This is a genomic window from Amylibacter sp. SFDW26 (assembly GCF_009184395.1).
GTDB lineage: Bacteria > Pseudomonadota > Alphaproteobacteria > Rhodobacterales > Rhodobacteraceae > Amylibacter.
Window position 1 is genome coordinate 115,343 of the sequence record NZ_WEIC01000002.1, and the last position, 57,671, is coordinate 173,013.

A 57,671-nucleotide genomic window follows, 5' to 3' on the forward strand; every position below is an offset into this window, starting at 1 on the left:
CCGTTGATATGAACATCGGTATCTCGCACGAAAAAGCAGGATACGAGATGGGGCAGATGTTTGTGGAACGTGGATATAAAAAGATCGGGTTCATCGGTACAAAAACCGAAACAGATTACCGTGCCACAAAACGGTTGCGTGGTTTTGAACGGGCTTTATCCGAAGCAAACCTATCCATCATTGACCGTGAGTTTTACACAGGATCATCCTCCCTGATCATCGGGAAAGATATTACCAAGATGCTGTTGGATCGCAGCCCAGATTTGGACTGCATCTATTATTCAGGTGATATGATGGCCTCTGGCGGTTTGATGCATTGTTTGCAAAACGACATTTCCGTACCCAACCAACTGGGGCTAGCGGGTTTTAACGGCTTGGACATTCGCGAAGGGTTGCCAGCTTTGACAGCTACAACATATGCATTCCGCAAAGAAATCGGTGAAGCGGCGGCAAAGATGATTGTTGCAGCAAAAAACTCTGAAAAAACACGCACAGGGGAAAAAATCAGTTTTGATCCTGTCATCCATATCGGCGATACGTTGTGATATGATAAAAATTTCCGACAGTATCGCATTGGAAGACTGGGAAATCACCGAAAGTTTCCATCGTTCATCAGGCCCAGGTGGTCAGAATGTGAATAAAGTTTCTACGGCTGTAGAGTTGCGGTTCGAAGCTGCACGTTCCCCGAACTTACCACCCTATGTAAAGAACCGCTTACGAACTTTAGCGGGACGAAAATGGACCAAGGATGGTGCATTGATTATCACGGCTGAAAAGCATCGTTCGCAAGCTATGAACCGCGAATTGGCGATGGAAAAATTGGTAGCTTTGATCCTGAAAGCAACAGAACGCCCCAAATACCGTGTTAAGACGCGCCCCACACTCGCATCTAAACGTCGTAGGCTTGAGGGTAAAAAACAACGCTCTCAAATCAAATCATTGCGCGGCAAAATTTCCGAGTAAACCTTAACAGGTTATTCATTTTCTTTTCTCATTCTGAAGGTTAAATAGGACCTTTTAGATATGTTTTTCAGATCACTGTTATCATTCTTCCATTTTATGGTGATCATTATCGGCTTAACTATTCCACACCAAAGCTTTGCATCAGAAGTCAAAAAGCTACCAAAGTTATCTTATATAACCGCAGGCACGTTGCGGTTTCCCTATTCATTACAGCCCAATGACGACAATAATATTTACTTTGAAACATTCATCAAAGTTGCCTTGCCCGTCTGGAAAACGGACAGGACCAAAGTGTCTTTTTTCTTGCGTGGGTTTTACAGCGGTGACAGTCAAGAATTCAGTTTCAACAATCGTGCAAAAATATCTATTGGCCTCTCGTATAATCGCAAGTTAAGTAAAACGTTTAACGTTTCATTAGATCTGCAATACGACATAGATAATCGCTATACGACACAACAAACTCAAACTGGTTTGCGCGGAAAGCTATCCTATTTCTATTACGATAATATCTGGCGCAATCGCCCCCGCGATCACAAAGGCTGGTTTCGGCAAAATTCATGGGCAAAAACTTGGGGTGTTCTTACATTTCCTGAAAGCTTAGCTGATGGCAATCGCAATCTGGCATTTATTACGGGTGGTGAACTGGCAACAGCATTTGTACGCCCAAACTCAAAGCTGCAATATGTACCTTTTGTCGATCTAATCCTTGCCAAAGATAGCTATAAATTAGCGGCAAATAGCAAAGCGATTTTTGGGTTGGGATTTAAATTGCGTAAATCTATCAAAGGTGGGGAAATTTCTGCGGGGGCCAAATACGCATTTGATCGTCGTTGGACGCGTGGCACCACCCAAAGTGGTGTTGTTGTATCGGGTGGTTGGTATAAATCCTTTTAACACCCTCTGGACGACTCTGGTTTGCAGGCGTATAGGGTCGCGCATGTCTAAATTTGTTGTTGCAGCGCTATATCACTTTACGAAGTTTAAGGACCACAAGTCTCTTCAAGCTCCGCTTCAGGCTGTCTGTGATGAACACGGCGTCAAAGGATCACTTTTGCTGGCCTTTGAAGGCATCAATGGAACAATTGCAGGCACACGCAACGGCATCGATGCAGCATTAGCTGCAATCCGCGCCTTGCCAGGTTGTGCTGATTTTGAGCACAAAGAAAGTTTCGCAAGCCACATGCCATTTTTGCGCATGAAGGTGAAACTAAAAAAAGAGATCGTGACATTAGGTCAACCGTCTGTCGACCCAACAGCACATGTTGGGAATTATGTAAACGCCGAGGACTGGAACGACCTGATCGAACAGGATGATGTTGTGGTCATCGACACGCGTAATGATTACGAGGTTGATATCGGCACATTCAAAGGTGCAATTGATCCGAAAACAAAATCATTCGGTGAATTCCCAGCGTGGTGGGCGAAGAACAAAGAACGATTCCACAACAAACGCATCGCGATGTTTTGTACTGGTGGCATTCGCTGTGAAAAATCCACGAACTTCTTGATGAACGAAGGCGTTGAGGATGTGTACCATTTAAAAGGTGGTATTCTGAAATACCTAGAAGAAGTACCACAAGAAGACAGTACATGGGATGGCGAATGCTTTGTCTTCGACAGCCGCGTTTCTGTGAAACACGGGCTGGAAGAAGGCAGATATGAGCTGTGCTTTGCGTGCCGTATGCCATTGGCGCCCGAAGATTTTGACCGTCCCGAATTTGAGCATGGCGTGACTTGTCACCAATGCATCAATGACCATTCCGAAGAGCGCAAAGAAAGCTTTCGCGAACGTCAAAAGCAAATCCGTTTGGCCGAAGAACGCGGCACAAAACATATCGGATCATAAACCGTTAGACGTGCCCCCGAATGCTTGATAGTCGGGATGCATGGAAGACCCATCACTCTGGATATACGCGGCCCTGATAGCAGTGGCTTTTGTCGCTGGCGCTATAGATGCTATCGCTGGCGGGGGTGGTTTGTTAGTTTTACCTGCATTGCTGTTAGCAGGCATTCCACCGTTGGAAGCTTTGGCAACCAACAAAATCCAAGGATTGTTCGGGACTGGATCAGCAACACTGACGTTTGCGCGTAAAGGTCTGTTAGACTTAAAAACAGAGTTCCCCTATGCTATCGCGTGTTTCATTGGATCTGTTATTGGCGCAATTTTGGCAACACGACTGCCAACGGAATTTCTGCGGATGATGATGCCCATCGTATTAATCGCAATCGCAATTTACTTCTTATTCCAGAAAAACCTGTCCGATGAAGATCGAAAATCCTATGTGTCACCCTTTTTGATGGGCTTTATGGTTTTACCAATGGTTGGGTTTTATGACGGCATCTTTGGCCCAGGCGCTGGCAGTTTCTATATGCTCGCATTGGTGTCTTTGGGGGGTTTTGGAATTTTAAAGGCAACTGCGCGGACAAAATTTATGAACTTTGCTTCCAACGTAGGCGGTGCTGTTAGTTTTGCAATCGCTGGCGCTGTCATATGGCCCATTGGTCTGGCGATGGCCTTTGGGCAAGTTCTGGGTGCCAATATCGGTGCAAAACTTGCGATTAATAATGGCGCCAAACTGATCCGCCCCTTGTTGGTTGTAATGTGTATCGCTTTAGCAATTAAACTGCTGGTGCAATAGCCTCGCGCTCTTTTAATGGCTTTTCCCAAATCGGCAAATGCACGATGGCAGAGAATGCACCAACGCCTACACCAACCCACCAAACAGTCGTGTAGCTGCCGTATATGTCATACAAGCGACCACCTAGCCAAACGCCAAGAAATGACCCTAACTGGTGGCTAAAGAACACGATGCCGTAAAGCGTGCCCATATAGCGCAATCCGTAAATGTATCCGACGAGCCCTGATGTTAAGGGTACAGATGCCAGCCATAAAAAACCCATTGAGGATGCAAATAATAGAACTGTAAACGGCGTCATGGGGAACATGATGAACAATGCGCCAATGATTGTTCGCAGTGTATAAATACCTGCAAGAAGGTATTTTTTACTGTAGCTGTGTCCAAGTTTACCCGCCAAGATTGTACCCGCGATATTAGCGGCACCGATCACAGCGATGGACATAGCCCCCAATGCAGATGTGGTTTTCACACCCATGCTGGCCAACAAACCATCTTGGGCAATTGGGCCGCACATTTCAGTCACGAAGGCAGGAAAATGCGCCGTGATGAATGCCAGCTGGAACCCACAGGAAAAGAAACCAAGAAAGATCAATGTGAATGATGGGTCTTTGAACGCTTTTGCTAAGATTTCACTCAGCGTTTCATCCAACTCTGCTTTGCTTTGCGAAACTGGGGAACGCAGGAAAGGCAATAACATGAGCGAGGCAAGGATTGCTGCGGCGAATATAATAAACACCCAACTCCAGTTCATATATCCCAATAAAAGCTCTGCAATCGGAGGCCCAACAATTTGGCCAGCAGATCCAAATGCTGTGGCAACACCCAATGCCATTGACCTGTTTTCATCAGACGCCGCGCGTCCGACTATGGCAAGGATCACGCCAAAGCCAGTACCCGCAATACCAAACCCAACAAGAACCTCATAAAACTGATGTTCACCTGTCGTTGTAGCAAAACTGGATAGGATCAACCCCAATGCATAAACAGCAGCACCTAATATGATCGCTTTGCGGTCACCGAATTTTTCGGCAAAGGCACCAAAAATTGGCTGGCCAATACCCCATGCAAGGTTTTGGATTGCGATTGCTAATGAAAACTCTGATCTTAACCATCCAAATTCTTCTGCAATCGGGATTTGGAAAACACCAAAACTCGCCCGAATAGCAAAGCATATCATCAAGATCAAAGAACTGGCAATCAGGACGGGCGTGAATAATGGTGTTTTTGACTGGGTCATCGTATTCTCCGTTGTCGGATACTGCTTAAATTGCTATGTCTCGTCAAAGAGAATATCTGTATGGAAGACGAATAATAGTGATGTCACCTATCACAGAATATGAACGCCGTGTTGCTGATGGCGAACTTACATACGATCCTAATCAACGTGGGGCGTTAGAATTATTGGATGAGCTTCATAAGAGTTTAGCATCTTACAGGCCTCCAAAGATGGGGTTTTTAACCTCTTTTTTTGCTGGAAACCGCCGTGCGCCTAAAGGGCAATATATCTATGGTGGCGTTGGGCGCGGTAAATCAATGTTGATGGATATGTTTTATGACTTATCTCCAACGACTGCAAAAAGGCGCGTGCATTTTCATGCATTCATGCAAGAAGTTCATGAACATATGCATGAAGTACGCAAAACAGGCGTAGAAGATGCGTTAAAACCCGTAGCGCAAAAAATCATAAATGAAACAGATTTACTGTGTTTTGACGAAATGCAAATCACCGACATTACCGATGCTATGATTGTCGGGCGATTGTTCGAGGCCTTATTTGCAGCGGGTGTTGTGATTGTAACTACATCGAACCGCCATCCAAATGAACTTTATAAAAACGGTTTAAACCGCTCTTTGTTTTTGCCCTTTATCCAGATAATTTCTGAGCGTTTGAATGTATACTGCTTGGATAGTCAAACAGACCATCGCCAAGATCGTTTAACAGATCAACAACTGTATTTTTATCCGTTAGACGAGGCCAGTAAATTCGCAATAGATCATTTATGGCAGGACTTGTCTGATGGTACATCCGATGCTTTGGTCATCAAACGCAAGGGGCGCGATGTGATCGTTCCTGAATTTAGTAGCGGCGTTGGCAAAGCATCCTTCAAAGACCTTTGCGCAATCCCATTAGGTCCAGGGGATTATTTAGAAATCGCAAAAAGTGTACGCGTAATCATCATCACAGACGTTCCAAAATTAAGCAGAGATAACAGCAACGAAGCCAAACGTTTTGTGACATTAATAGATGCTCTTTATGAGGGCGGAACAAAACTAATTATCTCCGCCGATGCTGACCCAGAAAACCTGTATGTTGATGGCACGGGTGCATTTGAATTCGAACGTACCGCCAGCCGTTTACGCGAAATGCAATCTGCGGATTGGGCAAACGCTTAGCGCACGCGCTTGCGCAATTCTTTCAAGAATACTTGATCCGCTTTGCTGTTAGGCTGTTGCCCCCAAGATGCTTGGATTGCATTCACAGCATCCAACGTCTTTGGACCGATGATGCCATCAGGCTCACCCACATCGTATCCAGCACTATTCAACAATTCTTGCACAGCCAGCTTTTCTGCCAGTTTCAATGCACCAGGACCACGTGGCCATTCTTTGACGAACTCACCTTGCCCTTTGATTTTACCCGCCAGATGACCAACGCCCATCGCATAAGAATTGGCGTTGTTATAACGCTTGATCACACCAAAGTTCTTAAACACGATAAATGCAGGTCCATCAGACCCCGCAGGAAGAAATACCGATCCTTTGCCGTGGTTCGGAATTTTGTTACCATTGATCGTACGCACACCCAATTCAGTCCAACGCGCAGGCGTGGCTTTTACCTTTAGACTTGCATTACCGTGATAGAAATCCTTGGGCAGTTTTACTTCAATGCCCCAAGGTTGGTTTTGCACCCAACCAGAACGTTTGAAATAGTTTGCTGTCGATGCCAACGCATCGGATGGGTCGTTTTCATCCCAAACATTGCGTTTGCCATCGCCATCAAAATCTTGGGCAAAGGCTTCGTAACTGGTTGGAATAAACTGCGTATGCCCCATTGCCCCCGCCCATGAACCGTTCATTCGGTTTGGTGTAATGTCGCCATTTTGAATGATTTTCAAAGCCTGTAAAAGTTGCTGACGGCCAAATTTTTCGCGACGACCATCATAAGCCAATGTTGCCAAAGCTTCGACAATATTAATGTTGCCCATATTGGCACCATAACCAGTTTCCATGCCCCAAACGGCCAAAACTACCTCTTTATCAACACCGTATTTACGTTCGATCTGACGCAAAACATTGCCATGTTTTTTCAGCGCGGCACGTCCGTTTTTCACGCGTTTTGGCGATGTTGCCGTATCTAGGTAATCCCAAATTTCACGTGAAAATTCTGCCTGTTTACGATCCAGACGCACCACACGTTCATTCAATTTTACACCGCGAAATGCGCGATCATAAACACGTGCAGAAACACCGTTTTTCAATGCTGTGCTGCGAAATTGTTTGACCCAGGCCTGAAAGCCCGCTTCGGTTTGGGCATGGGCTGTTTGCATCCCACCAAAGCTTAAAGCCAGAATAAGGGCTGCTGATAATAGTTTCATATGTATATCCCCTGCTCGAGATGAATTTATTATTATTTCCTCTGAGTGTAGCGCAACATTTTCAAAGTCCAAGCTTAAAAGCAGAGTTTTTCAATCACTATGCGGAGAGCCGCTTATGTTTTAACAATTTTCTGACTGTATCTGCTCTAGGCATTCGCGCAGCATGCCAACGCGCCTTGGTTTGAACGATGTATCGGTGAAATGCAGTTCTTTGATACGGTCCACACGAAACATTCTGTAATCTTTGCGTAACTGACAATAGGCCAACAGAACCAAGCTTTCATCCATGAATACAATTGATAGCGGCCAAATCGTACGCGTTGTGACTGCTTCTTTCTGATCCGAATAAAGCATATCCAAAACTTGCTCATCGCGTGTGGCTTTGCGTAGAGCGGCAATATCAATTTTGATCGGATGCAGTTTACGGAACTTCTTTGCGTATAAAACTGCGCTTTGTAGCTGTCGTTGCATATCTTTTGGCAAAGATGCATTCACTTTGGACAACACGTTTCGGGCAGCATCTGCCAACACAGGATCAGCAACTTGCTGGACTTCGCGTAATCCCAAAACCAATGCTTCGATCTCATCCTGATTGAACATCATTGGTGGCATGGCAGCATCTTCAACAACTGTAAATCCATACCCAGCGGCACCATCAATCACAGCGCCCGCAGCACGCAAATTATCAATGTAACGATAAATCGTTCGTTCAGACGCACCTAATTCCTGCGCCAATTGCGTTGCCGTCACAGGGGACGGCAATGTGCGCAGCAGTTGCATGAGTTCCAGTAATCGGTCACTTTTAGCCATATCAAATGTATAAATATCTCTACTGACAGTTTTTGTCAGTATTCTTTGTTAGACAACCGTTATTATTATTTTCAATGAGGTTATAATGTTAAAACTTACCATCTTCCCCGAAGGCTTTAACGAACCGTCTGGCAGTCCTTTTGCTGTTAAGGCTTTATGCTTGGTGGAAAACTCGGGCCAACCTTACGAGGTGATTGTCACTCCTGATCCGCGCAAAGCCCCCAAACAGAAATTGCCCGTTCTAGAGCATGGCGCAAATGTTATTCCAGACAGCGATCAAATTCGCGATTATTTGGAAAGCGCGTTTGATGTTGATTATGACAAAGGACTTTCGGATGAACAGCGTGCTGTTTCCCGCAGCATAATTCGCATGCTGGAAGAGCATCTGTATTTCGCGATCTATTCTGATCGTTGGCAAGATGATGGGAATTGGGCACTGACCAAAAGTATTTACTTCAACGATATGCCACCCGTCATCGGTGGGTTTATCACCAATCAAATCCGCAAAGGGGCTGTTGCACAGATTACGGGTCAAGGCATGGGGCGCCATTCACCAACAGAACAAGCAACGCGTGTTGAAAAAGACATTGCTGCGGTTGAAACCATTTTGGGGGATAAGCCGTTTTTATTTGGCGATACGCCAAGTGGCGCAGATTATACAGCCGTTCCATTTTTAGCAGCGGCAGCAGCATTTCCATCTGAAACCCCGATCACAACAGTCGTTCAATCGCGTCCAAATCTGATGGCCTATATCGCACGTGGTAAGGATACGTTTTACCCGAAATGATACCGCCAATCACTAACCCAATGGTGCAAGCTGCATATGATAAATTGCCCGCAGCATCCCAAAAGGGTGCCCTGATGTTACGTGATCTGATTTATCAAACAGCACATGAGTTGCCCGAAACCCCACCGTTGACAGAATGCCTGCGGTGGGGACAGCCATCATATATTACCCCTAAAGGCTCTACATTGCGTATAGGGGTTCCTAAATCTGGTGCCTTTGCACTTTATGCTCATTGCCAAAGCACAATAATTTCGCAGTTCGCACTGACTTTTGGGAATGAATATAAATTTGATGGCAATCGCGCCGTCATTTTTGACGGCATTGACGAAATAGATGCAAAGCAACTTAAATTACTCATCAAACACGCACTTACATATAAAATGAAACCTTAGCGTCTGCGTTTTAACACTCGTTTACGGCTTTTACCTTTGGCCGCTGGTTTACGGCTGCGCGAAAACTTCTTACCGCCCGTACCCTTGGGCATCGGTTTTCCGTCAAGTTCCAGCATTTCTAATGTCAGCCCACCTGTTACAGCCGTGGCATCCACGAGTGATACCTTACAAGGCATACCAACCGCAATGATCCGATTGCTTTCATCGCCCTTCAGCGTGCCATCACGCTCGTTATATCGCCAATATTCACGCCCCAAATGTGCCAGAGGAATAATCCCATCTGCACCTGTTTCCAGCAGTTTCACGAACAGGCCAAATTTGGCGATGCCAGATACACGTCCTTCGAATTCATTACCAACGCGTTCAGACAGGAACGCTGCCAAATATCGATCTGTCGTATCACGTTCTGCCAACATAGAGCGACGTTCTGTTTCAGAAATCCATTCGCCTGTTTGTGCCAATTCTTCGACATCATCAGCCGTTAAACCATCATCGCCCCAACCATGCGCGGTGATCAATGCACGGTGCACGATCAAATCCGCATAGCGGCGGATGGGGGATGTGAAATGGGCATAACGGCGCAGATTCAAACCAAAGTGACCCAAATTATCAGGCGCATAATACGCCTGCTTCATCGATCGCAGAACGGTCATGTTGATGACCTCTGCATCCTCTGAACCAGCTGCACCATCCAGCAATTTGTTCAAATGTTGCGTCTTAACACCCTGCCCTTTAGCAAGCTGTAATCCAGCGGAATCCGCCACTTCGCGGAGTGTTTCCAGCTTTTCTGGCGTTGGCTCTTCGTGGACGCGGTAAATCAGCGGTTGTTTTTTCGCTTCAAGCGTTTCTGCGGCACAAACATTCGCAGTGACCATAAACTCTTCAACCAATTTATGTGCATCAAAACGTTCTTTAAATGCCACGGACATCACTTTGCCCTCATCCGACAAAACAATCTGACGTTCTGGCAGATCAAGGTTCAATGGTTGTCGTAAATTACGAGCCTTCGTTGCTGAAGCATAGGCCGCAAACAAATCGTCAATCGCCTTTGCCAGCAGTTTAGTTGCTTCATCATAATCACCCTGTGAAGCTGCTTGCGCTTGTTCATAGGACAAGGATGCAGGTGACCGCATCAAACCACGGAAAAATTCATGCCCCAGCTTTTGCCCTTTGGAATCCAGAACGATACGAACGGCCATACATGCGCGGTCTACACCTTCGTGCAACGAACACAAATCACCCGACAACGCATCAGGCAACATCGGCACAACACGGTCTGGGAAATAACTGGAATTACCACGCTTACGCGCCTCTTTATCCAACTGTGATCCACCCTGCACATAATGCGCCACATCAGCGATAGCGACCCAAACAATATGCCCACCTGCATTCTTTGGGTCATCATCAGGGAGTGCGCAAATCGCATCATCGTGGTCACGGGCATCAGATGGATCGATTGTGAATAATGGCAAATCGCGCAGGTCTTTGCGTTGCCTCAGTTCAACAGGCTCTGCTGCTTCTGCCTCGGCAATCACCGCATCGGGAAAATCATCTGGGATGCCGTGTTGGTGGATGGCAATCAGCGACACCGCTTTTGGTGCCATCGGATCGCCCAATACATCTGTAATCCGCGCACTTGGCAATCCCATACGCGACTTTGGCCCTGTTTGTTCCGCCTCGACCAATTCACCATCTTTGGCATTGGCAGAGTTCTCTTTGCTGACAGTCCATTCGCTGGTCGATTTCTTATCCACGGGCACAATACGCCCACCTTCAGATCCCAATCGGTAAAGGCCAATAATCTTTTGCGGCCCACCTGCAAGGCGGCGGATAAGGCGGGCATCATAATCAATGTCAGGATCAGGGGACGGAGTTAGGCGACATAAAACACGGTCACCTTCTTTCAATGCTGGGTCACCTTTTTTCGCGACAAAATAAATCTTGGGTTCTGGATCATCGCTGTTCCATTCCATAGGAGCAGCCCATAGATCACCATCTTTGTCGGGCGATAACATCCGCAAAACCGACACAGGCGGTAATGCCCCAGCCGCGTCATAAGTCTTGCGCGTTTTGGTCAGATGACCTTCAGCAGTCAGTTCTTTTAAGATGCGTTTTAAGTCAATACGGGCAGCGCCTTTGATGCCAAAGGCCTTACCAATATCGCGTTTTGAGGTTTTGTCTGGATGATCCTGAATCCATTGCAGGATATCTTCTTTACTGGGCATTTTTTTCATGCCCCACCCATATCACGATTGCTGGTTTATACCATCTAAATCGCGAATGGTGTCCACATCTTGCAAGGTATCAATCATTGCAACACGCATATCGCCAAGGGTGGCAATTGTGTCTGATAAAGCATGTTCAGTTGACCAGCGCACATTTTCAAACATCTTAGATGGCACAGCATTCACGCCGTTTTTCAACCCAATCAACCAATAACCCCCATCAGGAGCTGGACCGAAAACAGCATCATGGTTGCCCAAGGCACGGAACGCTTTGTTGATCAGGTGTGGCGTTATATTGGGAATATCCGCGCCAACGATCACAATCGACCCTAGTGGCCCTTCACAAAATATCCGCCCCATTCGGTCACCCAAATCGCCCTGACCTTGTGCCCAGCGTGGTAAATCAGCAGGCCATATACGACTTTTCAATCCTTCAATATCTGGCGAAACCGCCAGTACCGTTTGCCACCTTGGATCATAACCCACTGCACGGATCAATTTACGCGTTTGATGGCGAAACCACCATGCGGCTGATGTCAGACCCAGATCACGCCCAAGCCGTGTTTTCACGCGGCCCGGATGGGGTTCCTTGACCATGATAAAAAGCGTTGGTTTTATAAAGGGCATGTCATGTCTTTATGTGGAATACCCGCATCATCATATTCAGCGCCATAAGCGGTGAACCCTAATCGTTCATAGAATCCAATAGCATGAGTTTGTGAACCAAGTTTTGCGGTTTTTATATTGGGTTGTTCACGCAAAACGTCTAGGCATTTTTGAATCAACTTCGCGCCCAGACCTGTACCGCGTTGGTCTTTTAAAACGCAAACGCGACCTATCTTTCCGACCGTATCAACCAATATGATCCGCGCGCTACCAACAGGCCGTTTATCCACAGTTGCAAGAATATGGATAGCTTCACTATCCAAATCATCTAGTTCTTCGTCCTCAGAAACATTTTGTTCCTCGATAAAGACCCTACGACGCAAGGCGCGACATGCTGCGATATCATCCGTTACGAAAACCTCAAGCGTCATGCAAAATAGTCCTGCAAGATTTTTGTATATATGGATTTCAGCTGTTCAATTTGAACAACCTCAACACGCTCATCCACCTGGTGCATTGTTTTTCCCACAAGGCCAAATTCAACAACAGGACAGTGACTTTTCACAAAGCGTGCATCAGATGTGCCGCCTGATGTGGACGCTTCTGGTGTAATGCCTGTTTCCGCTTTCACAGCTTTCGCGATCAAAGCAGATAGCTCACCGGGTGGTGTGACGAAACTCTCGCCAGACACCTGAACACGCATATCAATTTCTATACCTGTGCTTGCCGCAACCTTATCCGCTTCGGCACGCAACCATTCAGTAATTTTATCAGAGGTATGCACATCATTGAAACGGATGTTCACCGTAGATTTCGTTTCTGCAGGGATCACATTATTCGCAGGATTGCCTGTATCAATTGTTGTCACCGCTAAAGTGGAGGCATCAAAATGATCTGTGCCCTGATCCAACTCATGCGCGGCTAATCTCGCCATCAGTTGCGCCATTGCAGGGATCGGGTTTTTAGCGCGGTGCGGATAGGCCGAATGCCCCTGCACACCTTTGCATGTGAAATAAGCTGTCATCGATCCACGACGCCCGATTTTCATCATCTCGCCCATATTGTTAGGACATGTTGGTTCACCCACCAAACAATGATCGATACGTTCGTTATTGGCATCCATCCAATCGAGCAACGCAACCGTTCCGTCGGTTGCAACACCTTCTTCATCGCCCGTGATTGCCATGACGACTGAACCATCGGGCGGTGTATCTGTCACAAAATCAATCGCAGCTGCCGCAAATGCTGCAACACCAGATTTCATATCCGTGGCACCGCGCCCATACATGAAACCATCTTTGATCTCAGCCCCAAACGGATCAACCGTCCAAGCAGCGCGGTCACCCAAAGGCACCACATCCGTGTGACCGTTAAAGCCAAATGTACGCCCATTCGCCCCTGCACCCCAGCGGGCAAACAGGTTGGAAATACCGTTGCGATCCACGCGTGTGCAGGTAAAGCCAGCCTCTGATAAAAGTTTTTCAAGCAGCACCAATGCACCACCCTCTTCGGGTGTTACAGAAGGGCAGCGGATAAGGTCGGCTGTTAATGCGACGGGATCACTAGTCATGGTTTTTCCTTTGCTTATCCCCAGATAACTTTTTCAAAGGTATGCGGCAAGACTTAGAATGGGCAAGGTGCTGTGATGGTAAGCCATTCACCACCATCAGGATGACGCAGGCTTAGATCATAAGCATGAAGTTGTAAGCGTTCCGCTTTTGCGATCACGGCATCGGTTCCGTAAAACCTGTCACCCAAAATCGTATGACCAATCTTCAGCATGTGCACACGCAATTGATGGCTGCGCCCCGTTTCAGGCTTCAACTCTATGCGTGTTGCATCTGTTTCACGTTCTAGCACTGTCCAGTGCGTAATGGATGGTTTTCCCGTCTCATTGCAAACCTTTTGCAACGGACGATTTGGCCAATCAACAATCAGTGGCAGGTCAACAGTTCCCGTATCCTCGGCAATCACACCATCCACACGAGCGATATAAGTCTTTTTCAAATACCGCTTCGCGAATTGACCGCCAATGTGCTTTTGAGCATGAGGTGTGCGCCCAAAGATCATCACACCAGAGGTGTCCATATCCAAACGATGCACCAAAAGCGCATCGGGATAGGCCGCTTTCACACGCGTTTCCAAACAATCGCGGTGTTCTAAAGCTTTGCCAGGGACAGAGAGTAAACCAGAGGGTTTGTTGACCGCTAGGATTTGATCATCGATGTGCAAAACATCCAGATCATCCAAAGGTGGGTCGTATATAAAGGGCGGGTTTGCAGTCATACCCGCCCTTTACACGATTAATTAAACTTTAACACGCTCAGATGTTGGATCGTACATTGGTTTCATGGAAACTTCTGCTTTGACCTTTGTACCAGCAACGTCGATTTCATAAGTGGATGCCAAAACATCCGCCAATTTTTCGCCTTCGCTTGGAACATAACCCAAACCAACAGCACCGCCCAATGTGTGACCATAGTTACCTGATGTCAGATAGCTGACAACTTCGCCATCACGCAAGATTGGCTCAGCGTGGTACAATAGTGGCTCTGGGTCAGTCAGTTTGAACTGAAGCATACGGTTGTGTGGGCCGCTTTCTTTGCGTGCGATCACAGCTTCACGACCGATAAAGTCTGGCTTGTCCACTTTCACAGCAAAGCCGATACCTGCGTCAATCACGTGATCTTCACATGTGATGTCGTGACCAAAGTGACGGTAGCCTTTTTCGATACGCAGGCTGTCCATCATGTGCATACCGCATAATTTCAGATCAAGCTCTTTACCTGCATTATGCAATGTGTCGAACACATGACCCGCCATGTCAGAAGAGGCATAAACCTCCCAGCCAAGCTCACCTACGTATGTCACGCGGTGCACACGTGCCAGACCCATGCCAAGCTCAACTTCTTGGGCTGTACCGAATGGATTGTTCTCGTTTGAAAAATCACCAGATGAAACCATTTCCAACAACTTACGAGAGTTTGGACCCATAACAGCCAAAACAGCTTCGCCGTTTGTAACGTCTGTGATCATCACGTTGAAATCGCCTTTGTGACGTTCCATCCAAACTTGATCCGCTTGGCGTGTCGCTGCTGGTGTCACCACCAAGTAAGCTGTTTCAGTGATACGTGTGATTGTTACATCAGCCTCGATTCCACCACGAGAGTTTAGGAATTGAGAGTAAACGATTTTACCGACTGGTACGTCGTACTGACCACCTGCAACGTAATTCAAGAACTCAGTTGCTTGTGGACCTTCAACACGGATTTTACCGAATGAAGACATGTCATACATGCCAACGTTTTCGCGAACCGCTTTGTGTTCTGCGGCAACGTTGTCAAAGAAGTTTTGACGCTTCCATGAATATTCGTATTCCGCTTTTTGACCTTCATTAGCAATCCAGTTTGCACGTTCCCAACCTGCAAATTCACCCATAACCGCGCCATTGGCGATCATTTCGTGGTGAACTGGTGAGCGGCGAATGCCACGCGCAGTTTCTTTTTGCTTAAATGGGAAGTGATCTTTGTAAAGCAGACCCAGAGTTTCTGTTGAACGCTCTGCAAGATACTGTTTGTTGCTTTGGAACGGTTGCATACGTGCGATGTCAACATCACCCAAATCGAATGGCTTTTCACCAGTGTCCATCCATTCAGCCAATGCACTACCAGCGCCGCCCGCAGATTGGATGCCGATTGAGTTAAAGCCTGCTGCCACCCAGAAGTTGTCTAACTCTGGCGCAAGACCAAGGTGGTATGCGTCATCAGGTGTAAAGCTTTCAGGGCCGTTAAAGAATGTGTGAATGCCAGCTTCTGCCAACAATGGAACACGGTCACATGCCATCTCAAGAATAGGTTCGAAGTGGTCGAAATCTTCTGGCAACTGATCAAATTCAAAGTTGTCCGGAATGCCGTCAACCGCCCAAGGTTTTGCAACTGGTTCAAATGCACCCAGCAAAATCTTACCAGCGTCTTCTTTGTAGTATGCGTATTCATCAGGCACACGTAGAACAGGAAGCTGTTCCATGCCATCGATGTTTTCTGTCACGATATAGAAGTGTTCACATGCTTGAAGTGGTACACTTACGTCAGCCATTTTGCCAACTTCACGGCCCCACATACCGCCACAGTTTACGACCATGTCGCATTCGATGTGGCCTGTTGAACCGTCTTCTGCTGTCCAATCAACACCTGTTACTGTTTTACCGTCTTTAACGATGCCATCCACTTTGATGCGTTCTTTGATCAATGCACCGCGCTGACGTGCGCCTTTGGCCAATGCCAATGCGATGTTTGCTGGGTCGCCTTGGCCATCCAATGGCAGGTAAACGGCAGCTTTTACGCCTTCTAGGTTGATGTGTGGATACAGCTCTTGCACACGTTCGTTTGAAATCTCTTCGACTTCAACACCGAATGCACGTGCCATAGCAGCCTGACGGTAAATCTCTTCTTTACGCTCGTCTGTCAGCGCAACAGTGATCGAACCACAACGTTTAAAGCCAGTTGCAACGCCTGTTTCTTCTTCCAAAGTACCATAAAGTTCTTGGCTATATTTCGCCAACTTCGTCATGTTTTTTGTCGCGCGCAATTGCGCGATCAAACCAGCAGCATGCCATGTTGTACCAGAGGTCAACTGTTTACGCTCTAACAACACCACATCTTCCCAACCAAGCTTGGTCAGGTGATAAGCAACGGAACAGCCGATAACGCCACCACCAATGATGACAACGCGGGCTTTTTTAGGAAGATCTGACATCTTTGCGAATCCTTCGGAAATTTTACAGTTTATTCTACTTTGACAGGCGTAATTCCTGTCGTGAAAATGCGACAAATCGCTGTCGCATCTTAACTTTTTAAGGAGTTACATCTTGTCAATCTGGGCACGGCGCACTTGGTGCGGCGTTTGGCCAAACGATTGACGGTAAGCAACAGAAAACCCTGATTGGTAGCCACAAGCCAGAGCGACCTCTTGGATGCTCATATTCGTATTCAGCAACAGGTTATGCGCATGGCTTAAACGCAGTTCGCGATAATAACGACCAGGGCTGCAACCTGTTAGTGACTTGAAGTTACGCTCCAACCAACGCGGTGTGCGACCGATGCTTTTGGCAAGGTCAGTCATCGTGACAGGTTCTTCAATATTTTCCTGCATGATTTTGACAGCTTTATTCAAAATACGTGCGTCTGTGTTTAACGTGGCAAGAATTTCTGGCTGTAGCGTGTCAAACGCGCGAATGCGGTCGTGCAAGATAATCTTGGAAACGATCATCAGTTTGGCACTGGAAACATAACGCCCCAAAAGTGCCAAAGCGATGTCAGCTGTGGCACCCATACCCGCACTTGTAATAACCTGATCTTGGGTCACAGCAAGCGATGAACGGATGCCGTAAATACCTTGCTCTTCTTCCAACAGCGCACGGTTTTCCCAGTGGGTTGTGTGCAAAATTGCATTGTCTTGATTTGACGAAATATAACGGCTGGCAGCCTCTGCCAATAGGATCACAAGCGCACCGCCGTGGCGGTAACGTGCGGCGAATTTTTCCACATCCAAAGACATGTAAAACGGATCAGCACTGCCGATAAACACCACATGATCTGGGCGAGGATTCTCAGCAATAACCTCTGTTTCCACATAGGCGCCGATGCTGGACGTCACACGTCCACCATCCTCTGAACAGAACTTCCATTTGAACTTTTCAAAGCTCAACACACGGTTCGCAATACGCAGAACATCCACGATTCCAGACAACTCCATCATCACGAAGTTCTCTGATAAAACGACATCAAAAGTTACAACATCTTTTGCAGTATCCAAAGTCGTATTCGCTTGTTTTTCCATCACTTAATCTCTCTATGACGCAAAATTCTTGGCTAACAACGCAATATGCGCTGGCCCAACTTCACAACAACCACCCACAATCGCGGCACCTTCATTAACCCAGTCTTGGGCAAACTTTAAATAGGCTTCTGGGCCTAAATCCGTTCGTGTCTCCAACACATCTACCGTTGCACCGATGCGATCAAACGCATCAGATATGTTCACAAAACCATTCGCATATGCACCAACTGGCAAATCGTTCCCAACCAGAATTGGAACTGCATTTGACACTGCTTCTGGTGCGGAACAATTCACCAAAACAGCAGCTGGGCCGTATTCTTTTAACAGCGGCAAAACATCACTTACTGCTTCACCTGACCGTAATTTAGCACCATCTTTGTCATCAACAGATATGGCCACCCAAACAGGTATATCATATTCCATTGATGCCATCAAAGCACCGTGCACCTGATCCACAGATGCCATCGTTTCACATATAAACATATCCACGAATTTCGCCTGTGTATCACAGACCCGTCGATAAGCTTGTGCTGCTTCTTTCGCTGGTGGACATTTGTCAGGTTGGTATGAAAACCCCTGTGGTCCAAGTGATCCAGCAACCAATCCCGCGCCATGTGCATCACGTGATTGAACAGCTTGTTGGCAGGCAACTTCGGTTAACTCTTGTAGACGATCGCCTAACCCATGATGGATCAGGCGATCTGGTAGAACCGAATACGTATTGGTCGTTGCAATATGCGCCCCAGCGGCAAAATACTCGTCGTGTACTTCGCGCACCATTTCTGGGTTATCCAGTAAGGCTTGCACTGACCAAAGCGATGTCGCTTTGCCGGCACGGGCCACCAATTCTTGGCCCATGCCTCCATCTAGTATGGCTATGCTCAAGCCATGATTCTTTCGTTAGAAGGATCCCAAAGTGGTTGGTCTTCTTGAACAACTGCTTTGAAACGATTGCCATAGATTTCCAATTCCAGCTCTGTACCAGGTGCTGCTGCATCTGCGCGGACAACGCCCAATGCGATACTTGCGTTCACACGGTAGCCGTAGTTGCCAGATGTTGTTTCACCAACACGTTCGCCGTCTTTCCAAACGATTGACATGTATGGCGCATCGATTTCTGGTGTATCCACGATCAACGTTACGAAGGCTTTCTTTGATCCTGCTTGCTTCTCAGCTTGCAAGACTGCTTTACCTGGGAAGTCTTGTTCTTTGTTCAAACGTGTAAAGCGCTCAAGACCGCCTTCAAGCAATGTGTAATCTGTTGAAAGATCACCTTTCCAAGAACGGTAGCCTTTTTCGATACGCATTGAATCTAGGGCAAACATACCGAATGGTGTAGCGCCTGCTTCACGAATAGCTTCGTAAGCATTTGCTGCATCTTCCGTTTTTGTATGAACTTCCCAGCCCAATTCACCACCGAAACAGATACGCATCAATTTCGCAGGCTTACCTGCAAATGTTGCGTCTTGGTGTGTCAACCAACCTGTAGACAAATCAGCGTCTGTCAGACCAGCCAACAACTCGCGTGACTTTGGACCACAAACAAGGTGTGTGCTGTATTCTGTCGTGGTGTCGACAAGTTCGAATGATGCATTCGCAGGAACAGCAGCTTGCAAAAACTCAAGATCGTGCCATTGCGCAACAGCCGCTGTCATCAACATGAAGTCATCTTCGCCAAAGCGGATGATTGTCACCTCTGTTACGATACGACCGCGTGTATCTGCAAAGTAACCCAATGTCATACGACCTGCTTTTGGAAGTGCACCAGCAACCTGAGTGCGAAGCCATTCAGCAGCGCCTTCACCTTTTAGCGTGTAACGAGAGAAACCTGGCATATCCAAAACAGCAACATTGTCACGACATGCTTCAACTTCTTCTTTAACACGCACAGCCCATGGACCATTGCGCTCCCAAGTTTCTGTCGCCGCTTCTGAAGTGTCATCACCGTCTTTTGCAAACCAGTTCGCACGTTCCCAACCGTTATATGCGCCCATTTGACCGCCATCAGCCAACAAACGATCGTGGTTCTGTGACAATTTCTTATCACGACCAGCAGGCCATTCGTGGTGTGGGAAATGCATCGCATATTCGTTGCCATATGTTTCCATAGCTTTTTGGTAACAGAAATCTTCGTCAGCGTGGTCTGTATAACGACGTGGATCGATTGCCCACATATCCCACTCTGTTTCGCCGTGCATGATCCATTCAGAAAGGACCTTACCAGCGCCACCACCTTGTGTGATACCGAATGTGAATGAATGTGCCTCGAATGCATTTTTAACACCTGGCATTGGGCCAACCATTGGCAAACCATCTGGTGCGTATGGAATTGGACCGTTGATGTTACGGCTCACACCACCTGTACCTAACAATGGTACACGCTCACATGCATCCATGATGTACCACTCAAGACGATCCAAATCATCTGGGTAAAGTTGGAAGCTAAAGTCGTCTGGCATTTTATCTTCTGGAGTTACCCAATGTGCCTTACAGTTACGCTCATATGGACCTAGGTTCAGACCATAGTTATCTTGGCGCAGGTAATATGAGCTGTCTACGTCACGCAACATAGGAATGTGACCACCGCCATTACCAACTGTCCATTCTTTCAACTCAGGAATTTCTTCTGTTAGGAAGTACTGGTGAGACATTGTGATCATTGGAACAGTACGGCCACCGTATGGTTTGAACCATTCGCCAACGCGTTGCGCATAGTAACCACCAGCATTTACAACGAACTCACAACGAATGTCGCCTTTATCTGTGTGTACAACCCATTCATCACCATCACGTGTTACATTTGTTGCTGGTGTGAAACGGTGGATTGAACCGCCTGCGTCACGAGCACCTTTAGCCAAAGCCTGTGTCAGCTGCGCTGGATCGATGTCACCATCCAATGGGTCCCAAAGACCACCAGCCAAATCATGTGTTTCCATGAATGGGAAGTGTTTTTGCAGTTCTTCTGGGGAACACATGTCCATTTCAAGACCTTGGTAACGTGCCATGGATGCCACGTGTTCAAATTCTTGCATACGTTCTTTGGTGTGCGCCAAACGAACGGCACCTGTTACGTGATAGTTGATTGGATAATCAACCATATCAGCCAAGTCACGGTACATAGCCAATGAATAACGCTGCATGTTCATCACAGCCCAGTTCGCTGCGAAGTTAGGAGTGTTACCAGCTGCGTGCCATGTAGACCCCGCAGTCAATTCGTTCTTTTCCAAAAGAACACAATCTTTCCAACCAGCTTTCGCTAGGTGGTATAACGTAGAAACACCGACGACGCCGCCGCCGATAATGACAACTCGCGCTGTCGTTGGAAAATCAGACATAGTTTTCTCCCTTAGTCCATTCCTTGCTTTGCAGCTGCACTACAAAACATTTACCTAAAAATTCTCTCAGTACTGGTCCAATTGTCTTGGGCCAGTCTCAATCTCGTAATAGTCACCTTTGTCCGCCACAAAGATATGGCGGTCTGTAGTCAAACCTGTTTCACCATCCAAAGTGCCTGTCGCAACAGATGTCGCATCTTCACCATCTAGCTGCCAAAACATGCTGGAACCGCAGTCTTTGCAAAACGCGCGGCGTGCCGTGTCAGATGAACGGAACCATTTCAATCCAGCGTCTTTGGTCACAACAAAGTCCTTGCTAGGGGTTTGGGTTGCCGACCAATAATGTCCACTGGTTTTACGGCACTGCGTACAATGACACGCAACAGATGGGCGCAAAGCGCCACGTAATTCATATTGCACCGCACCGCAGCAGCAGGATCCTTTATGTACTTCAGTCATACTCAATCCTCCTCAATACACTGGCGGTGCAATAACCCACACAGCAACCGCTTCAACGGCATGTGGGTTTGACCATTTAAAAGGTTCACCTTTGATGCGAAAACTATCACCAGGTGACAGATCGAATTTCTTATCACCTATCCAAAGTGTCATATTTCCAGACAGCATATATCCAACTTCTTGCGTTGGACGTGTCACATAATCTGGCAAAGCGGCACCTGGTTCAAAGATGGAGTGAATCATCTCAAAATCATCTGTCAGATCAGGGGATAATAACTCCTCGACCAACCCAACGGCGCCGCCGCCGATTTTGCGACGTGTATCTTTTCGAACGACATATCCAATTTCATCTGAATGCGCTTCGGCCTGACCAAAGAAGATAGAAACAGGGACAGTCAAAACCTTGGCAATAGAGCGCAGTTCTTCGATCGAGGGCTCAGAGATATCTCGTTCAACTTGGCTCATCCAGCCTACAGATCTGTCTAATGTTTCTGACATCTCAATCAGCGTTATGCCGCGCGATTTACGTATGCTGCGGACATCTGCGCCTAAAGATCCAGATTTTTGTGTAATATATGTCATAATCGTCCGTGAAATTTATCGTTAAAATTTCATGAAGACAAGCGAATTTCGCGTCGGATTGCGACCAAAACCTGTCGCTCATGAAGCTATTTTTAAAAAAATGAGAGAAAGCTTTGTCAAAAAGTGTGACTTATGTCACTGTTTGGTAAATTCGAATCTTTGGTGACATATGCTACGCAACAAACACACGTTCAAACCAAACTCATTTCTTGGAAGCATCAGCCAAGAAAGTTGGGATGTATTGTCCGCACATTGGACAACACATACGTATCAATCTGGTCAGTTCTTAATATCTGCGGATGATGAACATACCGATATATTTTTTATCCTATCAGGTGCAGCAAAAGTTACAATCTATACGCCAGCTGGTCGCGAAGTTTCTTTTGCAGCCATCACCGCTGGTGACAGCTTTGGCGAATATGCTGCAATTGATAACGCGCCGAGATCCAGCAGTGTGGTCGCTTCTGGTGATTGTATAGCCGCATCGCTAGGCTCTGATCAATTCCGCAACCTATTGCTTTCAAACTCAGATATATCATTTGCGCTGCACAAAGTTATGGTCGCGCAACTGCGTAAGCTTTCAAAGCGCGTGATCGATTTTAATGCAAAATCTGCAGATATGCGGTTACAAGAAACGCTTTTAGAATTGGCCAATACACAGGCCCATGAACAAGACGCTGTTTTAATCGAACGCCCGCCAACACAAAGCGAGCTGGCTGCTTATATTTTCTCATCCCGTGAAGGTGTTGCACGTGAAATGGGACGTTTGCGCAAAGCGGGAATTATAGAACGCCAAAAACGCAGCCTATACATACCGTCCGTGAAAAAATTGCAAAATTTGATTGATGAAAATAGTTAAACTTGCGCTTGCTTTCGCGTGAACACCCAATCATTTTCACCTGATAGTTTTGGCTGGAATTTATACCCATCGATGTCAAAATCCTTCAACCCATCTGGCCGATCAATACGATTTTGCACCATATAGCGCGCCATAGAACCGCGTGCTTTCTTTGCAAAGAAGCCAATCATCTTTAATCCATCTTCTCGTTCTTCTTTAAACGCTGGAACGATGACACGAGATGACATGTTTTTACCTGTGGCTTTGAAATATTCATTCGATGCACAGTTCACGACCACGCCGTTTGATACTTCATCTAAAGCAATCCCAACTTTATCGCCCCAATAGGCGTAAAGATTGGTACCCGCAGAATTTTTCAAACGGCTGCCCATTTCCAAACGGTAGGGTTGAATGCGGTCCAGCGGACGCAACACACCATAAAGGCCAGATAAAATACGCAAATGCTCTTGGGCGTATTCCACATCACCTGAATCCAAACTGTCGGCTTGCAATCCAGTGTATGTATCACCCGCAAACGCATAGGCCGCTTGTTTGGAATTACGTTCATCAGACTTTGCAGCAAACGCTGCAAATCGGTCTTTGTTCAAGCTTGCCAAATCTTCACTGATTTTCATGAGATTACGCAGATCAGAAACAGATAGCTTACGTGCCACTTCAGCCAATTCATTCGCATTGTCCTGAAAGTCAGGCATAGTTTGCCCAAAGCCATCTTTAAGCGGATCAAAATTCAGTTTCTTAGCAGGTGATAAAACAGCAAGCATTGCACAGCCCCAAAATTCAAAGTTGAAATAGAACATAGCACTCTTGGCGACCGCGCCAAGGTCATTCTGTTGTCAGAACGTTCAAAAAAGCTTGCCCAAAGCGTTCAGCTTTTTTCGCCCCCATACCTTGAATATTTTCCAACTCTGATAGATTGCGCGGACGGCGTTGTGCGATCTGAGAAAGTGTGGAGCTTGTACAGTTCAAATAGGTGTCGAACCCGCTTTCACCTTTTGCCAAACGCACTTGCACCTCTTGCAACTGATCAAAGACTTCTCCTGCATCGCGCCCCACTAAACGACGGCGCTGTGGATGCACCTCGTCAACATTGCCAGAGATCACCTCCAAAAATGCTTTACCATATCGCTCTAGTTTTTTTGCACCCACACCTGGCAACTGTAAAAACCCATCCAAATCCATCGGTTTCATAGTGGCCATGGCAATCAAAGTACTATCTGGAAACACCACATAAGCCGGTGCTTGAATAGCTTCGGCCAATTCACGGCGCTTGGCTTTTAGTGCTGACATCAACGCTTCATCTTCTTCTGCCACCAATGCTTTTACGCGTGGCCCGCGGCGTGATTGTTTCACGATCGTATCAAGGCGCAACTCAATCTTTTCCTCATCCCGCAAAATCGGGCGCGCCGCTTCGGTCATCCTCATTGCACCATAGCGTTCCATATCAGGACGGATCAGATCATATCCCATCATTTGCCTGAAAATAGCTTGCCACTGCGCACGATCATAATCTTTACCCACACCATAGGTCGGTAAATCCTGATGACCTTTGGCTTTGACTTTATCCGTTTCTTTACCCAACAAGATATCAATCAGATGTCCCGCACCAAACCATTCTCCTGTACGTAAAATAGCGGATAATGCCATACGCACAGCTGTGGTTCCATCGAACAATTCTGGTGGACTGTCACACAGATCACAGTTGCCACAGCTTTCCATGTCATCACCGAAATATCGCAACAACACGCGGCGACGGCAACGGCGCGCCTCTGCCAATCCCAACAGTGCATTCAAACGTCCATGATCCGCTTGTTTGCGTTCTGCGGGTGCCAAACCCTCATCAATCTGACTTCTACGCAACCGCACATCATCGGCACCGTATAATGTCAGCGTTTCCGCTGGTGCTCCATCGCGGCCAGCGCGACCAATTTCTTGGTAATAGGACTCCATCGATTTTGGCAAATCCGCATGTGCGACCCAACGGATATCAGGCTTATCTATACCCATGCCAAACGCCACAGTTGCACAGACAATCAGCCCATCCTCACGTTGAAATCGTGTTTCGGCCAAACGGCGATCATCTGGATCCATACCCGCATGATAATGCAAGGCAACATGTCCCTCAGCACGCAAAGCTTGCGCTAGCGTTTCAGTTTTGGCACGCGAGCCACAATAAATAATCCCAGATTGATCTTTGCGCGCAGATACAAAATCCAACAACTGTTTACGAGGACTGTTCTTTGGCGCAAAGGCCAGATGGATGTTCGGGCGATCAAACCCTTTCAGGAAAACCTGCGCATCACGCCCTTTAAACAGGCGCTCGCCAATCTCATCACGCGTCTCTTGATCTGCTGTCGCCGTGAACGCGGCCAGCGGCACATTTAGCATATCACGCAACTCACCAATACGCAGATAATCGGGTCGAAAATCATGTCCCCATTGGCTGACACAATGCGCTTCGTCCACCGCTATCATCGACACGTTTGCCTTACGCAGCAATATCGATGTACCTGGATTTGCCAACCGTTCAGGTGCGATATAAAGCAGTTTAAGACGCCCCTCTTCAATTGCTTGGAACACCAGTTCGGTTTCTTCTTCGGTATTGCCAGAGGTCAATGCGCCTGCTTCCACCCCAATCGCTTGCAATGCATTCACCTGATCTCGCATCAATGCAATCAGCGGCGAAATCACAACCGTCACACCATCACGCACCAATGCAGGTAGTTGGAAACATAATGATTTACCACCACCTGTTGGCATAATCGCTAGAACGTCTTTGCCCTTAGATACAGCCGCAACAATTTCTTCCTGTCCCTCGCGGAACTGGTCAAAACCAAAAACGTCTTTCAAAAAAGAGGTGTGTGCGTTCATCTATCTATTATTATTTGGCTGCTTGTTAACCATAAGACTCGCATATTGAGAATCTATGAACAAGCGCCAACTAGATGTGTTGTAAAATATGTACCCATGTATCGCCGTATTTGCGTGCATCTAACATCTCAAACCCGTCTATCGCAATCTGTTCACTGCCTTCTTCCCAAACCACCAACGCATTTTGGGCCAACCACCCACCTTCTGCTGCGGCAGCCAAAGCTTTACCACCAAGATTTTTGCCATAAGGGGGATCCAAAAAAATCAGATTAAACGGTTCATAATTCGAAGGGCCCATTTTTGTAGCGTCACGGCGAAACAGCTTGGTTACACCAATCACACGTAAAATATCAATATTCTGGCGGATCAACGCACGCGCCTTTACACCATCATCCACAAACAATGCGAATGACGCTCCACGTGACAGCGCCTCAAACCCCAATGCACCCGTACCTGCAAACAGATCCAATACACGCGCATCGGCAATAGGATCGCCGTAGCCACCATTCACCAGTAAATTGAAAATACTTTCGCGCACACGGTCCGTTGTTGGGCGTAGATGTGCTCCACTGTCACCTTTGCCGACAGACGCTAGTGCTGTGCTTTTATATTTGCCCGCAACAATCCGCATTACATGAAAGACTTCAGGTCAGCATCTGGATCAGCGACAGCTGCTTTATCAATCGTCTTACCAGCTTCGATAACACGCTTGCCGATCATATACCCACGCGGGTCATTCATCGCATCAACAGCCAGCAATTGATCGCCCTTGTAGTACCAGAATGACACCGTACTGTCCTTGTCGCCCTGACGCGTGACAACATCATCGTAGCCCGTGTTCAAGCCAGCGATTTGCAACTTCACATCATACTGATCTGACCAAAACCACGGCTTTGCCACATAAGGTTTCTTCGCACCCATGATATTTTCGGCAACAATCTCTGCCTGATCAATCGCGTTTGGAACCGATTCCAAACGAATGCGTTCGCCTTTATATGGGAAAGACGCGCAATCGCCTGCCGCCCATATATTTGAAAAGGATGTGCAGCCGTAAGCGTCCGTTGCGATACCATTATCAATCTCAACACCCGCATCCTCAGCTACATCGATATTAGGCAGAATGCCCACGCCAACGATTGCAAAATCGATATCCATTTCGGTGCCGTCTGAAAGTTTGGCCCCCACCACACGGCCATCATCGCCGATCAAGTGATCCAATCCAACGCCTTCGATGATATTCACACCTTTTGATCTGTGCAAAGCACGGAAATAATAAGACGTTTGTGAACAGGCCACACGTTGTAAAATACGATCAGCCATTTCCACCAAGGTCACTTTCAAGCCCTTAGCGGATGCTACGGCGGCTGCTTCCAACCCAATGTAACCGCCACCGATAACCAACACATGCTTGCCTTCGGCAAACTCTGGCTCCATCGCATCCACATCCGTCAAACCACGCACGCCGTAAACACCATCCAAATCACCGCCGATTGAGGCAGGTAAATAGCGCAGTTTCGATCCGGTCGTGAAGACAAGGTGATCATATTTCAGCTCTTCACCAGAAACCGTAATCGTGCCCTTATATACGTCCAAAGCTGAAACCGTTTCACCTGTGCGCAAATTGATTTCATTCTCTGCGTAAAATGATTCTGGTTTTAGGTACAAACGTTCCAAATCCATCTCACCCAAAAGGTATTTTTTTGACAAAGGCGGGCGTTGATAAGGTGGTGCTTTTTCTTCGCCGATCAAAGTGATTTGTCCATCAAACCCTTGATTTCTAAGCTTAACCACCAAAGAACTGCCAGCTTGACCAGCGCCAATTACAACGACATGTGACATTTAGTTAGTACCCTAATTAATTTACTGGTCTAAAACCATTCAACGATCTATATATATTCATAATGCAAACTCAACTTAGAAAGTGAACCCTATGTCATTATCTGCTGGCGATACATTACCAGACGCAACTTTGATGCATCTTGGCGCTGAAGGCCCTGAAGAAATTAACCTAAATGAATTGGTAGCTGGCAAGAAAGTTGTCATCTTTGCCGTACCGGGCGCATATACTCCAACATGTTCATCCGCTCACATGCCAAGCTTTGTGAAAAATGCTGATGCATTGAAAGCAAAAGGTGTGGACGAAATTATATGTGTGTCCGTAAACGATGTTTTCGTGATGAACTCATGGGGCAAAGATATGGGTGCGGATGCTGCTGGCATTCACTGTTTCGCAGATGGCGATAGCAGCTTTACAAAAGCAATCGGCATGGATTTTTCTGCCCCACCTGTTGGCCTGATCGACCGTTCAAAGCGTTACGCAATGGTTGTGAACGACGGCACAGTCACAGCATTCCAAGCCGAAGAAAGCCCAGGCGTATGTGACGTATCAGGTGCTGAACACATCATGGATGCTCTGTAAAATTATTGGGCCAATTTGTTCATCATCTTGGCCAACTTAATATCCAACTCTGACAACCCATCCACATCATGGGTTGTCAGTATAACCTCAACTCGGTTGTAAACATTCGACCACTCAGGATGATGGTTCCATTTTTCCGCATACATCGCAACACGGGTCATCCAACCAAAAGCCTGGTTGAAAGTTTTGAATTTAAAGCTTTGGGAAATCGCATCGCGATCATCCACCATCGCCCAACCTTCATTCAGAAGTTCTGCCAAAACCGTTTCGCGTTCTTGTGACGTTAATAGTTCAGCCATCTTGTTCACCTTCCACTTTTTTAAACGGGCCGTAATCCGTTAGAATTTCGATTTCTTCATCTATAGCCTCACGTTCCGCCTGTAGATACTTTCCAACAGCGTCCCGAAACCCTGGATCAGCAAACCAGTGCAGCGAATACGTTGGCTTGGGCAAATACCCACGTGCCAGTTTATGTTCACCTTGCGCGCCCGCCTCTACCCGTTTCAACCCATGTCGGATCGCATAATCAATCGCCACATAGTAACACACTTCAAAATGCAAACAGGAATGATGTTCTGTACAGCCCCAATAACGACCATACAAACAATCCTCTCCAATAAAATTCAAAGCCCCCGCGACCCAGCGCCCTTCGCGTTCGCAAAGCACTAACAGCACATCATCGCGCATCTGTTCCTGCACAATATCAAAGAACTCCCGTGTTAAATATGGCGATCCCCATTTCCGCATTCCAGTGTCTTGGTAAAACATCCAAAACGCATCCCAATGTTCAGGCTGAATATCATCGCCTGTCAGCTCGACAATACGTCCGCCAAACGCTTGTGCTTGTTTGCGCTCTTTGCGGATGTTTTTGCGTTTACGGGATGAAAGGGCATTCAAAAAATCGTCGAAAGTTTCATAGTTATCATTCAACCAATGAAACTGCTGTCCTGTTCTTTGCAACAATCCAATCTGTTCACCAATCTCAAACTCTTCTTGCGTACAAAAGGTCATATGAAAAGACGACAGTTGATTGTTCGCCGCAACTTGAACAGCGCCTTGGGCAAGTGCAGATTGCCCAACCACTTCATACCCCTCGCGGCACAAAAAGCGTGAGCCAGTCACAGGTGTGAATGGAATAGCTGCTTGTAGTTTTGGATAATACCGCCCACCTGCATTTTCATAGGCATGAGCCCAATTGTGATCAAAGATGTATTCGCCCTGTGAGTGCGATTTAGCATAAAGCGGCATCACGGCAATAATGTCATCACCTTGGCGTGCAACCAAATGATGCGCTTGCCAACCTGTACCTGCGCCAACAGAACCGCTGTCTTCGAGTGCTTTTAAAAACCGATGTGTTGTGAACGGATCATGTGCGCGCCCATCCGTATGCCGCACACATGCATCCCAATCCTTGGCTGAAATGTCTGACAAGCCATTCAATACATCTATGGTAATTTTTTCTGGGTCAGACATAGGGTCGCTTAAGCTAGGTACCTTTCAAAGGTAACATTCTGTGCCACTTGTCGAGCAATTTTTTCCTGCTCCGCAGATTTGACAGTCCAACATAAAATATCCGCACCCATAGCTTTAACTCGCGCAACAGGCGCATCCGTCAGATAGTTTACATTATGTGAAATGAAACAGGCACCCACCCGCTCATAATCAGGGATTTCCGCCAATTCTTTGCGTCTTGCCTCTGGGATCAACGGCCAATTTTCTTTCAAATACGGATCTGTTACGATACCCCGCGCGATGTCTGGCGCCCACTTTGCACATTTCGCAACCGTATGCGGGTTAAAGGACATCAATGCCTTGTCCCCTTTATACGCGTTCATCAACGCACAGGTTGCTTTGGCCAATTTGCCAACCTTTGGCCCCAAAGCCCCGTCTTGATCTTTGATTTCCACCAACAATGGAACCTGCCCATTCACCTCTGCCAAAAACGCTTCAAGCGTGGGAATACCTTCATCCCCACCCTTTAGGGCAACACTACTCAATTCCGCTGCATTACACTGCGCCACAACACCATTTGCATATGTTAGACGTTCCAATGAATAGTCATGAAACACCATTGGAACACCATCTTTGGACAGTTGTAGATCAATCTCTATGCCATATCCGCGTTCAATAGCGGCACGCGCGCCTGCAATAGAGTTTTCAGGCCGCCCATCTGTCACATCATGCAAAGTACGATGTGTAATAGGCGCCTGAAAAAATGATTTTGCTAACATTATGCAGAAATCTGGAAGATGCCTTCCACTTCGACAGACACATTGAACGGTAACGATCCACAGCCAACAGCCGCACGCGCATGAGCGCCAAGATCACCAAAAACCTCACCCATCAGGTCAGATGCGCCGTTCACAACAGCAGGGTGATTCTCAAAATCAGGGGTCGCATTCACGAATCCACCCAATTTTACGACTTTTTTCACGCGATCTAGATCACCACCACAAGCTTCACGCAGTTGAGCGATAAGATTTAAGCCACAAACACGTGCTGCAGCCGCACCATCCTCTACAGATGCGCTATCACCCAGCTTTCCAGTGATTAAACCCGTTGAATCTTTAGATACTTGGCCTGAAATATAGACCATATCGCCAACAATTACGTATGGAACGTAGTTTGCAGCAGGTGCGGGCGCTTCTGGCAACTCTATACCTAATTCTACCAAGCGTGTTTCGATTTTACCGGCCATTTGGCTCTCCTTTAACAAATCGTCTTTGTGCATTGATGCAACAGAATTAATCAAGCGTCATCAATAATCGTGACATTTGTCATATGCTGGATGGACAGTCTCGTCCAAAAGGCTATTATTAAGTCTGATTTAAACAATAAGAAGTAGTTCCGTGTTTTTTAATAAGTCTCCCCTAATTAGATACACAGCTAAAGCCACAGCAATGGCATCGGCAGCGATTGCGCTGTCTGCATGCACCCCACCTGTGTCGAAATCTGCGTTCAACGACCCGTACGAACCACAAAACCGCAAGGTTCATAAGTTCAACAAAGGCCTTGATAGAGCATTGGTTGGCCCAACTGCTAAAGGCTATGGCTTCATCACGCCACCTGTATTGATCAACGCTGTTGACAATGCCGCAGCTTATTTAGGCCTACCAGGTCAAGCGATCAATAATATTTTGCAAGGTGATGCTAAAGGGTTTGGACAAACGGTTTTAACCTTTACGCTTAACACACTTACTTTTGGCATTGGTGATTTGGCAGGTAATGCTGGCGTTACTGATAATAATGCTGACTTTGGGCAAACACTTGATGTTTGGGGGTTCCGCGAAGGTATCTATCACGAAGTACCTGTCTTGGGTCCAAGCACAGAGCGCGATACAATTGGCTTTGTTGTCGATACAGCCCTAAATCCAACAAATTTCTTCTTGGGTGATGGCATTGGCCTTACATTTGGCATTCTGGATCGCTTAGGCGATAGAAACGAATTTTCTGATGTTATTGAGGACACTCTTTATAAATCAGAGGACAGTTATGCGGCTGCACGATCACTTTACTTGCAAAACCGTAATTTCAAATTAAATAATGGCGTTAACGAAGACAGTCTGGAGGATCCCTTTGCTGATTTCTAACACATCAACCCGTAGATCATTTCTTTTATGCGCAGCCGCAACTGCTGGTGTAGCAGCTGTGCCTACAGCAAGCTTTGCCTTAACAACAGCTGGTGCTGAAAAACTTATCAACCGTCTGACTGATGACATTTTCACGGTTATCAATTCAGGTAAAACAGGTGCTCCGCTTTATCGTGAGTTTAACCGCATCTTTAACCGCTATGCTGCGGTAAGTGCGATTGCGCGTACAACACTAGGTCCACCTTGGCGTTCTGCATCACCAGCACAGCAAAAAGCCTATGTGAATGCATTTGGTGGTTACTTGTCTCGCAAATACGGCAAGCGTTTCCGCGAATTCATCGGTGCCGAGATTCAAGTGGTCAGCGCTAAATCCGTGAAGCGCGGTGTTTTGGTTAAAAGCAACGTAAAGCTTAAAGGCAAATCACCATTCACTGTTGAATGGCAGGTTTTTGACCGCGGAAACAATCCACAAATGTTCGATCTTTATATCGAAGGCATCAGCATGATCAAATCAGAGCGCGAAGAAATCGGCACTCTGTTTGACCGCAGCGGCGGCAAGATGGATAAATTCATCGAACGCTTGAAAGCAGCTGGTTAATTCTTACGTCCAAAAATGTTGCCGAGCACTTTCTTTAGGATTGTCTCGGCATCATCTTCCAAACGTTTCAACTCTTCATCAATTTTCTGACCTAAATTCCCACCACCAATTGTCGTGGTTGGTCGTCCTTCTGCTGTTTCAGGAACCAGGTCATCCACAACAGGCAATGGGCGGATCATTGGTAAGGTTTTAGAGGGAACTCCCTCATGAACCCGCACCATCGTTTCGCGCCAAATGTCAGCAGGCAGTCCACCGCCTGTAACCCCAGTTAACTTAGAGTTATCGTCGTACCCCATCCAAACACCAGCAACATAATCTGCTGTAAATCCAATAAACCATGCATCACGTGCACCTTGTGTTGTGCCAGTCTTACCAGCGGCCTCACGCCCTTCTAGGCGCGCGCGGCGGCCCGTTCCGTTTTCCACAACTTGGTTCATCATATAAATCAATTCAGCCGCTGAACGGTCGTTGATAACACGTTGCCCGTTCCCTGCCGATTTACCCATCAACGGCGTATCATCCCCCTGGATAGTCAATTCCATTACACCATATGGTTTCGCATTGACACCTGAGTTCAAAATACCCGCATACGCACCAGTCATTTCTAGTAATGTTGACTCAGATGCACCTAATGCCAAGGCAGGGCCATCCGCCAATTTATTAGCAATCCCAAAATCCTGCGCCAATACTTTGACTTTTTCACGCCCGACATTCTCCGATACTCTCACAGCCGCTGTATTCACAGACTCAGATAGGGCTTCTGTAAACGTTATGGGGCCTAGGAATTTTTTCGTATAATTTTTGGGGCTCCATTTCCCTGAGCCAGGAATGTTCAACGTTAGCGGCTCATCAATCACAACAGAATCGTAACTCATCCCGTTTTCCAAAGCCGCTGCATAAACAAACGGCTTAAAAGATGACCCTGTTTGGCGTAACGCTTGTGTGGCGCGGTTAAATCCACCTGCAATCCCAAGGTTGCGACCACCAACAATGGCGCGCACAGCCCCATCACGAGACATCACAACAATCGCCGCTTGTGCCTTCGACCCTTCGCGCACTTTTTCAGCAAAGATATAATCAAGTGCGCTTTCTGCAGCACGTTGAACGCGCTCATCAAACGTTGTCTTAATCACGATATCTTCTGTCGTGTCTTTCAAAATAAAGTCAGGACCAGATTCCATAATCCAATCTGCAAAATATCCACCTGCACGTTTTTCAGCCACCGCAGATAATTTGGCAGGATTATTCCGCGCAGTGATCGCTTCGCCCTTTGACAGGTACCCCTGATCTTCCATTAACCCGACAATCAGATTGGCACGCCCTTGTGCCCTGCCAATATCACGTGTTGGCGCAAAGCGACTTGGGGCTTTCAACAAACCCGCCAACATCGCGGCTTCGGACGCATTCACAACACGCGCAGACTTTGCAAAATATCTTTGGCTTGCCGCTTCAAACCCATAAGACCCAGCGCCCAAATAAGCACGGTTCAAATAGATCGTTAGGATTTCTTCTTTCGTGTATTTCAATTCCATCGCGATGGACATTGGCACTTCTTTTAACTTCCGCTCCTTGGATGGAAGATCGGAAAAGAACACACGCTTTGCCACCTGTTGCGTAATCGTGGAACCGCCATTACCAGATAACGGCGAACGACCTGCACGCATGTTAATACGTATCGCACTGGCGATACCGCGCGGGGAAATCCCGAAATGTCTGTAAAATCTCTTATCCTCTGTCGCAACGACAGCATCCTTCAAATAAGGCGATACAGTTTCCGAAGAAACCAAACCACCGAATTGATCGCCCCGCCATGCAAACACTTCACCCTGATGATCCCTCATAGTCACAGAGCCGCGCTTACGATCATCCATCAACGCAACAGCATCAGGCAGATCTTTATAATAATAAGCAGTGCCTGCGCCGATGAGCAAAGCCAACAGAACGGCAACCGTTAAACCGATTTTCCAGAAAACCCGCAAAATGGAAAAAAGAATCCTTTTAAAGAATCCAATAACCCCGCCTTGCCGCTTTTTTGGCGGCTTTGTAGGTTTCCTCTTTTTGGGTGCCTTTTTCGGCGGCTCGTCGAAATGTTTCATCGGCGCCACCAATGGGGGCTTGTTGATACCTTTGTTTGCCATAGCGGTTCTTTGCTGCTCTTTTTTACCCGAATCTATGCGTTCTGAACGCATTTGTGGAGTACCTAAGATGGGATTTCCACAATACTTTTTGCATATTTTTTATACAATTTTATATCTGTGTCTATTTTTTAGGCATAAATGTTAATTTTTTCACAAACTGCTCCCAGATTCATTGAAGCTGGTACTCAGTGCCTATCTTTTGACCCTCATTGAAAGCGCACCACGTTGGTGTGCCCATGAAAGAGGGTCAAATGAAACTTATCATTGCAACCATAAAGCCGTTCAAATTGGAAGAAGTACGCGAAGCACTCACCAAAGCGGGCGCAACAGGTATGATGGTATCCGAAATTAAAGGATACGGCGCACAGTCTGGTCATACAGAAATTTATCGCGGTGCGGAGTATGCTGTAAACTTCGTTCCAAAAATCCGCATCGAAGTGGTCGTTGCTGACGATCTAACCGATACAATTATTTCCACCATCGAAGACACTGCCAAAACAGGCAAAATCGGTGATGGCAAAATCTTTGTCCTAAACGTGGAAGAAGCCGTACGCGTACGTACTGGCGAAAAAGGCGCAGACGCCGTCTAAAACTTATCCAAGGAAATGAACATGTACTCTTTAACAAAAACTCTTGGTCTTGGATTGGCCGCAACTGCACTGCCAGTTGCAGCTCTTGCACAAGACGCCCCTACAGCTGTGCCAACAGAAGTGGGTTACATCCTTACAACGCTACTATTTCTAATTGGTGGCTTCTTAGTTTTCTTCATGGCAGCTGGTTTTGCTATGTTGGAAGCAGGCCTTGTTCGTTCTAAAAACGTAACAATGCAGCTGACAAAAAACATGGGGTTGTTCGGCCTTGCATGTATCTTTTACTACCTGATCGGCTTTAAGCTAATGTATCCAGGTAAGGATTGGACAACATTTGGGGGTAAACTTCCAGAAGGTATTCTTGGTACGTTTGAACGAACAATCTTAGAACCAGTTGGCTTAGCAGCAGCAGATGCTGACTTAGCTTATGCATCTGTTGGTTCAGATTTCTTCTTTCAGTTGATGTTCTGTGCAGCAACAGCGTCTATCGTTTCTGGCGCTTTGGCTGAGCGTATCAAACTATGGCCATTCCTGATCTTCACAATCGTTTTGACAGCAGTGATCTACCCAATCCAGGCTTCTTGGAAATGGGGCGGTGGCTTCTTGGACGCTATGGGTTTCCTAGACTTCGCTGGTTCAACAGTTGTTCACTCTGTAGGTGGCTGGGCTGCTTTGGCTGGTGCGCTAATTCTTGGTGCACGTATCGGTAAATACAAAGACGGTAAAACTGTTCCAATGATCGCGTCAAACCTTCCAATGGCAACATTGGGCACATTCATCCTTTGGTTGGGTTGGTTTGGCTTTAACGGTGGCTCACAATTGGCTATGGGCACAGTTGGCGATATTGCGGATATCTCTCGTATCTTTGTAAACACAAACGCAGCAGCTGCCGCAGGTGCCGTGGCCGCTTTGATCCTTACACAACTGCTTTACAAAAAGCCTGATCTTACAATGATCCTAAACGGAGCACTAGCAGGCCTAGTCTCTATCACTGCAGAACCACTAACACCAAGCATTGGCGCAGCATCTTTGATCGGTGCCGCTGGTGGTATCATCGTAGTGTTCGGTGTTCCATTCTTGGACAAACTGAAAATCGACGATGTTGTTGGTGCAATCCCAGTTCACCTGTTCTGCGGTATCTGGGGTACAATCGCTGTTGTATTCACTAACGGTGACGCTTCACTGGGCACGCAATTGTACTCAATCGCAGTTGTCGGCGTGTTCACATTCGTAGCGTCAGCCATCCTTTGGTTCATCCTAAAAGCAGTCATGGGCATCCGTGTCAGCGAAGAAGAGGAAGTGATGGGCTTAGATAAATCTGAGCTGGGTATGGAAGCATACAACATCGAAGGTTAATCCCTGACCTTCATATCCTCCCAATCGAACCAGCCCTTCGGGGCTGGTTTTTTAGTTTAACGGCAGTGCTAAACGCACCTTTAAACCACCAAGCTTTTCACTACGTTCAAAGCCAATCTGCCCATCATATAAACCGACCATAGCCTGAACGATACTTAACCCAAGACCTGCGCCATCTGGATTAACAGGGGCGTTTTGTATTGTTTCCGCTCTGTAAAACTCGTGCGTTACTTGTTGGATTTGGCTATCGGTCAGCCCTGCGCCATTATCTTCAATCGATAGAAAAACCTGTTCCTGATCACGTACGCATGAAATCAAAATACTCTGTTGTTTCTCCGCCTTAGGTTTGCCGTACCACTTTGCATTGTCCAACAGATTGCGCACAATCACCTCTATGGCAAACATATCGGCAGAAATTACAATCGATGCATCCCCCACCATCTGCAAGTCTATTTCAGGGTGTGCACCAACGACTTCGGCAGCGGTTTGCCGGATCACTTCGCACAGATCGAACCGATCTTCTGATCCTTTCAATGCCGCCGTATTCTTTGATTTCGCAAGCGCTAAAAACTGATTAGCAACACGCACAGTTCTGTCGGCACACGATCTGACATTATCCAATTTCGCTTGTGTCTCTGCATCGATATTTTCCAAACTTTGCATTTGTGAAATCAACCCTGCAATTGGCGTGCGAATTTCATGTGCGTAGGTGTTCAAGAACCCACGTTCTTTTTCAAGCTGTGTTTTCAGGTTTTCGATCAAAGTGTTGATCGCAGCAACCAATGGTTTCAATTCTTCGTCCACATTTTGCGCAGGCAATTTTTCCAACTTATCCAAATCCGCATCCCCAACCTGACCCGCCAGAATATTCAGGGGTTTTAACGCAGAGCGCACAGCCGCAATCGCTGCAACCAACCCAATGAGGAATATAAAGAATAAAGGGATATAAATTGACACCAACAGCCATCTTACGGCAAATTTCCGGTCTGTATCGCGTGTGCCTACAATCAAGCAAATCTCTTGTGCACATCTGGACGAAAACACCCAATTGTCACCATTGATTTTTTGGATAAAATCCGCATTTTCATGGGGTTTTCCCAGAACCATTTGCCCTTTGGAAAATATAAGCTCTTCATGCACCCAGGCCGCCAAAATTTCATTTTCACGCCCCGCCAGATGTGTTGGCTCCAGAGCCACACCTTTAACAACTGTCATCCAGCTGTCTGCAACCGTTTTTGTTTGTTCCACCAAAAATTCGCGTGATTTTTTAAAGGCCGCTTTTTTGGTAAAAACAGCGCCCCCTATCCATGTGACAGACAGGATTAAGGTAATAGGCAAAATCAGCCGCGTCTGTATTTTCATGATTTCACGCTAGGGGCGGAATACCCAATACCGCGAATTGTTTTAATCACATCAGGCCAAAGTAATTTACGCAGTTGCGATACATAAACTTCAATCGTGTTTTCTGCGACTGAATCATCCCATGAATAAAGCGTTTCAATAATCTGTTGTTTTGTCTTCACACGCCCTTCAGCCTCGATCAAATACTGTAACAACCTCAGCTGGCTGATTGGAATGCTAACAGGCGCACCCGCAAGCCGCGCTTCCATTTTTTGGGGTTCTAGGACCAAATCGCCATAGCATATTTCTGGCATCGTACGCCCCGAACGACGGCGCATTAATGCACGAATGCGGGCAACCAATTCATCCATGTCAAAAGGCTTTGCTAAGTAGTCATCGGCCCCAAGATCCAAGCCTTCGACACGTTCACGCGGCTTATCTCGGGCTGTTAAAATAAGCACAGGAATTTCTTTACCATATGCACGTAGCTTTCTTAGAAACGACAGCCCATCCCCATCTGGCAAATTCAAATCCAGGATGATCAATTCAAACTCATAAGTATCAATTGCGTGTTGTGCATCTGTAAGCGAATGCACCGCATCAATAGCCAGTTCTGTCTTTCGAATAGATCTCAAAATTGCATCTGAAATCATCAAATCATCTTCGATAAGTAAAAGTTTCAATGAACGCGCCCTTATATTTGATCTCACACTCTTAAACCGAAAGACTATAAAGCCTGAACCTGATTCTTAGCTGAAAATTCTCATGTAATGTTTCACGATAGCTTTATATTCAAATCAGTTTCAAATCAGCTTTCAAACTTATCTTCTCGGCATGGATATTTTGTCCAGTTTCGCATTACCATGAGGATTTACCATGTACTTGAAAACACTAACCACGATCGTTGCTTTAGCTGCATCTCCTGTGCTTGCTGACGACCTGCACAACATTACAGAGCCTACAGAAAGCAAAGGTATCACAATCGAACCCTTGCAAAAAAGTGACCTTGTTGAACAGTTACCACAATTCAAAGGTTTCGATTTTCGCGCACGCCGCCTTACCTTTGCTGCAGGTGCATCATTTCCAAAACATAACCATGCTGTTCGCCCTGGATTTGTTTATGTGGAAAGTGGTGAAATCATCGAAAGCCGCAATGGTGTGACACGCAAGTTCAAAGCTGGCGACACATGGATTGAAACAGCAGATACAGAGCATTGGATCCGCAACATTTCAGACAAAGACACTGTAATTATTGCAGTTGATTTACCAAAACAAAAGTAAACCTATTTAGCAGAAATTTTTTCCCCAAACTGGGCATAAAAGGGTCATCCCCATCTTCTTTGCAACAGCCCAGCTCAACCAGCCCTTCGGGGCTGGTTTTTATTTGACCGTACGCATAGATAAGAAACCTGAAACCATTTCCAGCGTATAAAGTTTCCGTTGCAACAAACGTGGACTATGGGTTTTCAAAGGGCGGGTAACAGCGTCAAATGCGAAAACCACCGAAATGACAGGTCAAACTAGGTACAAGGGTTATCACCCCTTGGCAGGCTATATCCCACAACGGTGGCGCCACCTTTTATAACCTTAGATACGATAGATATGCGGAACCATTCGAATATGTCGCGTGGCAGCATTTTCGCACGCCTACTTTTTCTTTTTCCCTAAATATCCCCGCGCGAAGCGCATATAAACCGACATATCCATGTCGGTATTCTGGTAGGCAATACATATGATTTCGGCTTTGCTGTGTATGAGGAGATACATCATGCCAGAAAACATCGCCCGCCTACCCAACCTACCCCACAAACAAGAGCGTATAGATATGGCTGCGGCCTTTCGTTGGACAGAACGCTATAATCTGCACGAAAGCGTTGCCAATCATTTCAGCCTTGCTGTGAATGACGATGGCACGCAATTCCTGATGAACCCCAATCAAATGCATTTCAGCCGCATCAAAGCCAGTGACCTGTTATTGCTCGATGCAAATGATCCTGACACGCTCAATAAACCTGACGCCCCTGATATCACCGCATGGGGACTTCACGGGGCGATCCACCGACATTGCCCCCACGCGCGTTGTGCGATGCATGTCCATTCAATCCACGCAACAGTGCTTGCATGCCTTGCAGACAGCAACATGCCAGCCATTGATCAGAATACAGCGATGTTTTTCAACCGCTACGTGATTGACGAAAACTTTGGTGGTATTGGCACTGACGAAGAAGGGGAACGTTGCGCACAGCTGTTTCAAAACCCAGCGCATAAAGTGATGATCATGGGCAATCACGGCATCATGGTGATTGGCAATAGTGTGGCAGATACCTTCAACCGTATGTATTATTTTGAACGTGCTGCTGAAACATATATCCGCGCTCTTCAAACAGGTCAGACATTGCGTATCTTATCTGATGAGATTGCTGAAAAAACAGCTCAAGAACTAGATGATTATCCAGATCAAGCCGAAAAGCATTTAAGCGAATTAAAAGCGATCTTAGATCATGAAGGTGCAGATTACGCTGCATAAGAAAAAGGCTGATAACGTATTACCAGCCTTCAAATATATTCGATAACTTAACCGTAAAGTGGCGGTTCACCCATTTGCGCGTGAATTTGGTTCACAGTATTTTCCTGCAATCCCAACGCCACAGCAAAGCTGTTCAAGTACCGCGCTTCTGCATCGCTGTCCAAATCACAAGCAATCAGTGACATCGCATATGTTTGCGCTTCTGCCCCTTGTGGAACTTCGCGTGCCAATGCTTTGGCATCCACTGGGGATTCCATAACCTGATTTACAAATGCCATATCCTCTGGACCTGCATCGCCTAGGTTCTCCATCAGCGCCTTTTGTTCAGCCGCATCAATACGACCATCTGATTTTGCGGCCTGCAACATTGCTTTCAGCATCACACCAGCCGTTGCATCTTGTTCCGTGGATGGGGCGGCCTGTGGCTCTCCAAAACGCTCAAAAGATTGGTTCAGCATATCACCGATACCACCTGACCCTGTACCGCCGGCTGCACCTTTGCCTGCAAGACTGTCTAGCATGCCACCAAGACCACCAACGCCACCAGAAGAAGATGGTGCATTCCCAAAAACGCCACCCATCATATTTTCAAGACCTAAGCCACCGTCATTATCAGCACTCTGACCTCTAGCTTGGCCACCAGAAAGTTGTCCAAGTAGGTCACCAAGACCGCCACCGCCAGATTGTGTTCGACCAGCGCCGCCCAATTGACCCAATAGATCGCCAAGACCGCCGCCAGAAGATTGTCGACCGCGGCTTGCGGAGCCGCCACCAAGCTGACCTAAAAGATCGCCTAAACCACCGCCACCACCAGAAGACGCGCGCCCACCGCTTGTCATGCTTTTCACACCTTTAGCAACAGCCATGCCGATTGCCACTTTGGCAAGTGTACCCATTAAACTCATTGAATTATCTCCCTATCACTTCTGATAAATGATTTTAAACACGTCAAAATTGTACGTGATTTCCTGTTCCTTAGATATGATCAAACTTTACTTTTTCCATAGCGGAAGAACAAATAATATGCACTTGGGACGAAAAACAATGACATCACAGATGATAATAATAGCCCACCAATCATAAGTGTCGCCATTGGTTCAAACAATGCCCCCCCTGATATTGCCATTGGGACAAGCCCCAATACCGTGGTTAAAGACGTCAGAATAATCGGGGTAACGCGTTTTCCAGCCGCTTCAACAATCGCATCATACAAGTCCATTGTCTTACGCTCGATATCGATCTGGTCGATCAACACAATCGCATTGTTGATGATAATCCCCATAAGCGAAATCAAACCTAAAATGGCAAAGAACGACATTGGCTGCCCCGTGATATACAACGCCAATGGTGCGCCCGTAATGATCAATGGAATTGTCATGAATGTCAGAATAACGCGGCGTGCAGAATTGAATTGGAACATCAAAGCCAACAACATGATGGTCAAACCTAATGGCAAGCCAGCGCCCAATTTTTCATTCGTCTCCGCACTGGATTCTGTTTCACCACCAATTTCCAATTCATGACCGCCAGACAGATCCAAACCGTCCAACGTAGGTTGAATAAGTGCTACAACACTTGCAGCATCCAAAGTTTCGCTTTTGCCAGAAATAATAATTTGCCGTTCTTGGTTTTCACGACGGAATTGTGAGTATTCCAACTGTGGGCGGAAAGTTGCAACCTGATCCAATGAGATCAATTGCCCACCCGCAGGAATAGAAAGGTTTGCCAAATCCTCTAGACTATCACGGAAGTTTTCACTGGCACGTAATACAATCGGGATAGATTCTGATCCATCGCGGAAAGTCGAGTAGGATGTACCCGAGAAATAAGTATCCATTACATCAGAAATTTCTTCAGACGTTACACCTAATTCACGTGCCTTATTTTGAGCGATATCAATCACCATTTTTAGTGACTTATTACCCCAGTTATTTTCGTTTTGGCCAATACCAGGGACTGTACTAAACGCACCTTCAACTTCTTTGGCAAGCGCCAACAACTTATCCAATTCTGGCCCTTTAATCTTGATCTCTACGATACCAGATTCAGCACCACCCATGGAAAGGCGTTTCACTTTGAAACGCGCCGAAGGATGGTTTTCCAACAGATATTTTTTGGCACGGTTACCAGCTACAACAGCCCCCGCTGCATCTTTTGTATTTACCAAAATAAAAGCTGATGATGGGTTTGTATCTGCTGGGCTAAGTGCCAGATAAAACCGTGGACCACCGTCACCAACGTAAACCGTTGTATTCACAACTTCAGAATTTGCATCTTTATCCAACAGCCATTGTTCTACAGCCAAAGCTTCTTCTTCGGTCCGTTCAATGGCTGTGCCTTTTGGCATATCCAGATAAATCATATATTCCGCACGCTCACTAAGCGGGAACATTTCTGATCGCAGCCAGCCAAAGACGTTTGTAGATAGGAAAACCGTGAAATACGCCAATAGAATTATGGGTATACCAAACGGTAATATCTTTGAAATCACACTGCGATATATCACGACAAGTTTGCTATCACCCTTGGGCTCTGCATCCTTGTTTTCTTTTAACAGCGACACACACAAAAAAGGCAAAATGTAGTGTGCCGTAACCCATGATCCAAATAACATCAGACCAACAACAGCACCCAGAGAAAAGGCAAACTCCCCTTCGGTACCATTTAGAATGAACATTGGTGTAAATGCTGAAATTGTTGTAATAGATGCTACAGCCAGTGGCGCAAAGAACTGACCCCCAGCGCCAACTGCAGCTTCTTCTGCGGGCACACCTTTTGCAATACGACTTTGTATTTCTTCTACAACCACCAAGCCATTATCCACCAACAAACCCAGCGAAATAATTACAGCAGCAATTGAAATTTGGTGCAGATCAATGCCCATTTGTGACATGCCCATCAGAGCAAACATCAATGTAAATGGAACGATACACGCGATGACGAATGCAACGCGTAAGCCAAGGAAAACCATCATGACCAAAATAACTACGGCAAAGGTCTGTAGAACATTTATCAAAGCCGCGTTTATCGACTCTGTGACTGCCGTTTCTTGGAATGTCGAAAATGTATAGGAAATTCCAATTGGTTGTGTTTGTTCGTAAGCTTTTACTCGGTCTTTCAATTCAACGCCAATTTTCTGAACATCTTGGCTATCTGACATTTCAACCGCCAACATCACTGCTGGCTGACCATTAAAAAAGACGGGTTTATCATGGGGCTCTTGATATCCGCGACGCACTGTCATCAAATCACGCAATCGCACAAATCCTGAAAGCCCTTGGACTTTTGTCAGCACCTCACCGACGGCTTCAACGGAATCCAAATCACCATTTGCTTCTAGAATAAGTGTCGTGCCATTCGAGTTCAGCTCACCTGCTGGTAAGATCACATTTTGCGCGCGCAAATCATCAAGCACTTGATTGACCTGAACGCCGACAGACGCCAGTTTACGAGAGTCTAATTCAAGCCAAATACGTTCTTCTTGCTCACCGAAAATCGTGACCTTGGAAATGCCATCTAATTTGTATAAATCTTCACGCAAATCATCACCTGAATCTTTCAATTCACGATACGAAAACCCATCTCCTGTCACAGCAATCGTTGCGATAGACACATCGCCAAAGTTGGTGTTCACATCTGGGCCGATTGTGCCTTCTGGCAAATCACCAGCCACGTCTGACATTTTATTTCTGATATCTTGAAAAACCTGATCAATTTCAGCTTTTGGAACATCATCATAAACGATCAATTCAAGCTTTGCGAAACCAGTGGAAATAAGAGTTTGTATATCTTCAACTTCACCGATTTCACGTACAGCACGTTCTAATGGCGTGACAATTAAGTCTTCCATACGTTCTGGCGACATGCCAGGGAACTGTGCAGTAACAATAGCTGAGCGGATGGTGATCGCAGGATTTTCACGTTTCGGCAAACCACCATAAGTGATCAATCCTTGTAACAACAAACCCACCATAACCAGTATCGTGAGACGGCTTTTATTCAATCCAAATCGGGTTAGAAAATCCATGGTGCGTCCTACTCAGTGTCTGGCAGTAATTTGACTTTCAAACCATCGCGCAGGAACGATACCCCTGCCGAAGCAATCCTATCACCCGCTTTAAGCCCCTCGACCACAAGCAATGAATTTTCACGTACACCTGCAACCATCACCTCATGTGCTTTCACGGTGCTTGTTTCAGGGTCATACACATAAACACCCATAGGCGCTGGATCAGTTATGCGCTCTTTGGGTTCAATTTGACCTTCTTTGATCGCAGCGCTTAATGGTACGGTAAAGCCCGCACCCGCAGGAACGACGAACTCTATCGACACCTCAACAGCCATGCCCGCTTTGATAGATGGCTCAGTATCTGTCAACGTAACCACAACTGGGAATGATGAAACGGTATCGGCACGTGACCCCAATTCACTGACAACTGCGTCTAAGACAACAGATGGGTTATCAGCCAATCTTACCGTGGCGCGCTTGCCTACAGTCAACATGCTGACGACTTCGTAATTGACAGAAAATGAAACCTCGAAAGCATCCGTTGCATAAATTGTAGCAATCGGTGAACCCGCGCTTACCGTGGCAAAAGAATCTACATCCATTGTGTTTATGATCCCATTGAATGGTGCTTTAAGGTCTGCTTTTAAAAGATCTTCTTTTGCTGTTTCCAACTGTTTTTCAGCTTGGGTCAACTGCGCAGCAGCACGTGCCGCTTCTGTACGTGCATCATCGCGTGCAACTTTCGTAACGGATCCATTTGCCAGTAGTTTTTCCTGCCGTACCAAATCATCCGCAGCGTTTTCTGCGGTTGCTTTGGCCACATCTACAGCAGCCTGCATATTTTCCACATTCAGTTCCAAAGATGTTGGATCAAGTTCAGCAATTACATCGCCTTGTTTAACCTGTTCGCCAACCTTTAAGGACACTTCCTTTAACTTCCCCGAAACTTCAAACGATAAGGCCGAAACAGACGCTGGCTGTAGGACGGATGGAAAATGCCGCACAGTAGAGCGTTCAACATCCTCGATTAAAATCGTCTTTAACCCCCTGACAGGCGCATCTTCATTCTTAGCGCTTTGCTCTTCGTCTTTACATGCAGCAAGCGCAATGATCGTGGTTAGGAAAAGGATGAACTTGTTCATGGAAGACCCCAATATATTTGGCAGCTAAAAAAACAAGCTTAGCACCAGCTTGACGATGAAGAAAACAACAATTTCAAATACGACAGTATTAGTGCATATTCCAATTCAATAGCTATAGGGGCTAAATATGACAGTTTTATCTCAGATATTACTTGGCACAGTCATTCTTGTACTTTGCTCTCTTATTCACAGTGTCATATTGGTTTGGTCTATAAACACGCTCAAAAGTGTTGCGAGCAAATTAGAAAGCGGAAATACAAGTTTACGTATTGTGATATTCACAACAATTGCCCTCACATTTGTCGTCTTAGCGCATACAATCCAAGTTTGGGTATGGGCGATTTCATTCATATCCTTTGGCGCATTAGAGACACTGAGCGATTCCATCTATTTTGCGTTAATCACCTATACCACGCTTGGGTATGGCGACATTGTATTAGGCGAAGCATATAGAATTTACGGCGCTATGGCTGCTGTAACAGGATTATTGAACTTCGGGCTAAGCACCGCGTTCCTTGTTGGATTAGCATCGCGGTTTTTACCCAAATGATTTCAACTCAAAAGCCGCGCCAGCTATTTTAAACATGACAAAACTCTACGTCTTGCATGCATGTCACCGCATTACGAAAGGGTCTGGAATCGGGTCATCGCTTGTACGCAACCACACAGCTTTCACCTTTGTATAATCCAGTGCAGCTTGCAAACCACCTTCACGACCATGACCACTAAGGCCGTGTCCGCCAAAAGGTGCTATAGGACTAACTGCACGATAAGTATTCACCCAAACAATGCCTGCACGGATACCGCGGATCATACGATGCGCACGCGTTAAGTCTTTGGTGAATACACCAGACGCCAATCCAAATGTAGTGTCATTTGCGATTTTTAATGCCTCTTCTTCAGTATCAAAACCGACAACAGACAGCACTGGTCCAAAAAACTCATTCCTTAAACATGGTGCATCAGGTATATTTGAACAATCGATAATCGTTGGCGGGAAATAGATGCCTTCGCAATCAATTGCTGTTCCGCCAGTGATGACTTTTGCACCTAACTCAACAGAGTCTTCTATCAATTTAAGCGCATTCTTACGTTGGCCTTCTGTACATAATGGACCCACTTCAGTAGCCATATCATCGGGCGCACCAATAACAACAGCTTCGGCTTTTTGTTTTAATTGGCTCAGAAATTCGTCCTTTATATTATTTGAAATAACCAGCCTAGAACCTGCCACACAGCTTTGGCCGGTTGCTGCAAAAATACCAGATATCTGAGCATTAACAGCACTTTCAATATCGGCATCGTCAAAAACGATAAAAGGTGATTTACCACCTAGCTCCAAGGATGTAGACGCAAGGTTTTCTGCCGAGTTACGCACAATATGTCGTGCCGTATCTGGCCCTCCTGTAAACGCGACATGCGCAACTTTTGGATGGCTTGTTAAAACGGAACCACATTCTGCACCAAACCCAGTAATAACATTCAATACCCCTGTAGGAAATCCAGCTTGATCAAATATACGTGCGAATTCCAACATAGGTGAAGGTGCTTCTTCTGATGCTTTTAACACAACAGTACATCCAGCAGCCAAAGCTGGGCCAATTTTCACCGCAGATAAAAATAGTTGCGAGTTCCAAGGCACAACCGCCGCTACAACACCAACTGGTTCGCGGCGCAGCCAGACTTCCATATCTGGTTTATCAATTGGTAAATATGCACCTTCGATCTTATCAGCCAAGCCTGCATAGTATCTGTAAAACTCTGCTACGTATGCAATTTGCGCAGACGTTTCGCGGATAATTTTACCCGTGTCACGCGTTTCTAATTCTGCAAGGCGCGGTGCATTCTCACTTATTAAATCAGCAAGACGGTATAGTAACTTACCGCGCTGCGTTGCTGTCATCGATGACCATTCAGGCGAAAAGAAAGCATGATCAGCCGCATCAACAGCCGCATTCACATCATCAACCCGCGCTTCTGGCATCATAGCCCAAGTTTGTCCTGTTGCAGGATCAATACTCGCAAACTGTGCAGCACCATCTGAAAAGGTGCCATTGATATATTGTTGGAATTTTTGCATCGTATTTCCCTATTCAAAGGCTGGCATAACATCACGAATAAAACGTTCGAGCGAAGCTTTTTTGCGTTCAAAACTCATTCCGCTATCGATCCAGAATGAGTACTCATCATAGCCTAATGCCTCGTATGATTTTAGACGTTTGATTGCAGCATCAGGTGTAGCGATAACATTATCGCGCATCATTGCTTCTGGTGTATAGAATGGGTGTCCTGCAATTTCTTCATCACTCAAAGGTTTGATTAAACCCTGCGAAATAGGACGTTCATTTTTGAACCAAGCCCCAAAATAACAATAGAAGCGGTTAATTTCTTCTGATGCTAAATGGGCATCTTCGTCATCAGATGCGATATAAGTATGATTTAGCAGCATGATTTTTGGACGCGCAATATCAGGATGCTTTTCACACGCATCATTGAACGTTTGCATCAAGCTTTCGATTTCTTCATCACCTTGCCATAACGGGGTAACCTGCACATTGCAGCCAGTAGAAACTGCAAATTCATGACTATTAGGATCGCGCGCAGCAACCCATATAGGCGGACCATTTTTTTGTATTGGCTTCGGGGATGATGATGTTTTGGGAAAAGAGTGAAATTCACCGTCTTGTGCGTAATCACCTTTCCAAAGCGCTTTTACTGCTGGAATCAATTCACGCATGCGTTGTCCGGCTTCCCAAGCATCCATGCCTGGCTGCATTCGTTCATATTCAAAATTGTAAGCACCGCGCGCAATGCCCAAATCAAGACGCCCTTCTGTTATAATATCTGCCATCGCTGCTTCGCCAGCCATGCGTATTGGGTGCCAGAATGGAGCAATCATCGTGCCCGTTCCCAAGCGCACATTTTCAGTATGCCGAGCCACATCAATAAGATTTAAAAGCGGGTTGGGAGCAATGGTGAAATTCATACCATGATGTTCACCTGTCCAAACCGCATGCATCCCGCCCTTATCAGCGATTTTGCAAAGCTCGATAAACTCATCATATAATTGCTTCTGATCTTGGTCAGGGGAAACTCGTTCCATATGTGCAAACAAAGAAAACTTCATCTTTTAACCCTTTGAATTTACTGCGCGGACTTTCCCGCTTGTTTCATTTCCCACATAAACACCATAGTTCCCTATGCTGTTTTCATTAGCAAAACGTTCTAACATAGACGCCACTGCTGGGTCGCTTATCTGTGAAAGTACTTGTTCTGTAAGCTTTTCAAAACTGCCCAAATTAGGCAGTCCATCTCCTGCTTTACATAAAAAGGAAATGTTCTGCCTTTCACGTTCGGCGTCTTCAAAGATTGAATATACAAAACCAGGTTGTGCACCCAAACCAGTAGATGCGATCAAATTATTTAATGCAATAGTAGCGCCACTTTTATCAGCAGTGATTTCTGGCAAAGCTAATCCACCTTGGCCATCATCGATTAAAAGCACTTCGTCAGCACGCTCTATAATTGCGGATACCACCAAGTTTGTAGTTTTATTTAGCGCTTCAGCAGTTGCAGATGGTGTCACGTAAGCACCGTTTGCATATCCTAAACCAGGAGCTGTAGATGCATCATAAACTTCGACTTTACCAATTAAAATAATATGGTCTCCCGCCTCTACAATCTTATGCATGGAACAATCGAACCATGCCGAAACGCCACTTAGAATAGGTGAACCATGTGGGCCTTTTTTCCATGAAACTGCCGCAAATCGATCATCAACTTTACGCGCAAACGTATTCGAAACATCTTTTTGATCTTCAGCTAAAATATTAACAGCAAACCCTTCGGCTTGAGTTAAGGCCTCATAATTACTTGAGCTATTCGCCAAGCAAACGAGTAGCAGCGGAGGCTCTAAAGAAACGGATGTAAACGAATTGGCCGTAAACCCTAACGGATTTCCGTTTTTATCATGTGAGGTTACAACTGTAACGCCCGTCATAAATGTACCAAATGCATCACGCAGGCCGCGTGGGTCCATATAATCCATTATACGTCCTTTCTCACTTCAGGTTGTTTTAACCATTCTAACAGTATGTGGTTAACTTCGTCAGGCGCAGTCAAATTCACCATATGTCGCTGCCCTGGCAATACTCTATAATTCCCATTTTGCACGGCAGATGCCATATCAATAGCCATTTGGGGTGTGGAATTTGGATCATCGTCACCCGTAAGAGCGAGCATAGGGCAAGCAATATCTGACAATTGGTCAACATATGCCATATCTCCAGACGCGAACGCGCCGTATGCCGTTGCATAACCAAACAAATCCACATCACTTAACCAAACTGCAACTTTTTCACGTACAATTTCATCATCGCAAGAAAACCAACGTTTAAGTGGCGTTTCTAAGTCGATATTGCCTTGCTTAATCTCTGCAGCGCGCGCCTTTACAGCAGCGCGAGCCTCTGTTGTGCGTCTATAAACACCGTTTAATAAAGCAACACGTCGCACAAAGTTTGGATAAGTTACAGCATAGCCACCAGCAATCATAGCGCCCATGGAATGACCCGCTAAGTTGATCCGATCAACATTCAACCCAAGCGTAAAAGAATGAAACCAAAAAACATAGTCTTCAATACCAGCGCCTTCTGGCAAAGGATCACTTTTACCATGACCTGGCATGTCTACGGCTATCACTCGATACGACTTAGACAGCTCCTTTATCTGCGGCTCCCATGCGCAAGATTGCATACCCACACCGTGAATTAAGATCAAAGGTTCCCCATGGCCAATATCCTGATAGGATACCTTAAGTGGGCTATTTGACAGCTGCAGGGTTTTCAACGTCATGTCCTAATTCTTTTAAATCTTGATATCTATCACCAATGCGGTGATGTGGACGACCACCAATAGAAGCGCCAAGCGCAATGACGATTTCATCAGCCGCAGGAGCATCGCAAATTGATGTTTGGATTGTTAAATAGTGCGAGCGGCGCCCACCATCATTTTTATCCATCAAGGGAATGAGGAGTGGTGCATTTGCTGGGCCGCGCGTGTTGCAAAATGACAGGTATGATTTAGCACCAACAGCTTCTCGGTAATGATTACCAAAACGCAAAGTATGGATCAGCGCCGAAGCATGTTCCACCTCACCATCCAAGCCTACGATTGCAGATTTTCCATAGCCCTCAACCTTATCACCCCCACCAGCAGCATCCAAAATCATCTTGGTCAGCAATTCGCCCAAACCAGGTGCACAGTCGTTAATTGCGGGGCGTAGATCTTCGACAAAACCCTGACCTGCCCATGGGTTTTTTATAATCGCAATTGCTGCAATCATTTTTAGCGGCGTCTCAGCAATCTTACCGCCCTCAATTAGGGTATCTTCGACATGCAATAGTGTTTTGCGAATTTCGGCTGGCATTTTGGGTAGCTTTCCATTTAAATTAATCTATTGTATGATGGTATACCATAATATTAGAGTCAATACCTGAATATACCTTGCTGGGCTCCAAAGCGGCTGATAATGAAATTACCTATGACACCAGAACGTTCCAACCTTTCTAAGATCGAGCAACACCCCATAACACTTAGGGATAAGGTTCAAGAACGTATGCGCGAAGCTATAATTCAAGGTCACTTTCAACCTGGAGAACGTCTTGTCGAAAGACCCTTGTGTGAACAATTGGGTGTGAGCAGAACAGTCATCAGAGAAACTATTCGCTATTTAGAAGCTGAAGGTCTTGTCGAAATCCTTCCCAATCGTGGACCCATTGTAGCTAAAATGAACTGGGATGACGCCAAGCAAATTTATGAAATCCGCAAACAACTCGAAACTTCTGCAGCTGTTGCTTGTGCGAAAAACCATTCGAATGAAACACAAGACAAATTAAAATCATCATTAAACGCATTGGAGCTCGCTTTCAAAGATGGCGGCACGGCCACACTTTTCCAAGCTACAGCCCAATTCTACCAAGTGATATTTGAAGAAGCTGGGCACCATATTGCTTTAGAGATTGTTCAAAGGTTGAACGGCCGGATCAGTAGGTTGCGTGTTATGACATTGTCAACAAACGACCGTTTTCAATCAGGGTTCGCCCATATGACAGCTATCTGTGAGGCGATTCTATCACGTGATCCAAAAGCTGCAAAACGCGCTGTTGAGACTCATATTCATGATGCCGCACAGATCGCAAAACGCTTGCTAGCAGACGAAGATATGGGTGTTTAAAATGCCAAAAGGATATTGGATTGCTCACGTTACAATAACTGATGCAGGTCAGTATAAAACTTACCAAGAAATAGCGCCAAAAGCTTTCCAAAAATACGACGCAAAATTTCTTGCACGGGGCAGCGATGCGCAAACGCTAGAAGGTGATCAATGGCAGCGTCATGTTGTTATCGAATTTGATAGCATGGAGCAGGCATTAGAATGTTATAACAGCACGGAATACAAAAACGCTCGTGCCCTTCGAGACGGCACATGCAAGGCAAGTATTACGATCATAAACGGTATGGAATAGTAAGCCCATTTCAATCTAAAGGTTTTCATTCACTCAGGTGGGCCGTTGGTGATTTCATTAAAATTTCAGAAAATTTCTTCCCAATATACTCAGGGCATAATGTGTTTTTATCTCCTATCGCAACAATCTGAGATGACATCTTTTGCAACTGCAACGGCTTTTCCGCAGCCTCTATAGTCGCTCTATACCCTACTAAATCGAATAAATATGGTGTTTCGGGCGCATCAGAAAACCGCAAGATACCCTTCGCGCGATAGCAATATTTTGGAAGCATTCTCGCAAAGCTTGCAAACTGTTCGCGATCAATCAAAACGCCAGTTTCTGCACTCCATCTTTTATAGTGTTCAGTGTGATTTACAGCTTTCAAAGAGTTGAATTTTTTCTTCTTAGTTTCACGCACTGCAATATCAATTTCCCGACTAATCAATATAGACACATCAATCGAACAGTAGGACGTTGATACAACATTCGTAAATGGTGCTGCGTCTTTCAGAGTATGAGTTAATGCTGTTTGCCTATCTTTTGGCGTAATATCAACTTTGTTTAAAAGAACCAAATCGCTGACTGCAGCGCAGTCTAAAATATATTCTGAATCTTCAAAGTTTAAATTGCAGAATTCATATGCATCAAGAACATAAAGCTTTGTGTCCAATCGCGTAAGGCCCGCTGCCTCAAGCATATCTAAAGATGCATCAAGAGCACGTGGATCTGAAACACCACTCGCTTCAATTATAATAGCATCTGGCAGGATTTCTTGGCGGGCAAAGTCTGCAATCCCAGCAACTAGATCATCATTTAATGAGCAACACACACATCCATTTTTTAAAGAGATGCGATTTTCCTCTACTGTTTCTATCTTTTCGAAATCAATATTGATCGCACCAAAATCATTTACAAAAACAACATATCTTTTGCCATTTGCCTGAGACAAAATACGGTTCACAAGTGTCGTTTTACCTGATCCAAGAAACCCCCCAATTGTAATGATAGGGAGCCTATTTTTTGCTTTAGAGACCATTATGCCAAACCAATTCACCAGCAAGATATGTGGCGTGTATATTTATCTTTGAGAGCTCGTTTGGATCGCACTGGAAAACATCTTGATCCAGAATAACAAAATCTGCGTGTTTACCAGATGTGATTGATCCTAGCTTATCTTCCATTCCAATTTGATACGCAGCATCAATTGTAACGGACTTCAGTGCAGTCATAACATCAAGACACTCGTCCTGCCCAAGACAACGACCATCGCCCGCTTTTCGCGTAATTGCAGCCTGCATCAATTCCAAACCTGATGGGTCAGTCATCGGAGTATCCGCATGAAGACTAATTTTCATACCATATTTCACGGCAGTTCCTGCAGGCATGTAATGTGCAGCTCGCTCTGGGCCAAACAACGCATCTTCGATAGGCGCTCCCCAGTGAGTAATGTGGTTGATGAAAAAACTACATAGAACACCAAGCTCTTGCGCACGTATTATTTGATCTTCGCGCATAAGTGCGCAGTGTTCTAATCTAAACCTATGATCATCTCTTGGCGTCTCAGACAAGATTGTTTCCACAAGATCAAGAACCATATCAATGGTTCTGTCCCCTTGTGTGTGTATTGTCATTTGCCATCCTTGCGCAAAATATGTGCGCACCATTTTTTCAAAGAACTCCTGCGGGTAATTCACAGAACCAGTATGACCTGGCTTAAGATTCATACGCTCCAAAGTTGTTTCAGTTTCAAGATATGGTTGTGATAACCAGATGTTTCCAATCAGCGGTGATCCATCTGCATGTATCTTCACACCTGCCATCCATAAACGATCATCGCCCATGGAAAGATTTTCAACTTGCATATCAGCAGTTGTAGCTTGTTGGTATGCCGCAACCCGTGGCAACGATAATCCTTGGTTTAAGGCGCTTTGATAATAAGCTTTATAAAATGGCATATAAAGATGCTCGGTTACCGTTGTAATACCGTTTTGAATAAATTCACAAATAGACGCTTTAAACTGATCGTTAAGACGTTGATCCCCCCATGCTGTATAAAATGTTTCTAAAGCTGACCAAGTAATAGCTTCCGCAATCTTACCGCTCGGACGGCCTGCGCTATCTCTTTCAATAATACTACCAGTAGGTGTTGGCGTATTTTCATCAATACCACACACCTCAAACCCCTTAGAATTCATATAAAGTGCGTGACAATTTGAAGTTTGAATCCCGATCGGATTATGAGGGGCAATTTCGTCCAATAACGCACGCGTTGGCGATTCCATATCTGGATGTAATTGCGCATCTAAACCGAAAAATATTAAATGCTCATTTGGCTCTGCAACAGCTACACGCCGTTTGATTTTACTTAAGACTGCTTGGTATGTTGGAACGGTTTCAGCACGGACATCTACAACAGGCGCACCACGTGTTTTTGCAGCCCACAGTGGGTGTGAGTGGGCATCAATAAGCCCAGGTAAAAGGTACTTTCCCTTTAGATCAACCGTCTGATGGCCGTCCGAGAGGAGTGATTGGGTCTCACCTAAAGACCCAACCCCAATTATTTTACCATTTCTTACGGCAACAGCTTCAGGAAAACGATTGTCACTATCAACGGTAATAATCGTTCCACCAACGAAAAGTATTTCCATTAGTCACCTTTCACGGCTGTATAACTATCACGTAATTCGCCCGCTTTGCTCTGGCTCGCAACGAAATCATCATTGCTTATAAGCGGAATAATCTTGTGATATTTAGACATCCCAGTTGCATCGGCAAGATGCATATTCGCTGCTACAGACGCCATATCAGGCATATTGTATACAAACATCATGTCGTATTCACCAAAGGTGCCATAGGCGTTTATAAGATTACCTCCCATAGCCCCTATTGCCTTGCGGCACACTTCGGCCCGATCACTTGGATGCGTTAGCATTTCTTCTTTTTTATCGTTTTCATATTTAATGAATAAAGCGACGGTTACTGTCATGGCTTATCTCCTTTTGCCTTGAATAATTCGGTCGAGGATCATCGCGCAGAATAAGATCGCTAAACCTGCTAAAATGCCTTGTCCTTCAGATGCGTATTGCAGTGCTTCCAGAACGTCTTCACCTAAGCCTTTGGCACCAATCAAAGATGCAATCACAACCATAGCCAAGCTCAATAGAATTGTTTGATTGATACCTGCCATTATGGATGGAGCAGCAAGTGGAATATCGACTTTCCAAAGAAGATATCTTTTGCTTGCACCATATGCCATTGCAGCTTCGCGGACAGACGATGGAACGCCCTTTAGGCCAAGCACTGTTAAACGCACCACAGGAGAACCACCAAAGATCATCGTTGCAATAATGGCTGCAGGTTTTCCTGTTCCAAAGAATGCAATTACTGGGATCAGGTATACAAATGCAGGCATTGTTTGCATAAAATCCAATATCGGACGCACGACTGCATATAATTTTGGTTTGCGCGCGCATGCGATACCCAATGGAATACCCAAAGCAATGCTGATACATGCGGCAGTTCCCAGCAAAGCCATCGTTTTCATACTTTTATCCCAGAACCCAAGATAACCAAGATATGCAAGTGCTGCTGCAGTAAAGATTGACGCGCGCCAACCCGCAGATAGTCCAGTCAGTAAAAGGATGAACCCACCCATAACAGGCCATGGTGTTTCTACAAAAATCGTTTCCAATGCATCAAGTACACTTCTGATGCCAAACGTGAGGCCATCAAAAAACCATTCTGAGCTGAGCGATGCTGATGTCATCCAAGCTTTAATAGCGTCCGCAGCAGTCGTTTGTATGCTTGGGTCGGCAGGAAAGCTTTGCAAGGCAGCCACTTGAGACGGAAACCCAAATTTCAAAGCACAGGTCACATAAGTCATAATAGCAAGAAGTGTTGCCAACGAAATTTGTGGTACGCCAAAACCAGAGCTAAGAGTACGGTCAGAGCGCCATTTTGTATAACGACGTTGCAAGGCTGTATTTGCTAAAATTGCTTGAACAATTTTCACACCAATCAAAACGGCAATACCAAGCAGAACCAATTGAGTTGCAGTATTTTGCGCAGCTACCGCATCGAGTTTAATACCTTCAATTGCGCGTTCTAGAGACGCAATTGTTTTTTCAAAAGCAGCGACTTTATCAGGCGTATTTTCTTGCGCATCCAACAATTGCTCACGCCTTGTTGCTAACGTTTGCTCAATGCCCCCTAGGCGTTGAAGGAATGGTGCGCCAAGATCCCCCCATACACCGCGTGCGATTTGAACGACTGCCATTGTTTCAATGGCCACGAATGGTAGAAAATACGCCCAAAGGTTTCGCATCCCAAACCATATTGACCCAAGTAAAAACGCTGCAATATTAAATGTGAATTCAAAGCCGCGTTTATCCCCGATTTTCTTAAACTGTTCATCATAGTATTCGGCGTTTACGTCTACAAAATCTTGTACGCTTTGTTCTGTTTCTAATACGCCAGTATTATCTAATGTATTATCCATTAGGCTTCCGTCCCTTTAACCACACCGTTAAGCAGGTCATTTTTTGTAACGACCCCGATTTTTTCTCCTGCATTGTTCTCAATCACAATCGGAGCATCCAAATCTACAGAGGCTGCAATAAGTTCTTTTAATGTTGCATTGTCAGACATCGACACCGCATTTTTTGGTATCTTTCCGCCAGATTTTTTGTACTCGTCGAGCGGTGTTAACAAGCTATGCGCACGGATCAAATTAATCCGTGAAATTCCAGCTACAAAATCAGATACGTATTTGTCACCTGGGTTCATAATTATTTCTTCAGGCGTTCCTGTTTGCACAATGATACCGTCACGCATGATTGCAATACGGTCACCAATGCGGACCGCTTCATCAAGGTCATGCGTGATAAAGACAGTTGTCTTATTCATTTTAGACGCAAGGTGCATAAATTCATCTTGCAACTGGCGGCGGATCAATGGGTCAAGCGCACTGAATGGCTCATCCATCAAAAGAACATCTGCGTCCGCCGCAATAGCACGCGCCAAACCTACACGTTGTTGCATACCGCCAGAAAGTTCATGGGCAAATTTATCCCCCCAATCGCCTAATTCAACCATTGCAAGCGCGCTTTCAGCAGCAGCCCAGCGTTCGTTTTGCGAAAAACCTCTGATCTCTAAAGCCATCGCAACATTGTCGCGAACAGACCTGTGTGGCATCAAACCAAAATCCTGAAAAACCATCGCAATCTTTTCATTGCGCACTTTTAAAAGCTCATCATCATCCAAAGCCATTATATCTTGCCCAGCTACAAGTACTTTACCAGCAGTTGGCGTTAACAATCGGTTGATGTGGCGAACAAGTGTAGATTTACCACTGCCAGACAAACCCATCACACAAAAAATCTCACCACGCTTAACTTTGAAACTTGCATCAGCTACGCCGACAACACAGTTAAAGCGTTCTAAAACTTCTGGCTTTGTTAGGCCTTCATTTTTTATGGCCTTAAAAGCTTCATCGTG

The 57,671-nt window shown here is 45.9% G+C and carries 57 protein-coding genes (2 of these 57 running past the window's edge); 19 read left to right on the plus strand and 38 right to left on the minus strand.

From position 1 onward, the window contains the following. The 5 genes in view from F9L33_RS06800 to F9L33_RS06820 are tightly spaced (at most 60 nt apart) and all read left to right on the plus strand, a layout consistent with a single transcriptional unit that may run on beyond the window. On the plus strand, positions 1-545 hold the 3' portion of the coding sequence (locus tag F9L33_RS06800; protein ID WP_152142019.1) for a LacI family DNA-binding transcriptional regulator. Its footprint begins 460 nt before the window's first position; only the last 545 of its 1,005 coding nucleotides appear in the window; the start codon falls outside the window, past its left edge; its stop codon occupies positions 543-545. Between the two features lies 1 nt (position 546). Continuing rightward, on the plus strand, positions 547-963 hold the full coding sequence (arfB, locus tag F9L33_RS06805) for an alternative ribosome rescue aminoacyl-tRNA hydrolase ArfB (protein WP_152142020.1): 417 nt from the start codon (positions 547-549) through the stop codon (positions 961-963). Between the two features lie 60 nt (positions 964-1,023). Beyond that, entirely contained in the window at positions 1,024-1,857 is an 834-nt protein-coding gene (locus F9L33_RS06810) for a hypothetical protein (RefSeq protein ID WP_152142021.1), read from the plus strand. A 43-nt stretch (positions 1,858-1,900) separates the two neighbouring features. Then, a complete protein-coding gene (locus F9L33_RS06815) occupies positions 1,901-2,809 on the plus strand; it encodes a rhodanese-related sulfurtransferase (protein WP_152142022.1) in 909 nt (302 codons plus the stop codon). 40 nt (positions 2,810-2,849) lie between these two features. Then, positions 2,850-3,602 carry a TSUP family transporter gene (locus F9L33_RS06820; protein WP_152142023.1) on the plus strand — a complete coding sequence of 251 codons (753 nt, stop codon included), beginning with the start codon at positions 2,850-2,852 and terminating at the stop codon, positions 3,600-3,602. On the opposite strand, the gene F9L33_RS06825 is transcribed toward F9L33_RS06820, so the two are convergent. Then, positions 3,583-4,839 carry an MFS transporter gene (locus F9L33_RS06825; RefSeq protein ID WP_152142024.1) on the minus strand — a complete coding sequence of 419 codons (1,257 nt, stop codon included), beginning with the start codon at positions 4,837-4,839 and terminating at the stop codon, positions 3,583-3,585. The two genes, F9L33_RS06820 and F9L33_RS06825, sit on opposite strands and share 20 nt — an antisense overlap. Positions 4,840-4,919: 80 nt before the next feature. Here F9L33_RS06825 and zapE point away from each other — a divergent pair, with 80 nt between their 5' ends. Continuing rightward, a complete protein-coding gene (gene zapE, locus F9L33_RS06830) occupies positions 4,920-5,996 on the plus strand; it encodes a cell division protein ZapE (protein WP_152142025.1) in 1,077 nt (358 codons plus the stop codon). Here zapE and F9L33_RS06835 read toward each other — a convergent pair. Together F9L33_RS06835 and F9L33_RS06840 are read right to left on the minus strand one after the other, a co-directional pair. Further along, the gene (locus tag F9L33_RS06835; protein ID WP_152142026.1) at positions 5,993-7,198 is read right to left on the minus strand and encodes a lytic murein transglycosylase; all 1,206 of its coding nucleotides are present in this window, start codon (positions 7,196-7,198) and stop codon (positions 5,993-5,995) included. The genes zapE and F9L33_RS06835 overlap by 4 nt on opposite strands. Positions 7,199-7,318: 120 nt before the next feature. Next, positions 7,319-8,008 (minus strand): YafY family protein, encoded by a 690-nt coding sequence (locus F9L33_RS06840; RefSeq protein ID WP_152142027.1) that lies wholly within the window; start codon positions 8,006-8,008, stop codon positions 7,319-7,321. Between the two features lie 85 nt (positions 8,009-8,093). On the opposite strand from F9L33_RS06840, the gene F9L33_RS06845 reads away from it, so the two are divergent. Both F9L33_RS06845 and F9L33_RS06850 read left to right on the plus strand, forming a co-directional pair. Further along, positions 8,094-8,795 (plus strand): glutathione S-transferase family protein, encoded by a 702-nt coding sequence (locus F9L33_RS06845; RefSeq protein WP_152142028.1) that lies wholly within the window; start codon positions 8,094-8,096, stop codon positions 8,793-8,795. Continuing rightward, positions 8,792-9,187 carry a DUF1801 domain-containing protein gene (locus F9L33_RS06850; protein ID WP_152142029.1) on the plus strand — a complete coding sequence of 132 codons (396 nt, stop codon included), beginning with the start codon at positions 8,792-8,794 and terminating at the stop codon, positions 9,185-9,187. Before F9L33_RS06845 ends, F9L33_RS06850 begins: the two co-directional genes overlap by 4 nt. On the opposite strand, the gene rnr is transcribed toward F9L33_RS06850, so the two are convergent. The 11 genes from rnr to F9L33_RS06905 all read right to left on the minus strand — a co-directional run bounded on the left by rnr (position 9,184) and on the right by F9L33_RS06905 (position 22,232). After that, positions 9,184-11,421, minus strand: coding sequence for a ribonuclease R (gene rnr, locus F9L33_RS06855; protein WP_152142030.1), 2,238 nt, complete (start codon positions 11,419-11,421; stop codon positions 9,184-9,186). The genes F9L33_RS06850 and rnr overlap by 4 nt on opposite strands. A gap of 12 nt (positions 11,422-11,433) precedes the next feature. Beyond that, on the minus strand, positions 11,434-12,030 hold the full coding sequence (locus tag F9L33_RS06860) for a TIGR04282 family arsenosugar biosynthesis glycosyltransferase (RefSeq protein WP_152142505.1): 597 nt from the start codon (positions 12,028-12,030) through the stop codon (positions 11,434-11,436). Beyond that, positions 12,027-12,449: a GNAT family N-acetyltransferase gene (locus F9L33_RS06865; RefSeq protein ID WP_152142031.1), complete on the minus strand. Its 423-nt coding sequence runs from the start codon at positions 12,447-12,449 to the stop codon at positions 12,027-12,029. Before F9L33_RS06865 ends, F9L33_RS06860 begins: the two co-directional genes overlap by 4 nt. Beyond that, a complete protein-coding gene (gene dapE, locus F9L33_RS06870; protein WP_152142032.1) occupies positions 12,446-13,588 on the minus strand; it encodes a succinyl-diaminopimelate desuccinylase in 1,143 nt (380 codons plus the stop codon). Before dapE ends, F9L33_RS06865 begins: the two co-directional genes overlap by 4 nt. A 53-nt stretch (positions 13,589-13,641) precedes the next feature. Next, on the minus strand, positions 13,642-14,304 hold the full coding sequence (locus F9L33_RS06875; protein WP_152142033.1) for an RluA family pseudouridine synthase: 663 nt from the start codon (positions 14,302-14,304) through the stop codon (positions 13,642-13,644). Between the two features lie 21 nt (positions 14,305-14,325). Further along, a complete protein-coding gene (locus tag F9L33_RS06880; RefSeq protein ID WP_152142034.1) occupies positions 14,326-16,773 on the minus strand; it encodes an FAD-dependent oxidoreductase in 2,448 nt (815 codons plus the stop codon). A 105-nt stretch (positions 16,774-16,878) separates the two neighbouring features. Then, positions 16,879-17,856 carry a GlxA family transcriptional regulator gene (locus tag F9L33_RS06885; protein ID WP_152142035.1) on the minus strand — a complete coding sequence of 326 codons (978 nt, stop codon included), beginning with the start codon at positions 17,854-17,856 and terminating at the stop codon, positions 16,879-16,881. A 12-nt stretch (positions 17,857-17,868) separates the two neighbouring features. Next, positions 17,869-18,741 carry a homocysteine S-methyltransferase family protein gene (locus F9L33_RS06890; protein WP_152142036.1) on the minus strand — a complete coding sequence of 291 codons (873 nt, stop codon included), beginning with the start codon at positions 18,739-18,741 and terminating at the stop codon, positions 17,869-17,871. After that, positions 18,738-21,191, minus strand: a complete 2,454-nt coding sequence (locus F9L33_RS06895; RefSeq protein ID WP_152142037.1) for an FAD-dependent oxidoreductase — start codon at positions 21,189-21,191, stop codon at positions 18,738-18,740. The genes F9L33_RS06890 and F9L33_RS06895 overlap by 4 nt, the downstream gene beginning before the upstream one ends. A 66-nt stretch (positions 21,192-21,257) precedes the next feature. Beyond that, entirely contained in the window at positions 21,258-21,650 is a 393-nt protein-coding gene (locus F9L33_RS06900; RefSeq protein WP_152142038.1) for a GFA family protein, read from the minus strand. Positions 21,651-21,662: 12 nt separating this feature from the next. Continuing rightward, on the minus strand, positions 21,663-22,232 hold the full coding sequence (locus tag F9L33_RS06905; protein WP_152142039.1) for a helix-turn-helix domain-containing protein: 570 nt from the start codon (positions 22,230-22,232) through the stop codon (positions 21,663-21,665). A gap of 169 nt (positions 22,233-22,401) precedes the next feature. On the opposite strand from F9L33_RS06905, the gene F9L33_RS06910 reads away from it, so the two are divergent. Further along, positions 22,402-23,091 carry a Crp/Fnr family transcriptional regulator gene (locus F9L33_RS06910; protein ID WP_152142040.1) on the plus strand — a complete coding sequence of 230 codons (690 nt, stop codon included), beginning with the start codon at positions 22,402-22,404 and terminating at the stop codon, positions 23,089-23,091. Here F9L33_RS06910 and yaaA read toward each other — a convergent pair. The 4 genes from yaaA to F9L33_RS06930 form a co-directional block, all read right to left on the minus strand. Further along, positions 23,088-23,852, minus strand: coding sequence for a peroxide stress protein YaaA (gene yaaA, locus F9L33_RS06915; RefSeq protein ID WP_152142041.1), 765 nt, complete (start codon positions 23,850-23,852; stop codon positions 23,088-23,090). The genes F9L33_RS06910 and yaaA overlap by 4 nt on opposite strands. A 61-nt stretch (positions 23,853-23,913) precedes the next feature. Continuing rightward, the gene (gene recQ / locus F9L33_RS06920; protein ID WP_152142042.1) at positions 23,914-25,959 is read right to left on the minus strand and encodes a DNA helicase RecQ; all 2,046 of its coding nucleotides are present in this window, start codon (positions 25,957-25,959) and stop codon (positions 23,914-23,916) included. A 70-nt stretch (positions 25,960-26,029) separates the two neighbouring features. Beyond that, positions 26,030-26,590: a 16S rRNA (guanine(966)-N(2))-methyltransferase RsmD gene (gene rsmD / locus F9L33_RS06925; protein ID WP_152142043.1), complete on the minus strand. Its 561-nt coding sequence runs from the start codon at positions 26,588-26,590 to the stop codon at positions 26,030-26,032. Then, positions 26,590-27,798: an NAD(P)/FAD-dependent oxidoreductase gene (locus F9L33_RS06930; RefSeq protein ID WP_152142044.1), complete on the minus strand. Its 1,209-nt coding sequence runs from the start codon at positions 27,796-27,798 to the stop codon at positions 26,590-26,592. Before F9L33_RS06930 ends, rsmD begins: the two co-directional genes overlap by 1 nt. A 91-nt stretch (positions 27,799-27,889) precedes the next feature. On the opposite strand from F9L33_RS06930, the gene F9L33_RS06935 reads away from it, so the two are divergent. Beyond that, complete coding sequence (locus F9L33_RS06935) at positions 27,890-28,378, plus strand: peroxiredoxin (RefSeq protein WP_152142045.1); 489 nt, start codon at positions 27,890-27,892, stop codon at positions 28,376-28,378. Between the two features lie 2 nt (positions 28,379-28,380). On the opposite strand, the gene F9L33_RS06940 is transcribed toward F9L33_RS06935, so the two are convergent. The 4 genes from F9L33_RS06940 to F9L33_RS06955 are packed head-to-tail and all read right to left on the minus strand — an operon-like array spanning position 28,381 to position 31,076. Continuing rightward, positions 28,381-28,677 carry a 4a-hydroxytetrahydrobiopterin dehydratase gene (locus F9L33_RS06940; protein ID WP_152142046.1) on the minus strand — a complete coding sequence of 99 codons (297 nt, stop codon included), beginning with the start codon at positions 28,675-28,677 and terminating at the stop codon, positions 28,381-28,383. Then, a complete protein-coding gene (locus tag F9L33_RS06945) occupies positions 28,670-29,851 on the minus strand; it encodes a GNAT family N-acetyltransferase (RefSeq protein WP_152142047.1) in 1,182 nt (393 codons plus the stop codon). Before F9L33_RS06945 ends, F9L33_RS06940 begins: the two co-directional genes overlap by 8 nt. Positions 29,852-29,859: 8 nt before the next feature. After that, positions 29,860-30,609: a glycerophosphodiester phosphodiesterase family protein gene (locus F9L33_RS06950; protein WP_152142048.1), complete on the minus strand. Its 750-nt coding sequence runs from the start codon at positions 30,607-30,609 to the stop codon at positions 29,860-29,862. Next, positions 30,609-31,076: a RidA family protein gene (locus F9L33_RS06955; protein WP_152142049.1), complete on the minus strand. Its 468-nt coding sequence runs from the start codon at positions 31,074-31,076 to the stop codon at positions 30,609-30,611. Before F9L33_RS06955 ends, F9L33_RS06950 begins: the two co-directional genes overlap by 1 nt. A 151-nt stretch (positions 31,077-31,227) precedes the next feature. On the opposite strand from F9L33_RS06955, the gene F9L33_RS06960 reads away from it, so the two are divergent. Together F9L33_RS06960 and F9L33_RS06965 are read left to right on the plus strand one after the other, a co-directional pair. After that, positions 31,228-31,968 (plus strand): VacJ family lipoprotein, encoded by a 741-nt coding sequence (locus tag F9L33_RS06960; protein WP_152142050.1) that lies wholly within the window; start codon positions 31,228-31,230, stop codon positions 31,966-31,968. Further along, complete coding sequence (locus tag F9L33_RS06965) at positions 31,955-32,566, plus strand: phospholipid-binding protein MlaC (protein WP_226804015.1); 612 nt, start codon at positions 31,955-31,957, stop codon at positions 32,564-32,566. The genes F9L33_RS06960 and F9L33_RS06965 overlap by 14 nt, the downstream gene beginning before the upstream one ends. Here the strand turns inward: F9L33_RS06965 and F9L33_RS06970 are convergent. Continuing rightward, positions 32,563-34,704 carry a transglycosylase domain-containing protein gene (locus F9L33_RS06970; RefSeq protein WP_152142506.1) on the minus strand — a complete coding sequence of 714 codons (2,142 nt, stop codon included), beginning with the start codon at positions 34,702-34,704 and terminating at the stop codon, positions 32,563-32,565. The genes F9L33_RS06965 and F9L33_RS06970 overlap by 4 nt on opposite strands. A gap of 251 nt (positions 34,705-34,955) precedes the next feature. Here F9L33_RS06970 and F9L33_RS06975 point away from each other — a divergent pair, with 251 nt between their 5' ends. Next, on the plus strand, positions 34,956-35,294 hold the full coding sequence (locus F9L33_RS06975) for a P-II family nitrogen regulator (RefSeq protein WP_152142052.1): 339 nt from the start codon (positions 34,956-34,958) through the stop codon (positions 35,292-35,294). A gap of 21 nt (positions 35,295-35,315) precedes the next feature. Continuing rightward, on the plus strand, positions 35,316-36,650 hold the full coding sequence (locus tag F9L33_RS06980) for an ammonium transporter (protein ID WP_152142053.1): 1,335 nt from the start codon (positions 35,316-35,318) through the stop codon (positions 36,648-36,650). Positions 36,651-36,701: 51 nt separating this feature from the next. Here the strand turns inward: F9L33_RS06980 and F9L33_RS06985 are convergent, their stop codons facing one another. Next, positions 36,702-38,012, minus strand: coding sequence for a HAMP domain-containing sensor histidine kinase (locus F9L33_RS06985; RefSeq protein WP_152142054.1), 1,311 nt, complete (start codon positions 38,010-38,012; stop codon positions 36,702-36,704). Continuing rightward, positions 38,009-38,674 carry a response regulator transcription factor gene (locus F9L33_RS06990; protein ID WP_152142055.1) on the minus strand — a complete coding sequence of 222 codons (666 nt, stop codon included), beginning with the start codon at positions 38,672-38,674 and terminating at the stop codon, positions 38,009-38,011. The genes F9L33_RS06985 and F9L33_RS06990 overlap by 4 nt, the downstream gene beginning before the upstream one ends. A 193-nt stretch (positions 38,675-38,867) precedes the next feature. Between F9L33_RS06990 and F9L33_RS06995 the strand changes: the two genes are divergently transcribed. Both F9L33_RS06995 and F9L33_RS07000 read left to right on the plus strand, forming a co-directional pair. Continuing rightward, positions 38,868-39,272 (plus strand): cupin domain-containing protein, encoded by a 405-nt coding sequence (locus tag F9L33_RS06995; protein ID WP_152142056.1) that lies wholly within the window; start codon positions 38,868-38,870, stop codon positions 39,270-39,272. A gap of 487 nt (positions 39,273-39,759) precedes the next feature. After that, positions 39,760-40,518: a class II aldolase and adducin N-terminal domain-containing protein gene (locus F9L33_RS07000; RefSeq protein WP_152142057.1), complete on the plus strand. Its 759-nt coding sequence runs from the start codon at positions 39,760-39,762 to the stop codon at positions 40,516-40,518. Positions 40,519-40,565: 47 nt separating this feature from the next. Here F9L33_RS07000 and F9L33_RS07005 read toward each other — a convergent pair whose 3' ends face one another. From F9L33_RS07005 to F9L33_RS07015, 3 genes are all read right to left on the minus strand, one after another. Further along, positions 40,566-41,423, minus strand: coding sequence for a DUF533 domain-containing protein (locus F9L33_RS07005; protein ID WP_152142058.1), 858 nt, complete (start codon positions 41,421-41,423; stop codon positions 40,566-40,568). Between the two features lie 80 nt (positions 41,424-41,503). Beyond that, positions 41,504-44,545 (minus strand): efflux RND transporter permease subunit, encoded by a 3,042-nt coding sequence (locus F9L33_RS07010; RefSeq protein WP_152142059.1) that lies wholly within the window; start codon positions 44,543-44,545, stop codon positions 41,504-41,506. An 8-nt stretch (positions 44,546-44,553) separates the two neighbouring features. Continuing rightward, complete coding sequence (locus F9L33_RS07015; RefSeq protein WP_152142060.1) at positions 44,554-45,669, minus strand: efflux RND transporter periplasmic adaptor subunit; 1,116 nt, start codon at positions 45,667-45,669, stop codon at positions 44,554-44,556. A gap of 127 nt (positions 45,670-45,796) precedes the next feature. On the opposite strand from F9L33_RS07015, the gene F9L33_RS07020 reads away from it, so the two are divergent. Next, positions 45,797-46,219, plus strand: coding sequence for an ion channel (locus F9L33_RS07020; protein ID WP_152142061.1), 423 nt, complete (start codon positions 45,797-45,799; stop codon positions 46,217-46,219). Between the two features lie 63 nt (positions 46,220-46,282). Here F9L33_RS07020 and F9L33_RS07025 read toward each other — a convergent pair whose 3' ends face one another. Genes F9L33_RS07025 through F9L33_RS07045 form a run of 5 tightly spaced genes read right to left on the minus strand, consistent with a single transcriptional unit; the run spans position 46,283 to position 51,094 of the window. After that, a complete protein-coding gene (locus F9L33_RS07025; RefSeq protein WP_152142062.1) occupies positions 46,283-47,749 on the minus strand; it encodes an aldehyde dehydrogenase in 1,467 nt (488 codons plus the stop codon). Between the two features lie 9 nt (positions 47,750-47,758). Continuing rightward, complete coding sequence (locus F9L33_RS07030; protein WP_152142063.1) at positions 47,759-48,796, minus strand: LLM class flavin-dependent oxidoreductase; 1,038 nt, start codon at positions 48,794-48,796, stop codon at positions 47,759-47,761. 3 nt (positions 48,797-48,799) lie between these two features. Then, positions 48,800-49,717: a flavin reductase family protein gene (locus F9L33_RS07035; RefSeq protein ID WP_152142064.1), complete on the minus strand. Its 918-nt coding sequence runs from the start codon at positions 49,715-49,717 to the stop codon at positions 48,800-48,802. Continuing rightward, entirely contained in the window at positions 49,717-50,520 is an 804-nt protein-coding gene (locus F9L33_RS07040) for an alpha/beta fold hydrolase (RefSeq protein ID WP_152142065.1), read from the minus strand. Before F9L33_RS07040 ends, F9L33_RS07035 begins: the two co-directional genes overlap by 1 nt. After that, a complete protein-coding gene (locus tag F9L33_RS07045; protein ID WP_152142066.1) occupies positions 50,489-51,094 on the minus strand; it encodes an amino acid synthesis family protein in 606 nt (201 codons plus the stop codon). The genes F9L33_RS07040 and F9L33_RS07045 overlap by 32 nt, the downstream gene beginning before the upstream one ends. A 102-nt stretch (positions 51,095-51,196) precedes the next feature. Here F9L33_RS07045 and F9L33_RS07050 point away from each other — a divergent pair, with 102 nt between their 5' ends. Both F9L33_RS07050 and F9L33_RS07055 read left to right on the plus strand, forming a co-directional pair. Further along, positions 51,197-51,901, plus strand: a complete 705-nt coding sequence (locus F9L33_RS07050; protein ID WP_226804019.1) for a GntR family transcriptional regulator — start codon at positions 51,197-51,199, stop codon at positions 51,899-51,901. Position 51,902: 1 nt separating this feature from the next. After that, a complete protein-coding gene (locus F9L33_RS07055) occupies positions 51,903-52,193 on the plus strand; it encodes a DUF1330 domain-containing protein (protein ID WP_152142067.1) in 291 nt (96 codons plus the stop codon). 25 nt (positions 52,194-52,218) lie between these two features. On the opposite strand, the gene F9L33_RS07060 is transcribed toward F9L33_RS07055, so the two are convergent. The 5 genes in view from F9L33_RS07060 to F9L33_RS07080 are tightly spaced (at most 3 nt apart) and all read right to left on the minus strand, a layout consistent with a single transcriptional unit that may run on beyond the window. Next, positions 52,219-53,211, minus strand: a complete 993-nt coding sequence (locus F9L33_RS07060) for a GTP-binding protein (RefSeq protein ID WP_152142068.1) — start codon at positions 53,209-53,211, stop codon at positions 52,219-52,221. After that, positions 53,201-54,823, minus strand: coding sequence for an amidohydrolase (locus F9L33_RS07065; protein WP_152142069.1), 1,623 nt, complete (start codon positions 54,821-54,823; stop codon positions 53,201-53,203). The genes F9L33_RS07060 and F9L33_RS07065 overlap by 11 nt, the downstream gene beginning before the upstream one ends. Beyond that, the gene (locus tag F9L33_RS07070) at positions 54,823-55,161 is read right to left on the minus strand and encodes a GYD domain-containing protein (RefSeq protein WP_152142070.1); all 339 of its coding nucleotides are present in this window, start codon (positions 55,159-55,161) and stop codon (positions 54,823-54,825) included. The genes F9L33_RS07065 and F9L33_RS07070 overlap by 1 nt, the downstream gene beginning before the upstream one ends. A gap of 3 nt (positions 55,162-55,164) precedes the next feature. After that, complete coding sequence (locus tag F9L33_RS07075) at positions 55,165-56,673, minus strand: proline/glycine betaine ABC transporter permease (protein WP_152142071.1); 1,509 nt, start codon at positions 56,671-56,673, stop codon at positions 55,165-55,167. Then, a protein-coding gene (locus F9L33_RS07080) for a glycine betaine/L-proline ABC transporter ATP-binding protein (RefSeq protein ID WP_226804021.1) crosses the window boundary here: on the minus strand, positions 56,673-57,671 show its 3' portion. 81 nt of this gene lie beyond the right edge of the window; only the last 999 of its 1,080 coding nucleotides appear in the window; its start codon lies off the right edge, out of view; it ends in the stop codon at positions 56,673-56,675. Before F9L33_RS07080 ends, F9L33_RS07075 begins: the two co-directional genes overlap by 1 nt.

Bases quoted from the DNA above. Each gene is read 5' to 3' on its own strand.
- F9L33_RS07050 (WP_226804019.1), top strand. From the start codon at position 51,197: ATGAAATTACCTATGACACCAGAACGTTCCAACCTTTCTAAGATCGAG.
- F9L33_RS07070 (WP_152142070.1), bottom strand. From the start codon at position 55,161: ATGACAGTAACCGTCGCTTTATTCATTAAATATGAAAACGATAAAAAA.
- F9L33_RS06900 (WP_152142038.1), bottom strand. From the start codon at position 21,650: ATGACTGAAGTACATAAAGGATCCTGCTGCTGCGGTGCGGTGCAATAT.
- F9L33_RS07065 (WP_152142069.1), bottom strand. From the start codon at position 54,823: ATGGAAATACTTTTCGTTGGTGGAACGATTATTACCGTTGATAGTGAC.
- zapE (WP_152142025.1), top strand. From the start codon at position 4,920: ATGTCACCTATCACAGAATATGAACGCCGTGTTGCTGATGGCGAACTT.
- F9L33_RS07055 (WP_152142067.1), top strand. From the start codon at position 51,903: ATGCCAAAAGGATATTGGATTGCTCACGTTACAATAACTGATGCAGGT.
- F9L33_RS07035 (WP_152142064.1), bottom strand. From the start codon at position 49,717: ATGGATTATATGGACCCACGCGGCCTGCGTGATGCATTTGGTACATTT.
- dapE (WP_152142032.1), bottom strand. From the start codon at position 13,588: ATGACTAGTGATCCCGTCGCATTAACAGCCGACCTTATCCGCTGCCCT.
- F9L33_RS06840 (WP_152142027.1), bottom strand. From the start codon at position 8,008: ATGGCTAAAAGTGACCGATTACTGGAACTCATGCAACTGCTGCGCACA.
- F9L33_RS07030 (WP_152142063.1), bottom strand. From the start codon at position 48,796: ATGAAGTTTTCTTTGTTTGCACATATGGAACGAGTTTCCCCTGACCAA.
- F9L33_RS07060 (WP_152142068.1), bottom strand. From the start codon at position 53,211: ATGGTCTCTAAAGCAAAAAATAGGCTCCCTATCATTACAATTGGGGGG.
- yaaA (WP_152142041.1), bottom strand. From the start codon at position 23,852: ATGCTTGCTGTTTTATCACCTGCTAAGAAACTGAATTTTGATCCGCTT.
- F9L33_RS06935 (WP_152142045.1), top strand. From the start codon at position 27,890: ATGTCATTATCTGCTGGCGATACATTACCAGACGCAACTTTGATGCAT.
- F9L33_RS06970 (WP_152142506.1), bottom strand. From the start codon at position 34,704: ATGGCAAACAAAGGTATCAACAAGCCCCCATTGGTGGCGCCGATGAAA.
- F9L33_RS06975 (WP_152142052.1), top strand. From the start codon at position 34,956: ATGAAACTTATCATTGCAACCATAAAGCCGTTCAAATTGGAAGAAGTA.
- F9L33_RS06835 (WP_152142026.1), bottom strand. From the start codon at position 7,198: ATGAAACTATTATCAGCAGCCCTTATTCTGGCTTTAAGCTTTGGTGGG.
- F9L33_RS07040 (WP_152142065.1), bottom strand. From the start codon at position 50,520: ATGACGTTGAAAACCCTGCAGCTGTCAAATAGCCCACTTAAGGTATCC.
- F9L33_RS07000 (WP_152142057.1), top strand. From the start codon at position 39,760: ATGCCAGAAAACATCGCCCGCCTACCCAACCTACCCCACAAACAAGAG.
- arfB (WP_152142020.1), top strand. From the start codon at position 547: ATGATAAAAATTTCCGACAGTATCGCATTGGAAGACTGGGAAATCACC.
- F9L33_RS06815 (WP_152142022.1), top strand. From the start codon at position 1,901: ATGTCTAAATTTGTTGTTGCAGCGCTATATCACTTTACGAAGTTTAAG.
- F9L33_RS06940 (WP_152142046.1), bottom strand. From the start codon at position 28,677: ATGGCTGAACTATTAACGTCACAAGAACGCGAAACGGTTTTGGCAGAA.
- F9L33_RS07020 (WP_152142061.1), top strand. From the start codon at position 45,797: ATGACAGTTTTATCTCAGATATTACTTGGCACAGTCATTCTTGTACTT.
- F9L33_RS06985 (WP_152142054.1), bottom strand. From the start codon at position 38,012: ATGAAAATACAGACGCGGCTGATTTTGCCTATTACCTTAATCCTGTCT.
- F9L33_RS06905 (WP_152142039.1), bottom strand. From the start codon at position 22,232: ATGACATATATTACACAAAAATCTGGATCTTTAGGCGCAGATGTCCGC.
- F9L33_RS06880 (WP_152142034.1), bottom strand. From the start codon at position 16,773: ATGTCAGATCTTCCTAAAAAAGCCCGCGTTGTCATCATTGGTGGTGGC.
- F9L33_RS07015 (WP_152142060.1), bottom strand. From the start codon at position 45,669: ATGAACAAGTTCATCCTTTTCCTAACCACGATCATTGCGCTTGCTGCA.
- F9L33_RS07045 (WP_152142066.1), bottom strand. From the start codon at position 51,094: ATGCCAGCCGAAATTCGCAAAACACTATTGCATGTCGAAGATACCCTA.
- F9L33_RS06865 (WP_152142031.1), bottom strand. From the start codon at position 12,449: ATGACGCTTGAGGTTTTCGTAACGGATGATATCGCAGCATGTCGCGCC.
- F9L33_RS06810 (WP_152142021.1), top strand. From the start codon at position 1,024: ATGTTTTTCAGATCACTGTTATCATTCTTCCATTTTATGGTGATCATT.
- F9L33_RS06995 (WP_152142056.1), top strand. From the start codon at position 38,868: ATGTACTTGAAAACACTAACCACGATCGTTGCTTTAGCTGCATCTCCT.
- F9L33_RS06945 (WP_152142047.1), bottom strand. From the start codon at position 29,851: ATGTCTGACCCAGAAAAAATTACCATAGATGTATTGAATGGCTTGTCA.
- F9L33_RS07010 (WP_152142059.1), bottom strand. From the start codon at position 44,545: ATGGATTTTCTAACCCGATTTGGATTGAATAAAAGCCGTCTCACGATA.
- F9L33_RS06820 (WP_152142023.1), top strand. From the start codon at position 2,850: ATGGAAGACCCATCACTCTGGATATACGCGGCCCTGATAGCAGTGGCT.
- F9L33_RS06845 (WP_152142028.1), top strand. From the start codon at position 8,094: ATGTTAAAACTTACCATCTTCCCCGAAGGCTTTAACGAACCGTCTGGC.
- rnr (WP_152142030.1), bottom strand. From the start codon at position 11,421: ATGAAAAAAATGCCCAGTAAAGAAGATATCCTGCAATGGATTCAGGAT.
- F9L33_RS06850 (WP_152142029.1), top strand. From the start codon at position 8,792: ATGATACCGCCAATCACTAACCCAATGGTGCAAGCTGCATATGATAAA.
- F9L33_RS06980 (WP_152142053.1), top strand. From the start codon at position 35,316: ATGTACTCTTTAACAAAAACTCTTGGTCTTGGATTGGCCGCAACTGCA.
- F9L33_RS07005 (WP_152142058.1), bottom strand. From the start codon at position 41,423: ATGAGTTTAATGGGTACACTTGCCAAAGTGGCAATCGGCATGGCTGTT.
- F9L33_RS06930 (WP_152142044.1), bottom strand. From the start codon at position 27,798: ATGTCACATGTCGTTGTAATTGGCGCTGGTCAAGCTGGCAGTTCTTTG.
- F9L33_RS06875 (WP_152142033.1), bottom strand. From the start codon at position 14,304: ATGACTGCAAACCCGCCCTTTATATACGACCCACCTTTGGATGATCTG.
- F9L33_RS06950 (WP_152142048.1), bottom strand. From the start codon at position 30,609: ATGTTAGCAAAATCATTTTTTCAGGCGCCTATTACACATCGTACTTTG.
- rsmD (WP_152142043.1), bottom strand. From the start codon at position 26,590: ATGCGGATTGTTGCGGGCAAATATAAAAGCACAGCACTAGCGTCTGTC.
- F9L33_RS07025 (WP_152142062.1), bottom strand. From the start codon at position 47,749: ATGCAAAAATTCCAACAATATATCAATGGCACCTTTTCAGATGGTGCT.
- F9L33_RS07075 (WP_152142071.1), bottom strand. From the start codon at position 56,673: ATGGATAATACATTAGATAATACTGGCGTATTAGAAACAGAACAAAGC.
- F9L33_RS06825 (WP_152142024.1), bottom strand. From the start codon at position 4,839: ATGACCCAGTCAAAAACACCATTATTCACGCCCGTCCTGATTGCCAGT.
- F9L33_RS06895 (WP_152142037.1), bottom strand. From the start codon at position 21,191: ATGTCTGATTTTCCAACGACAGCGCGAGTTGTCATTATCGGCGGCGGC.
- recQ (WP_152142042.1), bottom strand. From the start codon at position 25,959: ATGAACGCACACACCTCTTTTTTGAAAGACGTTTTTGGTTTTGACCAG.
- F9L33_RS06955 (WP_152142049.1), bottom strand. From the start codon at position 31,076: ATGGCCGGTAAAATCGAAACACGCTTGGTAGAATTAGGTATAGAGTTG.
- F9L33_RS06885 (WP_152142035.1), bottom strand. From the start codon at position 17,856: ATGGAAAAACAAGCGAATACGACTTTGGATACTGCAAAAGATGTTGTA.
- F9L33_RS06910 (WP_152142040.1), top strand. From the start codon at position 22,402: ATGCTACGCAACAAACACACGTTCAAACCAAACTCATTTCTTGGAAGC.